At 71.1% G+C, this 55357-nt stretch carries 57 protein-coding genes and 1 tRNA gene (2 of these 58 running past the window's edge); 33 read left to right on the forward strand and 25 right to left on the reverse strand.

Features of this window, described 5'->3' with window-relative positions; translation table 11 throughout:
- From acs to ABZS69_RS31225, 4 genes are all read left to right on the forward strand, one after another.
- On the forward strand, window positions 1-1627 hold the 3' portion of the coding sequence (gene acs / locus ABZS69_RS31210; protein ID WP_355378827.1) for an acetate--CoA ligase. It extends 347 nt beyond the left edge of the window; only the last 1627 of its 1974 coding nucleotides appear in the window; the start codon falls outside the window, past its left edge; the stop codon is at window positions 1625-1627.
- A gap of 315 nt (window positions 1628-1942) precedes the next feature.
- A complete protein-coding gene (locus ABZS69_RS31215; protein WP_355378829.1) occupies window positions 1943-2383 on the forward strand; it encodes a phage holin family protein in 441 nt (146 codons plus the stop codon).
- Window positions 2373-3293 (forward strand): alpha/beta hydrolase, encoded by a 921-nt coding sequence (locus tag ABZS69_RS31220; protein WP_355378832.1) that lies wholly within the window; start codon window positions 2373-2375, stop codon window positions 3291-3293. The genes ABZS69_RS31215 and ABZS69_RS31220 overlap by 11 nt, the downstream gene beginning before the upstream one ends.
- Window positions 3290-3733 (forward strand): DUF309 domain-containing protein, encoded by a 444-nt coding sequence (locus ABZS69_RS31225; protein ID WP_355378833.1) that lies wholly within the window; start codon window positions 3290-3292, stop codon window positions 3731-3733. The genes ABZS69_RS31220 and ABZS69_RS31225 overlap by 4 nt, the downstream gene beginning before the upstream one ends.
- 10 nt (window positions 3734-3743) lie before the next feature.
- Here ABZS69_RS31225 and ABZS69_RS31230 read toward each other — a convergent pair whose 3' ends face one another.
- Entirely contained in the window at window positions 3744-4934 is a 1191-nt protein-coding gene (locus tag ABZS69_RS31230; protein ID WP_355378835.1) for a MarP family serine protease, read from the reverse strand.
- An 81-nt stretch (window positions 4935-5015) separates the two neighbouring features.
- On the opposite strand from ABZS69_RS31230, the gene ABZS69_RS31235 reads away from it, so the two are divergent.
- Window positions 5016-5528: a HEAT repeat domain-containing protein gene (locus tag ABZS69_RS31235; RefSeq protein ID WP_355378838.1), complete on the forward strand. Its 513-nt coding sequence runs from the start codon at window positions 5016-5018 to the stop codon at window positions 5526-5528.
- Here the strand turns inward: ABZS69_RS31235 and ABZS69_RS31240 are convergent.
- Together ABZS69_RS31240 and nth are read right to left on the reverse strand one after the other, a co-directional pair.
- Window positions 5525-6172: a CoA pyrophosphatase gene (locus tag ABZS69_RS31240; protein ID WP_355378840.1), complete on the reverse strand. Its 648-nt coding sequence runs from the start codon at window positions 6170-6172 to the stop codon at window positions 5525-5527. The genes ABZS69_RS31235 and ABZS69_RS31240 overlap by 4 nt on opposite strands.
- A gap of 64 nt (window positions 6173-6236) precedes the next feature.
- Window positions 6237-6959 carry an endonuclease III gene (nth, locus tag ABZS69_RS31245; RefSeq protein ID WP_355378843.1) on the reverse strand — a complete coding sequence of 241 codons (723 nt, stop codon included), beginning with the start codon at window positions 6957-6959 and terminating at the stop codon, window positions 6237-6239.
- Between the two features lie 85 nt (window positions 6960-7044).
- Here nth and ABZS69_RS31250 point away from each other — a divergent pair, with 85 nt between their 5' ends.
- Window positions 7045-7485, forward strand: coding sequence for a hypothetical protein (locus ABZS69_RS31250; protein ID WP_355378845.1), 441 nt, complete (start codon window positions 7045-7047; stop codon window positions 7483-7485).
- Window positions 7486-7730: 245 nt separating this feature from the next.
- The gene (locus ABZS69_RS31255; RefSeq protein WP_225965682.1) at window positions 7731-8366 is read left to right on the forward strand and encodes a Crp/Fnr family transcriptional regulator; all 636 of its coding nucleotides are present in this window, start codon (window positions 7731-7733) and stop codon (window positions 8364-8366) included.
- Here the strand turns inward: ABZS69_RS31255 and ABZS69_RS31260 are convergent.
- The 4 genes from ABZS69_RS31260 to ABZS69_RS31275 are packed head-to-tail and all read right to left on the reverse strand — an operon-like array spanning window position 8348 to window position 10562.
- Window positions 8348-9136: an MBL fold metallo-hydrolase gene (locus ABZS69_RS31260; protein WP_355378848.1), complete on the reverse strand. Its 789-nt coding sequence runs from the start codon at window positions 9134-9136 to the stop codon at window positions 8348-8350. The genes ABZS69_RS31255 and ABZS69_RS31260 overlap by 19 nt on opposite strands.
- On the reverse strand, window positions 9133-9945 hold the full coding sequence (locus ABZS69_RS31265) for an NUDIX hydrolase (protein WP_355378849.1): 813 nt from the start codon (window positions 9943-9945) through the stop codon (window positions 9133-9135). Before ABZS69_RS31265 ends, ABZS69_RS31260 begins: the two co-directional genes overlap by 4 nt.
- A gap of 6 nt (window positions 9946-9951) precedes the next feature.
- Window positions 9952-10410, reverse strand: coding sequence for a RidA family protein (locus tag ABZS69_RS31270; RefSeq protein ID WP_355378852.1), 459 nt, complete (start codon window positions 10408-10410; stop codon window positions 9952-9954).
- Window positions 10407-10562 carry a DUF4177 domain-containing protein gene (locus ABZS69_RS31275; protein ID WP_091100512.1) on the reverse strand — a complete coding sequence of 52 codons (156 nt, stop codon included), beginning with the start codon at window positions 10560-10562 and terminating at the stop codon, window positions 10407-10409. Before ABZS69_RS31275 ends, ABZS69_RS31270 begins: the two co-directional genes overlap by 4 nt.
- A 179-nt stretch (window positions 10563-10741) precedes the next feature.
- Here ABZS69_RS31275 and ABZS69_RS31280 point away from each other — a divergent pair, with 179 nt between their 5' ends.
- Window positions 10742-11713, forward strand: a complete 972-nt coding sequence (locus ABZS69_RS31280; protein ID WP_355378854.1) for an ArsA-related P-loop ATPase — start codon at window positions 10742-10744, stop codon at window positions 11711-11713.
- Window positions 11710-12837, forward strand: a complete 1128-nt coding sequence (locus ABZS69_RS31285; protein ID WP_355378857.1) for an ArsA family ATPase — start codon at window positions 11710-11712, stop codon at window positions 12835-12837. Before ABZS69_RS31280 ends, ABZS69_RS31285 begins: the two co-directional genes overlap by 4 nt.
- Before the next feature lie 52 nt (window positions 12838-12889).
- Here ABZS69_RS31285 and ABZS69_RS31290 read toward each other — a convergent pair whose 3' ends face one another.
- Window positions 12890-13186 carry a WhiB family transcriptional regulator gene (locus ABZS69_RS31290; RefSeq protein WP_090771382.1) on the reverse strand — a complete coding sequence of 99 codons (297 nt, stop codon included), beginning with the start codon at window positions 13184-13186 and terminating at the stop codon, window positions 12890-12892.
- Between the two features lie 242 nt (window positions 13187-13428).
- Between ABZS69_RS31290 and ABZS69_RS31295 the strand changes: the two genes are divergently transcribed.
- Window positions 13429-15693, forward strand: a complete 2265-nt coding sequence (locus tag ABZS69_RS31295; RefSeq protein WP_355378859.1) for a transglycosylase domain-containing protein — start codon at window positions 13429-13431, stop codon at window positions 15691-15693.
- 181 nt (window positions 15694-15874) lie between these two features.
- Here the strand turns inward: ABZS69_RS31295 and ABZS69_RS31300 are convergent, their stop codons facing one another.
- Entirely contained in the window at window positions 15875-16333 is a 459-nt protein-coding gene (locus ABZS69_RS31300; protein ID WP_355378862.1) for a GatB/YqeY domain-containing protein, read from the reverse strand.
- A gap of 98 nt (window positions 16334-16431) precedes the next feature.
- Between ABZS69_RS31300 and ABZS69_RS31305 the strand changes: the two genes are divergently transcribed.
- The 3 genes from ABZS69_RS31305 (at window position 16432) to ABZS69_RS31315 (ending at window position 18435) form a co-directional block, all read left to right on the forward strand.
- On the forward strand, window positions 16432-17295 hold the full coding sequence (locus ABZS69_RS31305; protein WP_355379028.1) for a metallophosphoesterase: 864 nt from the start codon (window positions 16432-16434) through the stop codon (window positions 17293-17295).
- Between the two features lie 64 nt (window positions 17296-17359).
- A tRNA-Pro gene (locus ABZS69_RS31310) sits at window positions 17360-17433 on the forward strand.
- Between the two features lie 159 nt (window positions 17434-17592).
- On the forward strand, window positions 17593-18435 hold the full coding sequence (locus ABZS69_RS31315; protein ID WP_355378864.1) for a phosphotransferase: 843 nt from the start codon (window positions 17593-17595) through the stop codon (window positions 18433-18435).
- Between the two features lie 404 nt (window positions 18436-18839).
- Here the strand turns inward: ABZS69_RS31315 and ABZS69_RS31320 are convergent, their stop codons facing one another.
- From ABZS69_RS31320 to ABZS69_RS31335, 4 genes are all read right to left on the reverse strand, one after another.
- Window positions 18840-19493, reverse strand: a complete 654-nt coding sequence (locus tag ABZS69_RS31320) for a class I SAM-dependent methyltransferase (protein ID WP_355378865.1) — start codon at window positions 19491-19493, stop codon at window positions 18840-18842.
- Between the two features lie 154 nt (window positions 19494-19647).
- Window positions 19648-19986 (reverse strand): MiAMP1 family antimicrobial peptide, encoded by a 339-nt coding sequence (locus ABZS69_RS31325; protein WP_355378866.1) that lies wholly within the window; start codon window positions 19984-19986, stop codon window positions 19648-19650.
- A 293-nt stretch (window positions 19987-20279) separates the two neighbouring features.
- Complete coding sequence (locus tag ABZS69_RS31330) at window positions 20280-21173, reverse strand: GNAT family N-acetyltransferase (protein ID WP_355378868.1); 894 nt, start codon at window positions 21171-21173, stop codon at window positions 20280-20282.
- A 27-nt stretch (window positions 21174-21200) separates the two neighbouring features.
- Window positions 21201-21962, reverse strand: a complete 762-nt coding sequence (locus tag ABZS69_RS31335; RefSeq protein ID WP_355378870.1) for an FHA domain-containing protein — start codon at window positions 21960-21962, stop codon at window positions 21201-21203.
- 275 nt (window positions 21963-22237) lie between these two features.
- Between ABZS69_RS31335 and ABZS69_RS31340 the strand changes: the two genes are divergently transcribed.
- Together ABZS69_RS31340 and ABZS69_RS31345 are read left to right on the forward strand one after the other, a co-directional pair.
- Complete coding sequence (locus tag ABZS69_RS31340) at window positions 22238-23119, forward strand: DMT family transporter (protein ID WP_355378872.1); 882 nt, start codon at window positions 22238-22240, stop codon at window positions 23117-23119.
- Between the two features lie 107 nt (window positions 23120-23226).
- Entirely contained in the window at window positions 23227-24606 is a 1380-nt protein-coding gene (locus ABZS69_RS31345; protein WP_355378874.1) for an MFS transporter, read from the forward strand.
- Window positions 24607-24613: 7 nt separating this feature from the next.
- Here the strand turns inward: ABZS69_RS31345 and hpnH are convergent, their stop codons facing one another.
- From hpnH to ABZS69_RS31365, 4 genes are all read right to left on the reverse strand, one after another.
- Entirely contained in the window at window positions 24614-25618 is a 1005-nt protein-coding gene (gene hpnH, locus ABZS69_RS31350) for an adenosyl-hopene transferase HpnH (RefSeq protein WP_355378876.1), read from the reverse strand.
- A gap of 31 nt (window positions 25619-25649) precedes the next feature.
- Window positions 25650-26660, reverse strand: a complete 1011-nt coding sequence (locus ABZS69_RS31355; RefSeq protein WP_355378879.1) for a polyprenyl synthetase family protein — start codon at window positions 26658-26660, stop codon at window positions 25650-25652.
- A 201-nt stretch (window positions 26661-26861) separates the two neighbouring features.
- Window positions 26862-27305: an SPW repeat protein gene (locus tag ABZS69_RS31360; protein ID WP_355378880.1), complete on the reverse strand. Its 444-nt coding sequence runs from the start codon at window positions 27303-27305 to the stop codon at window positions 26862-26864.
- A 186-nt stretch (window positions 27306-27491) separates the two neighbouring features.
- The gene (locus tag ABZS69_RS31365) at window positions 27492-28043 is read right to left on the reverse strand and encodes a TetR/AcrR family transcriptional regulator (RefSeq protein ID WP_355378882.1); all 552 of its coding nucleotides are present in this window, start codon (window positions 28041-28043) and stop codon (window positions 27492-27494) included.
- A 95-nt stretch (window positions 28044-28138) separates the two neighbouring features.
- On the opposite strand from ABZS69_RS31365, the gene ABZS69_RS31370 reads away from it, so the two are divergent.
- From ABZS69_RS31370 to ABZS69_RS31385, 4 genes are all read left to right on the forward strand, one after another.
- Window positions 28139-28981: an oxidoreductase gene (locus tag ABZS69_RS31370; protein ID WP_355378884.1), complete on the forward strand. Its 843-nt coding sequence runs from the start codon at window positions 28139-28141 to the stop codon at window positions 28979-28981.
- Between the two features lie 48 nt (window positions 28982-29029).
- On the forward strand, window positions 29030-29521 hold the full coding sequence (locus ABZS69_RS31375) for a cupin domain-containing protein (RefSeq protein WP_355378885.1): 492 nt from the start codon (window positions 29030-29032) through the stop codon (window positions 29519-29521).
- Complete coding sequence (locus ABZS69_RS31380) at window positions 29521-30150, forward strand: metalloregulator ArsR/SmtB family transcription factor (protein WP_355378887.1); 630 nt, start codon at window positions 29521-29523, stop codon at window positions 30148-30150. The genes ABZS69_RS31375 and ABZS69_RS31380 overlap by 1 nt, the downstream gene beginning before the upstream one ends.
- Window positions 30151-30252: 102 nt before the next feature.
- Window positions 30253-31017 carry an SDR family oxidoreductase gene (locus ABZS69_RS31385; protein ID WP_355378889.1) on the forward strand — a complete coding sequence of 255 codons (765 nt, stop codon included), beginning with the start codon at window positions 30253-30255 and terminating at the stop codon, window positions 31015-31017.
- A gap of 48 nt (window positions 31018-31065) precedes the next feature.
- On the opposite strand, the gene ABZS69_RS31390 is transcribed toward ABZS69_RS31385, so the two are convergent.
- Window positions 31066-31485 carry a hypothetical protein gene (locus ABZS69_RS31390; protein WP_355378891.1) on the reverse strand — a complete coding sequence of 140 codons (420 nt, stop codon included), beginning with the start codon at window positions 31483-31485 and terminating at the stop codon, window positions 31066-31068.
- 128 nt (window positions 31486-31613) lie between these two features.
- Window positions 31614-32951 (reverse strand): diaminopimelate decarboxylase, encoded by a 1338-nt coding sequence (gene lysA, locus ABZS69_RS31395; RefSeq protein ID WP_355378892.1) that lies wholly within the window; start codon window positions 32949-32951, stop codon window positions 31614-31616.
- Window positions 32952-33210: 259 nt separating this feature from the next.
- Here lysA and ABZS69_RS31400 point away from each other — a divergent pair, with 259 nt between their 5' ends.
- The 4 genes from ABZS69_RS31400 to ABZS69_RS31415 all read left to right on the forward strand — a co-directional run bounded on the left by ABZS69_RS31400 (window position 33211) and on the right by ABZS69_RS31415 (window position 36487).
- Window positions 33211-33519: a hypothetical protein gene (locus ABZS69_RS31400; RefSeq protein WP_355378894.1), complete on the forward strand. Its 309-nt coding sequence runs from the start codon at window positions 33211-33213 to the stop codon at window positions 33517-33519.
- Complete coding sequence (locus ABZS69_RS31405; protein WP_355378895.1) at window positions 33510-34376, forward strand: hypothetical protein; 867 nt, start codon at window positions 33510-33512, stop codon at window positions 34374-34376. Before ABZS69_RS31400 ends, ABZS69_RS31405 begins: the two co-directional genes overlap by 10 nt.
- Window positions 34377-34378: 2 nt before the next feature.
- Window positions 34379-34804, forward strand: a complete 426-nt coding sequence (locus tag ABZS69_RS31410) for a hypothetical protein (RefSeq protein ID WP_355378896.1) — start codon at window positions 34379-34381, stop codon at window positions 34802-34804.
- 135 nt (window positions 34805-34939) lie between these two features.
- Complete coding sequence (locus tag ABZS69_RS31415; protein ID WP_355378898.1) at window positions 34940-36487, forward strand: Na+/H+ antiporter; 1548 nt, start codon at window positions 34940-34942, stop codon at window positions 36485-36487.
- Window positions 36488-36514: 27 nt separating this feature from the next.
- Here ABZS69_RS31415 and ABZS69_RS31420 read toward each other — a convergent pair whose 3' ends face one another.
- Window positions 36515-38428: an amino acid transporter gene (locus ABZS69_RS31420; RefSeq protein ID WP_355378900.1), complete on the reverse strand. Its 1914-nt coding sequence runs from the start codon at window positions 38426-38428 to the stop codon at window positions 36515-36517.
- Window positions 38429-38708: 280 nt separating this feature from the next.
- Here ABZS69_RS31420 and ABZS69_RS31425 point away from each other — a divergent pair, with 280 nt between their 5' ends.
- A complete protein-coding gene (locus ABZS69_RS31425) occupies window positions 38709-39722 on the forward strand; it encodes a hypothetical protein (protein ID WP_355378901.1) in 1014 nt (337 codons plus the stop codon).
- Between the two features lie 95 nt (window positions 39723-39817).
- A complete protein-coding gene (locus tag ABZS69_RS31430; protein ID WP_355378903.1) occupies window positions 39818-41788 on the forward strand; it encodes a histidine kinase in 1971 nt (656 codons plus the stop codon).
- On the opposite strand, the gene ABZS69_RS31435 is transcribed toward ABZS69_RS31430, so the two are convergent.
- Entirely contained in the window at window positions 41785-42393 is a 609-nt protein-coding gene (locus tag ABZS69_RS31435; protein WP_355378904.1) for a response regulator transcription factor, read from the reverse strand. The genes ABZS69_RS31430 and ABZS69_RS31435 overlap by 4 nt on opposite strands.
- Before the next feature lie 90 nt (window positions 42394-42483).
- Between ABZS69_RS31435 and ABZS69_RS31440 the strand changes: the two genes are divergently transcribed.
- Both ABZS69_RS31440 and ABZS69_RS31445 read left to right on the forward strand, forming a co-directional pair.
- Window positions 42484-43215, forward strand: coding sequence for an ABC transporter ATP-binding protein (locus tag ABZS69_RS31440; protein WP_355378905.1), 732 nt, complete (start codon window positions 42484-42486; stop codon window positions 43213-43215).
- On the forward strand, window positions 43215-45548 hold the full coding sequence (locus ABZS69_RS31445; RefSeq protein ID WP_355379029.1) for an FtsX-like permease family protein: 2334 nt from the start codon (window positions 43215-43217) through the stop codon (window positions 45546-45548). The genes ABZS69_RS31440 and ABZS69_RS31445 overlap by 1 nt, the downstream gene beginning before the upstream one ends.
- 11 nt (window positions 45549-45559) lie before the next feature.
- Here the strand turns inward: ABZS69_RS31445 and ABZS69_RS31450 are convergent, their stop codons facing one another.
- Together ABZS69_RS31450 and ABZS69_RS31455 are read right to left on the reverse strand one after the other, a co-directional pair.
- The gene (locus tag ABZS69_RS31450; RefSeq protein ID WP_355378907.1) at window positions 45560-46525 is read right to left on the reverse strand and encodes a DUF2332 domain-containing protein; all 966 of its coding nucleotides are present in this window, start codon (window positions 46523-46525) and stop codon (window positions 45560-45562) included.
- 54 nt (window positions 46526-46579) lie between these two features.
- The gene (locus ABZS69_RS31455) at window positions 46580-47248 is read right to left on the reverse strand and encodes a polysaccharide lyase family 7 protein (RefSeq protein ID WP_355378908.1); all 669 of its coding nucleotides are present in this window, start codon (window positions 47246-47248) and stop codon (window positions 46580-46582) included.
- A gap of 231 nt (window positions 47249-47479) precedes the next feature.
- Between ABZS69_RS31455 and ABZS69_RS31460 the strand changes: the two genes are divergently transcribed.
- Window positions 47480-48490, forward strand: a complete 1011-nt coding sequence (locus tag ABZS69_RS31460; RefSeq protein ID WP_355379030.1) for a LacI family DNA-binding transcriptional regulator — start codon at window positions 47480-47482, stop codon at window positions 48488-48490.
- A gap of 89 nt (window positions 48491-48579) precedes the next feature.
- Window positions 48580-49032, forward strand: a complete 453-nt coding sequence (locus tag ABZS69_RS31465) for a VOC family protein (RefSeq protein ID WP_355378910.1) — start codon at window positions 48580-48582, stop codon at window positions 49030-49032.
- A 49-nt stretch (window positions 49033-49081) separates the two neighbouring features.
- Here the strand turns inward: ABZS69_RS31465 and ABZS69_RS31470 are convergent, their stop codons facing one another.
- Window positions 49082-49519, reverse strand: a complete 438-nt coding sequence (locus ABZS69_RS31470) for a GNAT family N-acetyltransferase (RefSeq protein ID WP_355378912.1) — start codon at window positions 49517-49519, stop codon at window positions 49082-49084.
- A 23-nt stretch (window positions 49520-49542) separates the two neighbouring features.
- Window positions 49543-50655, reverse strand: a complete 1113-nt coding sequence (locus ABZS69_RS31475; protein WP_355378914.1) for an ROK family transcriptional regulator — start codon at window positions 50653-50655, stop codon at window positions 49543-49545.
- An 89-nt stretch (window positions 50656-50744) separates the two neighbouring features.
- On the opposite strand from ABZS69_RS31475, the gene xylA reads away from it, so the two are divergent.
- From xylA to lysS, 4 genes are all read left to right on the forward strand, one after another.
- Window positions 50745-51896 carry a xylose isomerase gene (xylA, locus tag ABZS69_RS31480; protein ID WP_355378916.1) on the forward strand — a complete coding sequence of 384 codons (1152 nt, stop codon included), beginning with the start codon at window positions 50745-50747 and terminating at the stop codon, window positions 51894-51896.
- On the forward strand, window positions 51893-52636 hold the full coding sequence (locus ABZS69_RS31485; protein WP_355378917.1) for a sugar phosphate isomerase/epimerase: 744 nt from the start codon (window positions 51893-51895) through the stop codon (window positions 52634-52636). Before xylA ends, ABZS69_RS31485 begins: the two co-directional genes overlap by 4 nt.
- Entirely contained in the window at window positions 52633-53733 is a 1101-nt protein-coding gene (locus ABZS69_RS31490) for a Gfo/Idh/MocA family oxidoreductase (RefSeq protein ID WP_355378919.1), read from the forward strand. The genes ABZS69_RS31485 and ABZS69_RS31490 overlap by 4 nt, the downstream gene beginning before the upstream one ends.
- Window positions 53734-53846: 113 nt before the next feature.
- A protein-coding gene (gene lysS, locus ABZS69_RS31495; protein WP_355378921.1) for a lysine--tRNA ligase crosses the window boundary here: on the forward strand, window positions 53847-55357 show its 5' portion. The gene runs 91 nt beyond the window's last position; 1511 of the gene's 1602 nt are visible here — the first part of the coding sequence; its start codon is at window positions 53847-53849; the stop codon falls past the right edge of the window.

The following is a 55357-nucleotide window of genomic DNA, read 5'->3' on the forward strand; positions in this document are numbered from 1 at the left end:
CCTCACCTACGGCGACCTCCAGCGCGAGGTCAGCAAGGCCGCCAACGCCCTGCAGGAGCTCGGCGTCGGCAAGGGTGACCGGGTGGCCGTCTACATGCCGATGATCCCCGAGCTGCCGATCGCGATGCTGGCCTGCGCCCGCATCGGCGCGATCCACTCGGTGGTGTTCGGCGGTTTCTCGGCCACGGCGCTGAAGAGCCGGATCGACGACGCCGACGCCAAGCTCGTCATCACCGCCGACGGCGGCTACCGCAGGGGCAGCCCGTCGGCGCTCAAGCCCACGGTGGACGAGGCCGTCGCCGAGTGCCCGCAGGTCGAGAACGTCCTCGTCGTCCGCCGTACCGGCCAGGACGTCGCCTTCGGCGGCAAGGACGTCTGGTGGCACGACCTGGTCGACCGTCAGAGCGACCAGCACACCGCCCAGCCCCACGACGCCGAGGACCCGCTGTACATCCTCTACACCAGCGGCACCACCGGCAGGCCCAAGGGCATCCTGCACACCACCGGCGGCTACCTCACCCAGACCGCCTGGACGCACCACGCGGTCTTCGACCTCAAGCCCGACTCCGACATCTACTGGTGCACGGCCGACATCGGCTGGGTGACCGGCCACTCCTACATCGTGTACGGCCCCCTCGCCAACGGCGCCACCAGCGTCATCTACGAGGGCACCCCGGACACCCCGCACCGCGGCCGGTTCTGGGAGATCGTGCAGAAGTACAAGATCACGATCCTCTACACGGCGCCCACCGCGATCAGGACGTTCATGAAGTGGGGCGACGACATCCCCGCGAAGTACGACATGTCCAGCCTGCGCATCCTGGGCTCCGTCGGCGAGCCGATCAACCCCGAGGCGTACGTCTGGTACCGCGAGCACATCGGCGGAGAGCGCTGCCCCGTGGTCGACACCTGGTGGCAGACGGAGACCGGCGCCATCATGATCAGCCCGCTGCCCGGCGTCACCGCGGGCAAGCCGGGCGCCGCGATGCGCCCGCTGCCGGGCATCTCCGCAGACGTGGTCGACGACCAGGGCAACAGCGTCCCCGACGGGGGCGGCGGCTTCCTCGTCGTACGCGAGCCGTGGCCGTCGATGCTCCGCACGATCTGGGGCGACGACCAGCGCTACATCGACACGTACTGGAGCAGGTTCGAGGGGATGTACTTCCCCGGCGACGGCGCCAAGAGGGACGACGACGGCGACCTGTGGCTGCTCGGCCGCGTGGACGACGTCATGCTCGTCTCCGGCCACAACATCTCCACCACGGAGGTGGAGAGCGCGCTGGTCAGCCACCCGAAGGTGGCCGAGGCGGCCGTGGTCGGCGCGACCGACCCGGTGACCGGCCAGGCGATCGTGTCGTTCGTGATCCTGCGCGGCTCGGCGGAGGAGAGCGACGACATCGCCGCCGACCTGCGCAACCACGTGGCCAAGACCCTGGGCCCGATCGCCAAGCCGCGCCAGATCCTGGTCGTGCCCGAGCTGCCCAAGACCCGCTCCGGCAAGATCATGCGCCGCCTCCTGCGCGACGTGGCCGAGAACCGCAGCGTCGGCGACGTCACGACCCTCGCCGACAGCACGGTGATGAACCTGATCTCGGAGAAGCTCCCGTCCGCCAAGTCCGAGGACTGATCCCACCTTCCAGGCGTATGTCCCGATAAAAAGGGACATACGCCTGTCTCCTGAGACCCTGGTGGCCCGGGGGCGAAGCCCGGCGGAGCCGACGCGGGCGCTATCTTGTTCGATCGGGTAGTTCTGGGAGTGATAGCGGGACTCACGCTCGACAAGTTTCGGCGTGTTCGGGGCGCCTGGCTGTCAGCGCGGCTCAGCCTGGCGAAACTGTCGGAAGGGCTCCTGGCGGCGGTGCTGCTTCATACACGGTACGCGAGCGTCGCATTGCGCTGGATGATGTTTGACACGGCCGCCAGGCCTCGATAGGAGACGTTCATGCCGCAGACTCCCGAGGAAGAATCCCTGGGCTCGCTGGTCGCCCAGGCGAGCAGTCAGATCTCGGACCTGGTCCGCTCGGAGATCGAGCTGGCCAAGGCCGAGTTCAGGTTCGACGCCAAGCGGGTCGGCACGGCGGGCGGCCTGTTCGCCGCCGCCGCCTTCATGGCGCACCTGTGCCTGATCCTCGCCTCGTTCACGATCGCGTTCGTGCTGGCGCAGTGGCTGCCCAACTGGGCGGCATTCCTCATCGTGACCGTGTTCTACCTGGTGGCGGCGGGTCTGCTGGTGTTCATCGGGGTCAGGCGGCTCAAGGGACTGGCCGGGATGAAGCGCACCGCCAGATCGATCAAGGGGCTCAAGGAGATTGCCACGCCCGAGGACGAGACGCTGCCCGCGGTTCGTCCCGATCGTGAGCCGGTGACACGTGATGGCACCTGACGAGTCGGTCGTACAGATCGAAGGACCCTGGACGCACCGCGCGGTCCACGCGGGCGGCACCCGATTCCACGTCGTCGAGGCGGGCGAGGGGCCGCTGGTGCTGCTGCTGCACGGGTTCCCGCAGTTCTGGTGGACGTGGCGTCACCAGCTCGTCTCCCTGCCGAAGGCGGGTTACCGGGCGGTCGCGGTCGATCTGCGCGGCTACGGCGGCAGCGACAAGCCGCCGCGCGGCTACGACCTGCCCACACTGGCCGCCGACGCGACCGGCCTGATCAGGGCCCTGGGCGAGACCGGCGCGATCGTGGTCGGGCACGACTGGGGCGGCCTGCTGGCCTGGACGATGGCCGTGCTCGACGCCAAGTGCGTGCACCGGCTGGTCGCCGTGTCCGCCCCGCATCCCCTGCGGCTGCGCAAGGCGCTGCTGACCGACCCGTTGGGCCAGCTCAAGGCCAGCCGGCAGGCGCTGGGCCACCAGCTGCCGCTGCTGCCCGAGCACCGGCTCAGGCGCCGCGACGCGGCCCTGGTGGGCAGGCTGCTCAACGACTGGTCGCGGCCGGGCTGGCCCGATCCCGAGACCGCGCGTACGTACCGCGAGGCGTTCCGCATCCCCGCCGTGGCACACTGCGCGCTGGAGTACCACCGCTGGTTCGGCCGCTCCCAGCTGCGCCCCGACGGCCGCCGCTACGCCAGGGCCATGCGTACCGAGGTCGAGGCCCCCACGCTCCACCTGCACGGGGCGCTCGACCCGCGCGCCCTGCCGCGGACGGCGCAGGGCTCGGGCCGCTACGTGGCGGCTTCGTACCGGTGGCGGCTGCTCGAAGGAGCCGGCCACTTCCCCCATGAGGAGATCCCCGACGTGTTCGACACCGAGCTGCTCGGTTGGCTGGCCGATCCGGAGCCCGAGCGATGAGAGACCGCGATCCCGAGGGCAGGCCGCGTAACGCCAGGCCGCGCGACGCGTACGGCAGGCCGCTCCCCTACGGCGAGCAGGGCATGCCCCGGGTCCCCGACGACTACGCCCCCACCACCGAGCAGGCCATGGCCGACGCCCGCCGCTTCCTGGCCGAAGGGCTGCCGTTCAACGCGCACGAGGTGTTCGAGGGCCGCTGGAAGTGCGCGCCGGAGGACGAGCGCGAGCTCTGGCAGGGCCTCGCGCAGATCTGTGTCGGGCTGACGCACCTGCAGCGCGGCAACGGGCGCGGGGCGCTGACCCTCTTCAGCCGCGGCGCCGCCAAGGTCCAGGGGTACGGCGGCGCGTACGACGCGGTCGGCAAGGCGGCCTCGGGGTTCGGCCAGGACAGCGACCCCGACGAGGCCGTAACCGTGATCCTGGACAAGCTGCCCGGCTGAGCGGCGGGGGTCAGTCGCAGTTCTGGGTGCTGGCCGGCGAGGTGTCGGTGCGGCCCTGGGCCGCGTCGGGGGCGACCTCCTCGGCCGTCAGGACGTAGCCGGTCTCCTCTTCGTTGATCGCGGCGGCGAAGATCACGCCGTAGACCCGGCCGTCCACCGTGAGCAGCGGGCCTCCCGAGTTGCCGGGCAGCACCCGGCCGCGGATCGCGTAGACCTTGCGCCGGACCGTGGCGTCGCGGTAGATGTCGGGCCCCTCGGCGTCGAGCTGGCCGCCGATCCTGGCCGGCTCGGCGGTGAAGCCCTTGCTCTTGGGGAAGCCGGCGATGATGGCGCTGTCGCCGCGCGAGCCCTCGCCGTCGAAGGAGAGCTGCGGCAGGCCGAGGCCGGGCACGTACAGGATGGCGATGTCGCGGCGCGGGTTGTAGCGCACGACGGTGGCCGCGTGGGGCGTGTTGGTGGAGTCGATGACCTGCAGGTCACGGGTCACGCCGGCGACCACGTGGGCGTTGGTCATGATCCGGTCGGGGGCGTAGACGAAGCCGGTGCCCTCGATGTGCTTGTTGCAGCTCTCGGCGTTGCCCTGCACCTTGACGATGGCCCGCCGGGCGCGGCTCAGCTTGGCGCCCTGCAGCACGCTCTGGTCGGGCGGCGGCACGTCGACAATCGTGCCCGCGCCGATCGCGTCGAAGACCGGCGGGAACTCCGACCGGTCGATGAACTTCTTGAACGGCTGCTGCCAGTTGCGCGCGGCCTGCGGGATCACATCGTCGACGGTGGTCAGCAGCGCGGAGTTCTTCACCTGGTCGACGAGCGGGCTGAAGGCCGTGGAGACGATCAGCGAGCCGATCAGCCAGGCGATGACCAGCACGGACAGCGCGCTGGAGAACGTGCCGCCGACCGCGTCGGCCACCTTGGCGGGCTCCCAGGTGACGTGGCTGCGCACGACGGCGCCCAGCGTCGAGGACGCGAACTGGCCGATGGTGGCCGACAGGAAGACGATCACGATGGCCAGGAGCGCCTGCGGCGTGTCGCCGCTGACCACGGCCTTGGAGATCGGCGGCGCGATGAAGACCCCGAGCACGGCCCCGCCCACGAACCCCACGAAGCTCATTACCCCGATGATGAAGCCCTGCCGGTAACCCGAGACGCCGAAGGCGATCACGAGGCCGATCAAGATGAGGTCAAGCAGATCACCGCGCACGTTTCAAAGGTAACCAGGGATACGGTCAAGTGTGCACGTCTTCCGCCAGGACGGCGTCACCGCGTGGCTACCTTGAGCGGTATGCCGCCGGCCGAGGGAACAGTGCGCGATCTCATCGAGGCAGCTCTGTGCGACCCCGATCCCGACGGCCCTCTGCGCTGGCACGTGATCTCCGTGCTGAGCCGGCGGGGCGATCTTGAGTCCTTCATCGAGGCGCGCCGGCTGTGCGCCGCGGACAGCGTGCCGGAGCGGCTGCTCGGCGTGGACATCATGGGGATGCTGCAGCCGTTCGTGGACCGTACGCTGCCGGTGCTGCGGTACCTGGCCGCCAGCGAGGACGACGCCATGGTGCTCTACTCGGTGCTGATCGCGTTCGGGCACCTGGCCGACCCGCGGTCGCTGCCGTCGGTGATCGACCTGGCCGGCCACGTCGACGCGAGGGTGCGGTACGGCGCCGCGTACGCGCTGCAGCACGTGCTGGGCGACCCCCCGGACCGGGCCGGGCTGGAGACGCTGCACGCGCTGGCGGCCGACAGCGACAAGGACGTGGCGGGCTGGGCCTCCCTGGGCGTGGCCCTGCGCTCGGCCCCCTAACCCCTCGACGCCAGGTCGATCACTTCCTGCGGGAGGTCCTCCACCTGCGCGGCGTCCCACGGACGTTCGAGCCCGCCCACGCGCAGCACCGTGTCGAGCACCATCGCGGTGAACCCCCACACCAGCATCCCCCGCACCCGGAACGCGGGCCCCGCCGAGCCCCTCGGATGCCGCAGCGTGACCCGGTTGCCGGGATCGACCAACTCGGCGATCGGCACCCGCTCCACCGACTCCACCTCGTACGGCGAGGCCGCGTGCACGGCCGACGGCTCGCGCCACCAGGCGATCACCGGCGTGACCCGATTGTCGCTGTGGCTGAGGTAGAGCTCGGGCATCGTGCACAGCACGTGGACGCCCGCGGGGTCGGCCCCGGTCTCCTCCTCGGCCTCGCGCAGCGCCGCCGCGACGGGCCCTCCGTCGTCGGGGTCGACGCCGCCGCCGGGGAAGGCGGGCTGGCCGGCGTGCCTGCGCCCGTGCGTGCTGCGCTGGATGAGCAGGACGTCGGGGCCGAGCGGCCCCTCGCCGAACAACATCAGCACCGCCGCGGCCCGGCCGCTCCCGTTCGGGGGTCTCCACCAACGCGGTACGTCGTAGCGCTGAGCCTGCGCCGCCAGTCTGTCGAGCCAGTCGGGCACTTGGGTCACGCATCCTCCAACACGCCGGGGCATCCGGGGCTTCCCGCGCTCACAGGAAGGCTCGCAAGAAGGCTCACGAGAAGGGGCCGGACCTGACGAGCTTCTCCGCCTCGGCCACGGCCGTGGGGCCGGTGCCGTACGACGGGCAGAGCGCGGCCAGCGGGCACACGCCGCACGCGGGCCGCCGCGCGTGGCAGATGCGGCGGCCGTGCCAGATCACCCGATGGGAGAAGATCGTCCACTCGCGCCTGGGCAGCAGCTCCCCCACGACGTGCTCGATCTTGACCGGATCGGTCTCCTCGGTCCAGCCGAAGCGGCGCACCAGCCGCTGGAAGTGGGTGTCGACGGTGAGCCCCGGCACGTCGAACGCGTTGCCCAGCACCACGTTGGCGGTCTTGCGGCCCACGCCGGGCAGGGTGACCAGGTCCTTCAGCTTGCCGGGCACCTCGCCGCCGTACTTGTCGCACACCGCCTGCGCCATGCCGATGATGCTGTTGGTCTTCGCGCGGAAGAAGCCGGTCGAGCGGATGATCTCCTCCATCTCGGACCGGTCGGCGGCGGCGTAGTCCTCCACCGTCGGATATTTCGCGAAGAGGACGGGGGTCACCATGTTGACCCGCTTGTCCGTGCACTGGGCGGAGAGGATGGTCGCGACCAGGAGTTCTAACGGGTTGGCGAAGTCGAGCTCGCAGTGGGCCTCTGGATAGGTGTCCGCGAGGATGCGGTTCATCTTGCGGGCCCGCCGTACCAATGCGAGCCGGGTCTCCGGCTTGCGCCCCGCCGCGTTCGTGGCCATGCCGCAAGACTAGAAGCTTCCGCGAACTGTTGAACCCAGGACGGCCCTGCCCGCGTACAACCTGGCGACACGGGAGGCGGTGGCCATGAGTGGTCAGGGTGCGGTGCTGTCGGACTTCGTGCGTACATCGGGGCCTTTGCGGGGGCAGGCGCTGCAACGCCTGGCCCTGACCTGCGCCTCCGCGGTGGCCAAGCTGCACGCCCGCGGCAACGTGGGGCTCCGGCTCAGCCACGAGAGCATCGCGCTCGGCGCCCACGGCCAGGTGCTGATCGGCTGGCAGCCCGGTATCACCCCGGGCTCCGCGGCCGACGACGTGCTGGCCTGGGCCGATCTGGTGGTCTTCGCGGCGACGGGCCGCACGGACGGCGACACCTCCGTCCTGCCTCCCGCGCTGCACCTGGCGGTACGCCAGTGCCGCCAGCCCGACCCCACGGCCCGCCCGCGCGCGGCCGACGTGCTCCGCGTGCTCGTGGGCCAGTCGGTGGCGGCCGCGGTGGCCTCCGTTGACGGTCTTCTCGCCTCTTGAGACTCCGCTGAGACCCATTCGCGGCTCTTGTGTGGCTCTTCTGCGGCACAGGGGAGGGTCGATAGCCCCTGAAACCAGGGCATCAGGTACCTTTCCCCTGGATACGACTCATCCGAAAAGCGCAGAACACTCCAGCATTCCCATAACCTGTGTGTGCCACGCAGAGTGGGGTGAGTCACAATGGCAGCAGAGGAGGCAGAGTGAACACCGAAGATGTGCTGGGCAAGGCCCCCCTGTTCGCCGCACTGGACCGCGAGAGCGCCGCGGCGCTGCGTACGAGCATCACGGAGGTCCAGCTCTCCAAGGGACAGACGCTCTTCCACGAGAACGAGACCGGCGACCGGCTCTACGTCGTGCTCGAAGGCAAGATCAAGCTGTCCCGCACCTCGCCCGACGGACGGGAAAACCTGCTGAGCGTGCTCGGGCCGAGCGAGATGTTCGGCGAGCTGTCGCTGTTCGACCCGCGGCCGCGTACGGCCTCGGCGACCGCGCTGACCGACGTGCGGCTGGCCGGGCTCGGCCACGACGACCTGCGCCCCTGGCTGACCGGCCGCCCCGAGGTGGCGCTCCACCTGCTGCGCGCGCTCGCCCAGCGGCTGCGCCGCACCAACGACGTGCTGGCCGACCTGGTCTTCACCGACGTGCCCGGGCGCGTGGCCAAGCAGCTGCTCGACCTGGCCGAACGGTTCGGCACCAAGACCGACGACGGCCTGCGCGTGCACCACGACCTGACGCAGGAGGAGCTGGCGCAGCTCGTCGGCGCCTCGCGCGAGACGGTCAACAAGGCGCTGGCCGACTTCGCCCAGCGCGGCTGGCTGCGGATCGAGGCCAAGGCCGTGGTCATCCTCGACATGGACCGGCTCTACAACCGGTCCAGGTAGTCGAGCTGGGCCACGACCGACATCTCGGCGGCGGCCCAGAGGGAACGGTCGACGTCGGCGTACACGATCTTGACGATCTCGCGCGGCGTGCGCGCGCCCTGGGCGCGCGCCGCCCTGATCTGGTCGAGGCGCTGCCGCCGGTGCGCGATGTAGCCGTCGAGCGCGGCGATCGGGTCGGGCAGCACGGGGCCGTGGCCGGGCAGCAGCGCCCGCGCCTCCAGGCCCTCCGCGGCCGCCCTGAGCCGGTCAAGGCTGCGGAGATAGTCGGCCAGGCCGCCGTCGCGGGCGATGATCGTGGTGCCCCTGCCGAGCACGGTGTCGCCGGTCAGCATCGCGTGGTCCTGCGGCAACCAGAAGCAGAGCGAGTCGAACGAGTGGCCCGGCGTGCCGTACACGTGGATCTCCAGGCCCGCCACGGTCACCACGTCGCCGTCGGCGAGCCCCTCCTCGCCCAGCCGGTGCCGCGGGTCGAGCGCCCGGACGGGGGCGCGCACCATCTCTGCGAAGCGCTTGGCGCCGCCGCTGTGGTCGAAGTGCCCGTGGGTGAGCAGGATCTCGGTGACGCGCCGCTCCCCCAGATGATCGCGTACGCGGCGCAGATGCGACTCGTCCTCGGGCCCGGGGTCGACGACCACCACCTCGTCCCCGCCGATGAGCCAGGTGTTGGTGCCGTCGAGCGTCATGATGGACGGGTTGGGCGCGAGCAGGTTCTCGGCGTGTTCGGTACGGGACCCGTCGGGCGTCCCGATCGGGATGTGCAGCCCGCTCACCGCGTCACCAGCCGCATCTCGCCCTCGATCTCCACGGCCTTCGGCATGATCGGCACGATCTCCCTGCGCTCGGCCAGGATCCCCGCCACGCTGTCGTGAGCCGCCAGCTCGGTCAAGGTCTGGTACGTGGGCGGCATCAGGAAGATCTCCCCCCGATGTGCCAGCTCGATCGCCTCCGCGGGGCGCCGCCAGGCCACCTGGTCGGCCTCACCGCCGACATCACGGGTGCGCTGGCCCTCGGGGAGCACGGCGACGAAGAACCGCGTGTCGAAGCGCCTGTGCTCGATCTCCGGGGTGATCCAGTGGGCCCACGGCTTGAGCAGGTCGGACCGGAGCACCAGACCACGCCTGGCGAGGAAGTCGGCGAAGCCCAAGCTCCTGTCGATCAGCGCCAGCCGGTCGGACTCCCAGTCGTCGCCCGTCGTGTCGGCGACCACGGAGCCGGGCCCGGGACCGGCCAGCAGCACTCCCGACTCCTCGAACGTCTCGCGTACGGCCGCGCACACCAGGCCGCGCGCGAGCTGCTCGCTCGCGTGGAAGGCCGCGCCCCACTCGGCCGGTGACGGGCCTGCCCAGGCCACGGCCTGGTCGGTGTCGCGGGCGTCCACCGAGCCGCCGGGGAAGACGTACGCGCCCGCCGCGAAGGCCATCGTGGCCTTGCGCCGCAGCAAGTACGCTTCCGGCCCTTCCCGCAGAATCGCCACCGTGGCGGCGTCCCTCGTGGGGACCGGCTCGACCCGCCCCGCGAGGAGGTCCCGTGCCCGCGCGGCTAGCTCGGCTGGAAGCAGCAATCCGGTCACATCGGTCATAGTGCCTCAGGCTACTTCGGCGATCAGCTCCACTTCCACAGGTGCGTCCAGCGGGAGGACGGCCACGCCCACGGCGCTGCGGGCATGCCTGCCCGGCTCGCCGAGCACGTCGGCGAGCAGCTCGCTGGCGCCGTTGCCGACCTTGGGCTGCTCGGTGAAGCCCGGGTCGCTGGCCACGAACACCACGACCTTGACGATCCGCACGATCTTGCTCAGATCGCCCACCTCGGCCTTGAGGGCGGCGAGCGCGTTGAGCGCGCAGATGCGGGCCTGCTCCGCGCCCTCCTCCGTGGTCAGGTCGGCCCCGAGCTTGCCGGTCCGCTGCAGCTTGCCGTCGACGAACGGCACCTGGCCCGAGGTGTAGACGAGGTTGCCCGTCCGCACGGCCGGCACGTAGGCGCCCGCCGGCGCCGCCACCTCGGGCAACGTCAGGCCGAGATCCGCGATCTTCTGCTCGGGGGTCACTGCTTCTCCCTCTTGAAGTAGGCGACGAGCTGCTCGGGCGTGGCACCCTGAACGATCTGGACCAGCTCCCAGCCGTCGGAGCCGAAGTTGTCCAGGATCATCTTGGTGTTGTGGATCAGCACCGGAGCGGTGAGGTACTCCCATTTCTTCATGAAGGTCAGCTTCTCATAAGAAACCCGCCCGCCGGCCTGCCTTGTGCCTGCTCAGACCGTGGTCGCGGACAAGTTCCCCATCGGGGTGTGAGCAATCTCAAAGGGTGGTCGTCGGCTTCCGACAAGTGACCGTTCGGTAGCCTCGAATGGTGGACTCTCCGGACACGGATTGGGCCGGTGTGCGGCTGCACGTTGTCACCGGCAAGGGCGGCACCGGCAAGACGACCGTGGCCGCCGCTCTCGCGCTCGCGCTGGCCGCGGGCGGCCGTAAGGTGCTCCTCGTCGAGGTCGAGGGCAGGCAGGGCATCGCGCAGATCTTCGATCTGCCGCCGCTGCCGTACGAGGAGCGCAAGATCGCCGTGGCGCCCTCCGGCGGCGACGTGTACGCGCTGGCCATCGATCCCGAGGAGGCCATGCTCGATTACATGGAGATGTTCTACGGGATGCGCAGGGCGGGCCGGGCGCTGACCAAGATGGGCGTCGTCGACTTCGCCACCACCGTGGCCCCCGGTTTCCGCGACGTGCTCGTCACGGGCAAGACGACCGAGGCCGTACGCAGGCGGGCCAGGAACGGCCGCAGGGTCTACGACGCGGTCGTGCTCGACGCGCCGCCCACGGGCCGCATCACGCGCTTCCTGAACGTCACCCAGGAGGTGGCGGGCCTGGCCAAGGTCGGGCCGATCAAGAACCACTCCGACCTGGTCAACGGAGTCGTGAAATCTCCTGAGACGGCGGTGCACTTCGTGACGCTGCTGGAGGAGATGCCCGTGCAGGAGACCCTCGACGGGCTCGCCGAACTGCGTTCGGCGGGGCTTCCCGCCGGCGGAATTTTCATCAATATGGTGCGTGAATCACTGATCCCGCAAGCCGCTCTTGACACGGCTGTCAAGGGCCGTTTCGACCCGGCGGAGCTCGTGCTCGGGCTCAAGGCGGCCGGGGTGGCCGACGGGGCGGAGGCCACGGCGGTCGCCGAGGCGCTCGCGGAGGAGATCGCCGAGCACGCCCACCGCACCGAGCTGGAGCGCGCGGAGCGCGACTCGCTCGGCGAGGCCGGGCTGAAGAGCTACGAGCTGCCGCTGCTGGCCGACGGCGTCGACCTGGCCGGCCTGTACGAGCTGGCAGAGAGCATGCGCACCCAAGGAGCAGCGTGAAGAAACCCGCCGCACTCGACATCGACGCGATACTCGACGACGCCGGCACCCGGATCATCGTCTGCTGCGGGGCCGGCGGGGTGGGCAAGACCACGACCGCGGCGGCACTCGGGCTGCGGGCGGCCGAACGCGGCAGGTGCGCCGTCGTGCTCACCGTGGACCCCGCGCGCCGGCTGGCCCAGTCGATGGGGCTGACCGAGCTCGACAACACCCCGCGCCTGGTCTGCTCGCCCGAGGGCGGCGGCCAGCTCTACGCCATGATGCTCGACATGAAGCGCACGTTCGACGAGATCATCGAGGCGCACGCCGATCCCGCGCGGGCCCGCCAGATCCTGTCGAACCCCTTCTACCAGTCCCTCTCCTCCAGTTTCTCCGGCACACAGGAGTACATGGCCATGGAGAAGCTGGGCCAGCTGCGCCGCTCGGACGAGTGGGACCTGATCATCGTGGACACGCCGCCGTCGCGCTCCGCGCTCGACTTCCTCGACGCGCCAGAGCGGCTCGGGCGCTTCCTCGACGGACGGTTCATCCGGCTGCTGACCGCACCGGCCAAGGCCGGGGGGCGCAGCGCGTTCCGGCTGCTCAACGCCGGGTTCGGGTTGATGGCCGGAGCGATGACCAAGCTGCTCGGTGCTCAGGTGATCAAGGATCTGCAGACGTTCGTGTCCGCGCTCGACGCCGTCTTCGGCGGCTTCAGGCAGCGGGCCGAGATGACGTACAAGCTGCTGCAGGCCCCTGGCACGGCCTTCCTCGTGGTGGCCGCGCCCGAGCGGGACGCCATGCGTGAGGCGTCCTACTTCGTCGAGAGGCTCGCGGAAGAGCGCATGCCACTGGCCGGCCTGGTGGTCAACCGCGTGCACATCTCGCCCGCCTCGGTCCTCTCAGCCGCCCGTAGCGCCGCGGCCGCGGAAGACCTCGAGGCGCGGGGCGAGCATGAGCTGACCGCCGCCGTGCTGCGGCTGCACGCCGGGCGAATGCAGCTCACCGCTCGCGAACACCGCGAGCAGGAGCATTTCATCTCGGCCCACCCCACGGTGCCCGTGGTGCAGGTTCGCGCCATGTCCGAGGACGTCCACGATCTCATCGGTCTGCGCCAGATCGGGGACCTGTTGGCGAGCGCATGAAAGTACGGCCGGCGGACGGCGCCGGCCGTACTTGCGGCTCGCCGGGCTTGGATCAGCCCGCGATCAGCTCGTTGGTTCGTTCGTACTCTTCCTTGGCGGACTCGAGCAGGTCTCGCCACGAGTCCACATCTGGCCGCCGTCGAAGCAGCGCACGCCGTTCGCGTTCGGTCATACCGCCCCACACCCCGAACTCGATGCGATTGTCCAGCGCATCGGCGAGGCATTCAGTACGGACCGGGCAGCCCCGGCAGATGAGCTTGGCCCTGTTCTGCGCGGCGCCCTGCACGAACAGGGCATCCGGATCCGCACCCTTACAGGCGGCACGGGAGGTCCAATCCGTGATCCACATTGTTCGACCCCACTCCCCTTAGGTGGTCAGTCGTCATTTGGGGCCGACGGGCGCGGGCGCCGAGCCTCCGTATTCAGTTGCCGCAGGGAGAACGTACGCAACTACACGTTCGGGCCGACAGACCCCAGAGGACCAATTTCTCGCGGCCATCTTGACCGGGAATGACTAGTCACCCCCGTCAGTCAAGGCGAAATGGTGTCGTGCTACCGATTCGGTCAGTCTTTCGACGTACTCTTGGTACCGTGCAAGCGCAGCGCAAAGATCGCTCCAACCCCATCCTCGGCATCCTGCGTCTGATCATCGCAGGTTCGGTCGCCGGGGTGCTGGCCGCGGCCGTGGCCCTACCTGCGGTCGGCGGGGCGGGGATGTCCACGAAGAGCGCTGTGGCAAGCCTCAATCTCAAGCCCGAAGAGCTCGACGAACCCCCTCTTCCCGAGCGCACCGTCCTGAAGGACGCCAACGGCAAGCAGTTCGCCCAGTTCTACTTTGAGAACCGGCAGTCTGTCCGCCTTGACCAGGTCGCCCCGATCATGCAGACGGCGCTGATCGCGATCGAGGACTTCCGTTTTTACCAGCACGGGCCGATCGATGTTGAGGGAACGGCCAGAGCGCTGCTCAAGAATTTGTCGGGCGGCGGCGTCATGCAGGGCGGCTCGTCGATCACCCAGCAGTACGTCAAGCAGGTGCTGGTCAACAAGGCCGAGACGCCCGAGGAGCAGGCGGCGGCCATCGCCCCGACGCTCTCCCGCAAGCTGTCGGAGCTGCGTAACGCGATGGCGATCGAGAAGAAGTACTCGAAAAATCAGATTCTCGAGAAATATCTGAACATCGCCTACTTCGGCGCGGGCGCCCACGGCATCCAGGCCGCGGCCCGGCGCTTCTTCGACAAACCCGCCGCCGAGCTCACCCTCGCCGAGAGCGCCACGCTGGCCGGCGCCGTACAGAACCCCGCGCGCACCGACCCGAGCGTCGGCCCCGAGTCGCGGGCGCGGCTGCTGCAGCGGCGCAACATCGTGCTCGACCGGATGGCCGAGATCGGCAAGATCACGCGGCAGGAGGCCGCCGAGGCCAAGGCGAAGAAGCTGGGCTGGAAGAACATCAAGGCGCCCGGCGGCTGCGAGGCCAGCAAATATCCGTACTTCTGCCTCTACGTTCAGTACGAGATCCTCAACAACGAGGACTTCGGCAAAAACCAGGACGAGCGCAAGAAGCTGCTCCAGCGGGGCGGTCTGACGATCAAGACCACGATCGACCCGAAGATGCAGGCCGCCGCCGACAAGGCGATCAAGAAGTTCGTCTCCAGGAAGGACAAGCCCGTGGCCTCGCAGGCCATGGTCGTTCCCGGCACCGGCGAGATCAAGGCCATGGCCGCCTCGCGGAAGTTCGGCGGGAGCAAGAAGAAGAACGAGATGAGCTACAACATCGTGGCCGACGCGGCGCACGGCGGCGGGCGCGGGTTCCAGCAGGGCTCGACGGCCAAGGTCTACACGCTGGCCACGGCGCTGGAGGAGGGCCTGAAGTACGGCGACGGCTTCCCGGCGCCCGCGGGCTACCAGGCCGGCGGCTACAGCACGTTCAAGAACTGCAAGGGCGAGAACGTCGGCGACCCGTCCCACACCGTGAACAACTCCAGCGAGGGCGGCGCCGGCTTCAAGACGCTGCAGACCGGCACCTGGGGCTCGGTGAACACGTTCTTCCTCAAGCTCGAGGAGAAGGTCGGGCTCTGCAGCGTGGTCAAGATGGCCAAGAAGCTCGGGGTCAAGCGGGCCGACGGGCAGAAGCTGTCGGAGGTGGAGACGTTCACGCTGGGGGTCAACGAGGTCGACCCCGTGACGATCGCCAGCGCGTACGCCGTCTTCGCCTCGCGCGGCCAGTACTGCAGGCCGCTGGCGATCACCGAGATCAAGGACCGGGACGGCAAGGCCAAGCAGTACAAGCCGAAGTGCTCCCAGGTGCTGGAGGAGGAGGTCGCCGACGCGGTCAGCGGCATCCTGTCCGGGGTGTTCACCAAGGGCACGATGCAGGAGGTCGGCGGCATCGGGCGTGACGCGGCCGGCAAGACGGGGACGACGGACAACTACGCGTCCGCCTGGTTCGCCGGTTACACCCCCAACCTGTCGTCGGCCGTCAGCCTGGGCGACCCGCGCGGCACCAGGGGCAACGAGCTGATCGGGGTCACGATCGGGGGCCGGTACTACCCGTACGTGTACGGGGCCTCCATTTCGGGGCGGATCTGGAAAGACTCGATGCTGACCGCGCTGAAGGGGATCGAGGCCGTGGAGTTCACGCCGGTGGACACCTCGCGGTTCGGCGGATGCACGGAGCACTGCGCGCCGAAGAAGCCCGAGAAGGAGAAGAAGGACGAGCAGGGGCCGCCCACCGGGGACGGCGACCCGTTCGACATCTTCAACCCGCCGAACGGGGACCAGGGAGACGGACGCGGCGGGCGCGGCGGGGACGGGCCGGGCAACGGCCGCGGCCGCGTCGCCGTCGGCCCCACCGGCTGACCCCCGGGCCCTGCCCGGTCACCCGGGCGGGCCCGAAGACGGGTCCGGGGGCGCTCAGGCCCTCACTGTCTGACGGCCTGAGGCCCGCTCCGGCCCTCGCCGCCTACCTGGGGTACCCCTGAGCCCTTTCCGGCGCGCTGAGACCGCCTCCAGGCCCTTCTGAGGGGTCGGCAGCACCCGGCTACTTCGCCGCCAGCCGGGCGCGGACGATGGCGGCCACGCGGCCGCCCTCGGCCCGCCCGGCGATCTTCGGGTTGACGGCCTTCATGACCTGCCCCATGGCCTGCGGCCCGGCGGCGCCGGTCTCCGCGACGGCGGCGTCGACGATGGCGCCCAGCTCCTCGTCGCTGAGCTGCGCCGGCAGGTACTCCTCCAGCACCGCCTGCTCGTCCAGCTCGGCCTGCGCCTGCGTGGCCCGCCCCGCGTTCCCGAACGCCTCGGCCGCCTCCTTGCGCTTCTTGGCCTCCTTGGTCAGCACCTTGATGACCTCGTCGTCGGTCAGCTCCCTGGCCTGCTTGCCGGCGACCTCCTCGACGTTCACCGCGGCCAGTGCCATCCGAATCGTCCGGAGACGCAGCTCGTCCCGGCTCTTAAGCGAGGCCGTCAGATCGGCCTTCAGCTTGTCCTTCAATGCGCTCATGCGCTCCATCTTGCCGTCTACACGGACTGTCCGGACGCCGCGCGCCCGATGTCGGGCATCATGAGTAGGTGAGGAAAGCCGTCGCAGTGCCACTGTCCATGCTCGGTCTCGGCCTGGCCGGGCTGGGTTACGCCTCCGTGGTGGAGCGCAACTGGTTCCGCCTGCGCCGCTTCGACGTGCCGGTGCTGGAGCGCGGTCAGCGTCCCGTACGCATTCTCCACCTGTCCGACCTGCACCTGACGCCGCGCCGGACGATGCTGATCAACTGGGTCCGCTCCCTGGGCCCGCTGAAGCCGGACCTGGTGGTCAACACCGGCGACTCGATCGCGCACCCGGACGCCGTCCCCTCGCTCCTGTACGCCCTGGAGCCCCTGCTGTCGCGCCCGGGCCTGTTCGTCTACGGCTCCAACGACCTCTACGCCCCCAAGCCCAAGAACCCGGCCCGCTACCTCTGGCGCACCTCCAAGAACGACCGCCGCCAGCACATCCCCTCCCTGCCCTGGGAGGAGCTGGGGGCCGGCATGGCGGCCGAGGGCTGGCTCGACATGAACAACACCACGGCCCGCATCAAGGTGGGCGACCTCGACGTGGCGGTGGCGGGCATCCACGACTCCCACATCAACCGCGACCGCTACGACCTCGTCGCCGGCCCGGCCCCCGCAGACGCCGACCTCCGGCTGGGCGTCATGCACTCCCCGGAGCCCCGCAACATGACCCGCTTCGCCGCGGACGGCTACCAGCTCCTGCTGGCCGGCCACACCCACGGCGGCCAGCTCTGCATCCCGTTCTACGGCGCCCTGGTGACCAACTGCGGCATCGACCGGGCCCGCGTCAAGGGCCTGAACCACCACGACAGCGCCTGGCTCCACGTCTCGGCCGGCCTCGGCACCTCCCCTTACGCCCCGGCCCGCTTCGCCTGCTTCCCGGAGGCGTCACTGCTTACTCTCGTTCCCCGCCGTTGACGCGGTCACAAGTACCTTGGGAGTCCGCTAGACTTTTCCAAGCACGCGCAAGACGGGCGGGCACCGGGGTGTAGCGCAGCTTGGCAGCGCGCTTCGTTCGGGACGAAGAGGTCGTGGGTTCAAATCCCGCCACCCCGACAGTATTGCCACAGGTAGAAGGCCGCTTCCGAAGATCGGAAGCGGCCTTACTTGTGTGCCCCTGGAGAGCTCGGCAACCTCTGGCCACTCTCTCCGGGATCGCCTCAGCGGCACTTGATCCTCCCAAAACCCCGCAGCGACCTGGATCTACGTGAAGACATGACCATGACTCCCCAGCCCGCCGAGCCCACCGCCGAGAAACTGCTGGAGATCGCCGACGCCCTGCTCCCCGGCCGCTCCCTTGACGACGCCCGGATCACGGCCGGCAACCTGCACCACGTCGTGCTCCTCCCGGGAACGGCGGCCGTACGGGTGAGCAAGCGGCCGTCTTCGGCTCAGGAGATGCCGCGCCGCATCGAGGTGCTGCGCGAGGTCGCGCGGGCCGGGCTGCCTTTCGAGGTGCCGGAGCCGCTCACACCCGTGACCCGGTTCGACGAGCGTGCGGCGGTGGCCGTCTCCTGGGTCGACGGCGAGGAGCAACCCGAGGGGCAGGGCGACCCCGACAAGATCAGGAAGCTGCTGCGCGCTGTACGGGAAGTCGCCGTCACCCCGCGCCTGAGGGAACTGCTGTACGCCCCGAGGGACAAGGGCTGGGCCGAACTCCTGGCCGAGCAGGTCATTCCGCGCCTGCCGGACAGGTGGCGCGACGAATGCCGCAGGCGTCTCGAAGCGGCGCGCGACCTGGATCCCGTACCGGATGCGCTCGTCCACGGTGATCTGTGCGGCTCCAACGTCCATTGGAGCAGGGACGGGCAGTTGGTCGGCGTCCTGGACTGGGACCAGGCCCATCTGTTCGATCCCGCTATTGACGCCGCCCTGATGGCCTGGCATGGCTGGGACAATGTCAGGAAGGCCGTGGATCCCGAGACCTACCGCCGCGCCCGGATCTACGACGCCCCGTTCGAGGTCGGGCATCTCGTCGGGATCCTCGACGGCCGTCCGCTGACGAACGTCGAGGGGTACGTGCGCAGCATCGTCGCCTGGCTTGAGAAGGACGCCTAGGGGCTTCCGAGGTCGCAGTTGCCGCCATGCCGCAGGTAGCAGGCCGCTTCGGCTGGCTAGGCTTCCCCGGTGAGCTTCGGCGACCATGCCCGTAGGGTGCGTGACTCCGGCCTGCCGTACCGACGGCGGGTTTCGGCGCTCCGCTCCTGCGTGCAGTTGTATCGGCATGCCGGTGACGTGCTCACGGAGGGTGAGCGCGGACTTCTTGGTGCCCGGTTGAAGGGGCTTGAGCCACAGCTGCCGACGCGGGATCTGCTGCATGTGGTGCGGCACGTCGAGGTGGCGTCCGGTCTGCGGTAGCGGGTGGACGCGTTCCGTGACGCGTTCGGGCGACGGGCGTGCCTGTTCCGTGCCAGGCCGCCCGTCCCGTCTGGTGTGCGGTACCGGGGCCTATGGTGCGCGCGTCAGCCCGTGGCGCCGGCTTGTTTACGCATCAGCAGGTGGCCGCGGCGGAATCGTTCGTCCTCCAAAGGCTCGCGCAACATCCGCCCCACCTCGACGAACTCTTCCTTGCGGGCCAGGTCGGCCAAGTCGTCGATCGGCCACCGGTAGGCCGGCGTGACCTTGTGGTCGAACTCCAGCACCGGGCCGCCCTCGGATTCGAAGAAACCGAGCAGGAGGTAACCACCCGGAGCCAGCACCCGGCGGAACTCGGCGAAGTACGGCGGCAGCTCCGGTGGTGGGACGTGGATGACGGAGTACCAGGAGATCAGACCCCCCAGCTCGCCGTCGGCCACGTCGAGGGCGCCCATCGAACCGAGCTCGAAACGCAGGTCAGGATAGTCCTTGCGGGCGATGTCGATCAGCGCGGGAGACAGGTCGACGCCGAAGGCGTCCAGTCCGAGGTCACGCAGGTGTGCCGTCATGTACCCGGGACCGCAGCCGGCCTCGACCACGGGCCGGGGTCCGGCGGCCCGTACGAGTTCGGCGAACACGGCGACTATCGCGCGGTCCAGTGGCAGGCGGGCGAGCGAGTCTCGGGCGAGATCGGCGTAAAGGTCGGCGACGGCGTCGTAGGCGTCCGCCGTCGCGGTCAGGTAGGGGGAGGATTCGGCCACGGCGGACGACTGTAGTCCATCGGCCGGCAAAGGTCGTCGATCATCGATCGGTCGGCGCGTCCGTTCCGTTCCGGCCGCCTGACCTCGATGAGTGCACGCCTGCACGGCGTGAAGTCGATCGGAATCGTGCGGATCACGTACCGGGCAGTGGGCGTCAGCACACCTTGAAGATGCTCTTCCAGCCGACACCCGTCTTCTGCTGCGCGTTGCTGTTGGTGGGCAGCGTGAAGTGCACCGGTCCTCTGGTGTTGATCTCGTTGTGCATCCGGCCGGACTGGCCGGCGCCGAACCACTTGTACGAGCCGCGGTAGCGGAGGTTGGTCACGCCGCACTCGCTGATGACCTGTGTCCGGCCGGTGAAGCCCGGCCCTTCGTAGGCCACGTACGTCGAGCTGGGGCCGTCGGAGGTCGAGGCGTTGGCGGCACCGCCCATGAAGGCGACCAGGGAGGCGGAGATGGCGGAGACGAGGGCTATTTTCTTGATGCTCTTCACTGCGTTCCTCCGGATGCGTCCCAAATTGCTGTTTTCCTGACGAGAGGAACATATGGATCATCGCTTGATCGTCACTTGCACCCCACCTACACCACACGTGACAACTGGGGTAAAGCCAACCTGCGCCTTGATCGCGAGCCGGCCCTCGCCGGACGTGGTCTCTCCGTCCTCGGGGTCAAGATCGACTGCGTGCGCGTCGAGCACAGGTGGGCGCGCTGGTGTCCAGGCGGTCGCAGATCAAGGCGGAGGGACGGCTGACCGGGAAGGTCGCGCTCAGCTCTGAACAAGCAGCATCACCCCGGCCGCCGAACCCACCGCCCCCACGTCGTGACCAGCGGCCGGTAGCCCTGGCGGGACCAGAAGGGGACGGACAGCGGGTTCGGGGCCGCGTAGTGCACCAGCACGGTCTCGACGCCTGCCGCCGCCGCCTCGGCATGGGCGTGGCCGGCCAGTGCGGCGCCGATGCCGCGGCCCCTGCTGCCCGGGCGCGCGTACATGGAGCCCACGTAGGCCACCGGCGACGCCTCCACGGCAGGCGCGATCCATCCCGCGTGGTCAGGGTGGTGGACCGCGAGCATGCCGACGACCTCACCGTCCGACTCGGCCAGCCAGCACCAGCCGTCGCCACGGGCGAGTTTCTCCTCGAGTTCGGCCCTGGCGGCGGCGGGCGTCGAGGGCAGCACCGGGACCCAGCCGAACTGCGCCTCGTAGGCGACCAGCTCCAGGTACAGCCGGCACATGGCATCCAGATCATCCGCCACGGCCCGCCGTACACCAGCGGCCGGCGGCTCCCCGGCTGAAGCGGGAGAGACCCGGACGGCGAGCACGGACCGCGGCGCGAACCCCCGCCTGACCAGCGCCGCGACGGGCGCGGTGTCCCGGCTCGGCCAGCTCACCACGAGCCCGGCGCCCGGCTCAAGGGCGGGGTCGGGGTCGAGGGACGAGGTCCAGCGGTCGAGCAGGTGGCCGAGGGCGTCCGCGGGGTCGTCACCCGCGACCCTGGCGCGGAGGGTGTAGGTGGTCAGCGGACCCCAGTGCACCGACCGCGCATCGGGGTCGGCCGTGGCCACCGAGGGCGCGCCGACGGCGTTCGCGGTCTCGATCAGGTCTTCGCCGAGCTCCGCGACGGCGACGAGAGGGTCGGCGGCTCGCACGCGGTCACGGTGGCAATTGATCACATCGCTCACGGTTCGCACGATAGTGCGCTACGCGAATCACGGGTCGGATTCCAGGAGGTTCAGGTCCGGCGGGACCAGGGTCGTCGACTCCACCAGGCCCCTGAGGAGGTTGTGCAGGAGCTGGTTGTCGTACGGGCGGCCGGCGTCCTTGCCGTGGAGCAGCGGATACGGGAAGCCGGCGACGTCGAGGCGGTGGCGGACGGTCTCGATCCTGTTCTCGATGGTGCGTGCCCGCCAGCCCTCCTCCGGGCGGAGGTAGGCCAGCCGCTCCGCGGCCTGCTTGTACGTCAACGGCCGGGGCGACTCCTCGTACAGCAGGTAGTGCTCGCCCAGGACCACCAGGAGCAGGCGTTCCGCGTCGCTCAGATCCCAGATCCTGGGCGGGATGGTCTCGGCCCGGTGCCGGTTCGTCTGGGGCTCGCCGTCCGCGCCGGTGACGTAGAGCTCCACCAGGTGCTGCCGATAGCCGGAGCCCCTGATGAACAGCGGGGTGTAGCCGTCGGCCAGCGGGATGGGGTCGGTCGAGGAGTGCACCAGCTGGCCGCGCGGCAGGCGCAGGAGCTGCCAGCCCACGTTACGCAGCCACCACCGTTCGTCCCGGTAGGTCACCTCGGCGTGCAGGCGGCTCACCGACTGGTCGTCCACGCCGACGCTCAGGTCGACGTCGGGGCGTTCGGCGCGGCCGAAGCGCACGTTGCGGCCAGGGCGGGGTCGTACCCTGATGCCGCCCATGATCGTACGGGCGTGCAGCGTGCCGGGCGGGGCCGAGCCCACGCCGTGCGCGAGGCTGCCACTCATCGTTTCGCCTCCATCGGCGCTGGTCGGATGTGCGCACAGGCAGGGTCTCAGGGTTCGTCCGGACCGGTCCCGGAGGTTGGGCACGACATCCCGGTTTACCCCTCGGGGACGGGGAACACACGGCCCCGCAGTTACAGAGGTTGCCTTGGGGGAAGCGGAACGGGGAGGCCGCTGGGTCCTCGAACGCTAGGCATGGGTGATCAAGACATGGGGAAAGACCTTTCGGCCCCGATGCTCACTCCCGGTGAACAGTACATCGGAGAGCGTCACCATCGGTGATCGTCATCATCGTCTCCCTGGGGGCGGCGTGCCTGCTGGGCATCGGCTTCGTCGCCCAGCAGCATGCCGCGTACCGCGAGCCCCTGGAGGAGATGCTGCACGCGCGCCTGCTGCTGAACCTCATGCGCATGCCGTTGTGGCTGACCGGGGTCGGGCTGATGGTGTGCGGTCAGATCCTCGGCGCCATCGCGCTGCGGGCCGCGGACGTGTCGCTGGTGGCGCCGCTGCTCGCGATGAACCTGCTGTTCGCCCTGACCGCGGCCCATGTCATCTACCAGGAACCGTTCGGCCGCATGCTGCAACTGGGCGCCGTGCTGGTGAGCGGAGGGGTGGCGCTGTTCCTGTTCGCCGGGCAGCCGCAGGGGGGCCGGCTGCCCGATCCGGTCTCCGCGCGGTGGCTCGCGGCGCTCCCGGTGGTCGTGGTCGCGGCGGCGCTGGTCTGCTACGGCCTGCGGCGTTCCCTGAAGGTCAAGGCGATCATGCTCGCGGCCGCCGCCGGGGTGCTGTACGGGCTGCAGGACGTGCTGACCCGCGGCTCCCTGCTCACGCTGGACAGCGGGCTGAACGTGCTGGCGACCTGGCAGTTGTACGCCCTGCCGAGCGTCGCCGTGGTGGGGCTGCTCCTCAACCAGAGCGCGTTCGACGCCGCTCCGCTCCAGATCTCCCTGCCGGCCACCACGGTCGCCGAGCCGGTCTGCGGGATCTTGCTGGGTGTGGCGATCTTCGCCGAACGCCTGCAGGTCACCCCGGCGGCGCTCGCGGGCGAGGTGGCCGGCCTGGTCGCGATGGTGACCGGGATCGTCATCCTCGGCCGGTCCCCCTACCTGGCGAAGCCCGCGCAGCCCGCCCTCCAAGGCCGGCGCGGGCAGGAGCGGTGATCTCCGTGAACATGGCCGTGGGATAGCCACCGATGCCCGCGAATCCAGGGGGCAGGCGGCGCCCCGAGCATGCCGTGCTCGATTGGGTCGCGCGAAGGACGATGGCCGTGGTGGGAGGGCCCGCGCGGTTCCGGGTCATCGCGATGCTCGCCTGCGTTCTCGCGCTCGTCACCGCCGACCAGGGGACCATCGGCGCGGTGGGGCTGGAGATCCAGCGGTCCATGGGCCTCACCAACACCGAGCTCGGATCGTTGTCCGCCGTGTCCTCCGCGGCCGGCGCCGCCGCAGTCCTGCCCTTCGGCGTCCTGACGGACCGCATCAACCGGGTACGGTTCCTCACCGCCTGCATCGCCCTGTGGAGCCTGGCCATGATCGCCGGCGGCCTGGCCGACTCGCTGGCGTGGCTCCTGTGCTCCCGGATAGCGGTCGGGGCCCTGACCGCCGCCGCCGGGCCCTCGGTCATCTCGCTCGTCGGCGACTTCTTCCCCGCCTCGGAACGGGGCCGGATCTACGGCTTCATCCTGAGCGGCGAGATGCTCGGCGCCGGGTTCGGCCTGCTGGCGGGGGGCACCCTCGCGCAGCTGCTGTCGTGGCGCGCCGCGTTCTGGTTCCTCGCGCTGGTGGGGATCGCCTTCGTCTTCGTCATCGCGCGCAAGCTGCGGGAACCCGAACGTGGCGGCCAGAGCCGGCTGCCCGCGGTGACGCCCGGCAGGAGGGCGACTCCGGACCACGACGACACGGCGCGGCGCGCGGTGCGCCGTCGCCGGATCAGGCCCGATCCGGCGGCGCTGCTCCGCCATGACCCCGCGCACATGTCCATGTGGCAGGCGATCCGGTACGTGCTGAGCATCCGGACGAACGTCGCCTTGGTCGTCGCCTCGGTGATCGGATACTTCTTCCTCGCCGGCCTGCGCACCTTCGCCATCGTCTTCGTCCACCAGCAGTACGGCCTCGGCCAGGCGGCGCTGACGGGCATGGTTCTGCTGGTGGGCGTCGGGGCCCTGCTGGGGGTGCTCAGCGGCGGGCGCCTCGCCGACCACCTCACCCGCCGCGGGCACATCAGCGCTCGCATGGTGGTCCCCGCGATCGGCTACGGCACCGCCGCGGTCTTCTTCGTCCCGGGGCTGCTCACCACGTCGTCGGCGATCGCGCTGCCGTTCCTGTTCGTGGCGGCCGCGTCGTCGTCGGCGGCCGTCCCCCCGCTGGACGCCGCCCGCCTCGACGTCGTCCACTTCCGGCTGTGGGGACGCGCGGAGAGCATCCGCACGTTCCTGCGCGTGGGCGGGGAGGCCGTCGCCCCGGTGGTCTTCGGCCTGCTGGCCGACGTGCTCGGCCCGGGCGGCACGACCAGCGCGCAGGGGTTGCGGTACGCCTTCCTGATCATGCTGGTGCCCCTGGTGGCGAACGCGGTCGTGCTCCTGCACGGCAGGCATGCCTATCCGCACGACGTCGCCGCGGCCGCCGCCTCCGAACGCATGCGCGATTGAGCCGTCGTCAGGCGCTCCTGATGGCCCGCAGCGACTCCTTCAGCGAGCCGATCGTGGCCAGGACGGCGGTCGGCTCGTATCCGCAGTGCGCCATGCAGTTGTCGCACCGGGGGTCGCGGCCCCGGCCGTAGGCCGACCAGTCGGTGTCCTCGATCAGCTCCCGGTAGGTCCGCGCGTACCCGTCGGACATCAGGTAGCACGGCCGCTGCCAGCCGAACAGCGAGTACGACGGGATCGCCCAGGCGGTGCACGGCAGCTCGATCCGGCCCTCCAGGAAGTCCAGGAACAGCGGCGAGTGGTTGAACCGCCAGCGCCGCCGCCGGCCGTCGGCGAAGGCCGCACGGAACAGCGCGCGGGTCTCCCGCACGCCCATGAACCGGTCCTGTACGGGCGCCTTCTCGTACGCGTAGGCGGGGGAGATCATCATCTGGTCGACGGCGAGCTCGTCATTGAGGTAGTCGAGGACCTCGATGACGGTCTGCGGGCTGTCGGAGGAGAAGAACGTCGTGTTGGTGGTGACCCGGAAGCCGCGCCGCCGGCACTCGCGCACGGCCGCGACCGCCTCGTCGAACACGCCTTCCTTGCACACCGAGGCGTCGTGGCGCTCGCGCACGCCGTCGATGTGCACGGTCCAGGTGAAGTAGTGCGACGGCTCGAACTCGTCGATCTTCTTGGGGATGAGCAGCGCGTTCGTGCACAGGAAGACGTATTTCCTCATGGCGACCAGGCGGCGGACGAGCTCGCCGATCTGCGGGTGCATGAGCGGCTCGCCGCCCGCGATGGAGACCATGGGGGCGCCGCATTCCTCGATGGCGGCGACGGCCTGTTCGACCGGCATGCGCTGTTTGAGCACGTCGGCGGGGTGCTGGATCTTGCCGCAGCCGGCGCATTTGAGGTTGCAGGCGAACAGCGGCTCCAGCTCCACCAGCAGCGGGAACTTGGTCCGTCCCCGCAGTCGCTGGCCGAGGATGTAGCCGCCGACGCGCAGACTCTGCCGCAGCGGGATCGTCATGACAGCACTCCCTTGGTCGGCCTCGGGTCCCTCAGTGGTCCCTGGAAGTGATGAATTGGGCGATGTGCCGGAATTCCTGGCGTACGTCCGCGGGCATGTCCACGTCGTCGAGGCACCGGGTCGCGGCCTCAAGGCGCCGCGCGGCCTCCAGCTCGGCCCACGCCCGTCCGCCCGCCTCCTCGACCAGGCAGGCGGCCTCCCGCAGGTCGGCCTCGCTCAGCTGTCCAGGCGTGGCCAGCAGCGCGGCCAGGCGGTCTCCGGCCTCCGTACGGCCGGTCAGCGCGGCGACCACGGGCAGGCTCTTCTTACGGGTCCGCAGGTCCGCCAGCACCGGTTTGCCCGTCACCTCGGCCCGTCCCCAGATGCCCAGCAGGTCGTCGGCCAGCTGGAAGGCCAGCCCGGCCTCGGTGCCGAACGCCGCCAGCACGTCGGCCAGCCGGACCGGGCCCTCCACCGCCGTGACACCGATCGAGCAGGCGCAGGACAGCAGCGCGGCGGTCTTGTGCCACGACATCCGCAGGCACTCCTCCCGCGTCACGTCGGCACGATCCTCGAACTCCAGGTCGAGGGCCTGACCTGCGATCAGCGAGAGCGTGGCGCGATGGAGCGTGCGGGCGGCCGCCACGTAGCCCGGGGTCCCCTGCTCCAGCAGGAGCTCCCCGGCCAGGGCGAACAGCGCGTTGCCGCACAGGATCGCCTGGGAGCGGCCGAAGACCGTCCAGGCGGCCGGCCGGTGCCGCCGTACCGGGTCGTCGTCCATGACGTCGTCGTGCAGGAGGGAGAACGCGTGCACCAGCTCCACCGCGGCCGCGGCGGGCAGGCAGCGCTCGACGTCCGCACCCGCCGCCCGGCCCGACAGCACCGCGAGCGCGGGCCGCAGCGCCTTGCCGCCGGCGGCGCAGGGCCGTCCGTCACCGTCGGTCCAGCCGAAGTGATAGCGGGCGACTCGCGCCGCATGCGGGTCGAGCCGGTCGACAGCCTCGCGCAGCATGGGCTCGACGAGCTCTCGGGCGGCCTCGGCGGGCGGCAGGGTCAGCGTCATGACCCGCTCTCCCGGCGCGACTTTTCCGGCGACCCGGACGAATGGCACCTATGTGATAGCACGACAAACAAAGTATCCGCTGCCATGCCTCACAAACGTGACAATATTGCTTCTATACCCTCGCTTGCATTAATCGACGTACATTTGGAAAACGGTGGCGCGCCGCTTCTCGGCGCGCACCGAATGATTCGCCCGGAGGCGTCAACGCCGTTGCGTGGACCTCGTGCCGAGCATTATGCAGGCCAGGCCGCACGCGGTGATGACCACCCCCGTGATGACGTTGCTGATGATCGTGCCGGCGCTGGCTCCGTGTGGCGGCAGCACCCACGGGGCGATGATCGTCCAGACTCCGATGATCGGGATGACCCACGCCACTCCGTGGATCCGGCCGTAAGCCGCGGCGATCCCGGCCGCGAGCAGCACCAGGGCGATGCCGGTGATCAGATTGTTGACGGTCAGGGTCGTGTGCCTGAAGAACCCCACCACCCATGGTGAGATGGCGAGATAGAGACCGCTGAGAAAGGCCAGTCCGCTGACAGACTGCCCCGACGGGCTCTGCGCGGCCAAATCGTATTGAGCGCGCAGGGCTGCTATGTCGGGGTGCTGACCCATGTCCATTGTCGGTCGGGTCGGACGGTCGGCCATGTCACACACACCACCTTCCGCATGTCGCGTGAAGTACGGATATGAAAACCCCTTCCCGCACCGTCGAGCCGACACGCACACGCGGGGCAATATCTCTTCAAATCGCTTTAGCCGGACTTGGGCCACCGGTTCGAAATTTCCATGTGCACACCGACGGGCCGGCCCGCGGAGGCTTCCTCGACCGGGTCAGCGGGCCTGCGGGGCGCCGACGCCGCGCAGCAGTGTGTCGACCACGACGTCCGCGGCCTGTGCGGGGCTCAGCTCGGGCAGGTCTTCGGCGGCGTGGACCATCAGCGGCGACAGGACCGCGGCCACCCAGCCGGGCGGCAGGTCGGAGCGGAGCAGCCCCTCGTCGGTGGCGCGCCGCAGGAAGGCGTCGACCTCGTCGATCAGGCCGCGGCGGCGCTCGCGGAGCGTCGCCTCGCGGAGCATGCGGCTCGTCTCCACGGGCCACTTGCGGTTGACGGCGATGATGCCCTCGACGTAACGGTGCAGCGCGACCGCGACCGGGGCCTCGCGCAGCCTGGCGGCCTCGATGGCCTGCTCGACCGCGTCGTAGCGCGCGCCGTAGACGGCGGCCATGAGGTCTTCGCGGGAGGCGAAGCGGCGGTAGACCGTACGGCGGTCCACCCCTGCGGCGGCGGCGATGGCGGCGATGGTCGCCGAGGGGTCGTCGGCGAGCATGCGGGCGCCCGTGCTCAGGACGCGTTCGAGGTTGCGCGTCGCATCTGCTCTCACCTGGCCAAGATATACCTCCTGCCACGCGTACGGGGAAGCTGAACCTTCAAGTGCTACATTGATGAGACAGTTAAGGCTCAGAGATGGAGAGACGCATGGCCAGGACATGGTTGATCACCGGGGCGTCGCGGGGCTTCGGGCGCAGGCTCGCCGAGGCCGTCCTGGAGGCGGGCGAGCAGGTCGTCGCCACCGCACGCCGCCCGGAGCAGTTGGACGACCTGGTCGCCCGCCACGGCGAGCGCATCCGCGCGGTCGCGCTGGACGTCACCGACGCCGCCGCGGCCTCCCGCGCGGTGAAGGAGGCCACCGGGACCTTCGGCCGCCTCGACGTGGTCGTCAACAACGCCGGCTACGCGAACAGCGCGCCGATCGAGGAGATGGCGGACGAGGACTTCCGCGCCCAGATCGAGACCAACCTCTTCGGCGTCGTGAACGTGACGCGGGCCGCGCTGCCCGTCCTGCGGGCACAGAGGTCGGGGGTCTTCGTGCAGTTCTCCTCCATCGGGGGACGCGTGGGCGGCACTCCCGGGATGGGCGCGTACCAGACCGCGAAGTTCGCGGTCGAGGGCTTCTCCGAGGTGCTCGCCAACGAGGTCGCGCCGTTCGGCGTGAAGGTCGTCATCGTCGAGCCGGGCGCGTTCCGCACCGACTGGCAGGGCTCCTCGATGGAGATCCGCCCCGTCGGCCCCGACTACGAGGAGACGGTGGGAGCCATCCACCGCTACCGGCGGGACACCGACGGCACCCAGCCCGGCGACCCGGCCCGCGCCGCGAAGATCATCATCGACGTGGTCGGCGCCGACGACCCGCCGCGGCGGCTCCTGCTCGGCGGCGACGCCGTCGCGGCCGCCCGGAAGGCCGCGGAGATCCGCGCCGCCGAGACCGAGAAGTGGGCCGGCGTGAGCCGCTCGGCCGACTACCCCGCGGACGAACGGTAGGCCCGCCTAGATATTCTAAGATTCCTTAGAACATCAGAAGGAGGCCAGATGTCTTACCCCGAGCCCCGCTACCTGGCAGAGACCGGCACGCACAGCGGCGTCCTGCGCACGGCGGACACCCCGCCCGACCTGTCGATGGCCAGCGGCACGCAGGTGCACTACCTCGGCACGGGCGGCTCGACGAACGGCGCGTTCGGCCTGTACCGGTGGGAGATGGGCCCGCGCCCGTCCGGTCCCGGCGCGCACTTCCACCGCACGATGACCGAGTCGTTCTACGTGCTGTCCGGCACCATCCGGCTCTTCAACGGCGAGAAGTGGGCCGAGGGGAAGCCCGGCGACTTCCTGTTCGTGCCCGAGGGCGGCGTGCACGCCTTCCGCAACGAATCCGGCGAACCCGCCTCGATGCTGATCCTCTTCACCCCGGGCGCGCCCCGCGAGGCGTACTTCGAGGAGCTCGCCGACATCTCGAACACCGGACGGCAGCTCGGCCCCGAGGAGTGGACAGAGCTGTACCTGCGTCACGACCAGTACATGGTCTGATGCCCGAGTCCCCGGAGGAGCCGATCTACCAGCAGCTGGCCCGCATCGGCAAGGCCCTGTCCAGCCCGGTGCGGCTGCGCCTGCTGGACGTGCTCGGCCGGCGCGAGCACACGGTCGAGGAGCTGGCCCAGGCGGCCGGGGTGGCGCTCAAGAACACCTCCGCCCAGCTCCAGCAGTTGCGCGCCGTCCACCTGGTGACCAGCAGAAAGGAGGGCCAGCGGGTCTACTACCGGCTCGCGGACGAGCGGGTGTCGAGCTTCCTGGCGGAGTTGCGGGGGTTCGGCCAGGAGCGGCTGGCCGACCTGCGTGACGCCGTACGGGCCCGGCTCGGCCCCCTCGACGGTGTGACCGCCGACGAGCTGGCCGCCTGCCTGGGCGACCCCGGCACGCTGGTCGTGGACGTGCGCCCGGCCGCCGACTATGCGACCGGCCACGTGCCGGGGGCGATCTCGCTGCCCATGGCCGAGCTGCGCGAGCGCCTGGACGAGCTGCCCAGGGAGATGGAGATCGTGGCGTACTGCGGCGGGCCGTACTGCGCGGTGTCCTCCGAGGCCGTACGCGTCCTGGGCGAGCACGGCTACGCGGCCCGCGCCCTCGACGGCGGCTACCTCGGCTGGCGAGGCCGGTGAGGCGGCGGTGAGGGCGTGGTGAGAGGGCGGTGAGGGGGCGCCGCCAGGGTTGAGCCATCGCCGGATCCGCACCGAGGACCGGCCGCCGGCAAGGAGCAGCAGATGGACGTTCTGGCAGGCAAGACGGCGCTGGTCACGGGTGGGTCGCGGGGCATCGGGCGGGCGGTGGCGCTGCGCCTGGCCGCCGAGGGCGCTCTGGTCGCCGTCCACTACGGCGGCGACGACGGGGCGGCGAAGGAGACCGTGGCGCGGATCGAGCAGGCCGGCGGCCAGGCGTTCGCCGTCCGCGCCCGGTTCGGCGAGCCGGGCGCGGTGGACCGGCTGTTCGAGGGGCTGACCGCGGGGCTCGCCGGACGGGGGCTGGACGTCCTGGTCAACAACGCGGGCATCGCCTCGACCAACCCGATCGCGCAGGTCACCCCGGAAGAGCTGGACAGGCTGCTGGCGGTCAACGTCAGCACGCCGTTCTTCGTGATCCAGCGGGCGCTGCCGCTGCTGAACGACGGCGGCCGCGTCATCAACATGGGCTCGACGGCCAGCAGGTTCGCGGTCACCATGCAGATCGGCTACACCGTCAGCAAGGCCGCGCTGGAGTCGATGGCCCCGACGCTGGCCAACGAGCTCGGCAGACGCGGGATCACGGTGAACACGGTCGCGCCCGGCGCGGTGCGGACCGACATGACCGCGGGCTACACCTCCATCCCCGAGGTGGTGGCCGGGCTGGAGTCCATCACCGCGCTCGGACGGCTCGGCGAGCCGGAGGACGTCGCCGACGTCGTCGGCTTCCTGGCTGGGCCGCGGGGCCGGTGGGTGACCGGCCAGACCATCGACGTGTCCGGCGGGACCTACCTCGGCCCTCTCGCCTGACCGGAGAAGGCCGGGTGCCCGGCGTGTGCGTCCGGGAGCTGCGCGTGGTCACTGCGCCTCGTGCGGCAGCTCCTCGGGCCGCCCGTGTAATCGCCCGAGGATCACCGGATCGCGACGGGGGTCCGCCCGCATCAGGCGGTGCCTGCGGCGGGCGCCCAACACGTACCCCCAGGCGCAGCCCACGAGCGCCACGGCGGTGAACGCGGCCAGCCGGAGCAGGTCCTCGGAGCCGAAGGCCAATTGCCCCGCGGGGTGCGCCAGAAAGCCCGTGGCGAAACACCAGGACATCGCGCCCGTCGCCAGCGCGGCCAAATAGCGTCGCGCCCACACGCCGAACACTCCGACGGCCACCGCCATGACGATGACACGTGCCGTGGCCTCGGCGAAGGCCACGGTGGCGACGACGCAGGCGCCGACCGCCCACACGAATCCGGCCGGAAGCAGCATCTCCACGGGACGCCCGCGCATCGACGATCCTTTCAGCGGAAGCTATTTCATGAAACCTGCCCGGGCGCGCTGGGGCGAGATCTTCCACGGCATTACTACGCGCGAGCTACAGCTCCTGACGCGTTCTTCACACAAAGGGGAAATGCGGGTCAGAGCCCCACGTCCCGGCGCAGCAGGTCGTCGATCTCCTCCCGGCGGACCACCAGCCGGGCCGCGCCGTCGGCGACCGCGATGACCGGCGGGCGGCCGGTGAGGTTGTAGGTGGAGGCCATGGAGTGGTGGTAGGCGCCGGTGGCGGGCACCACGATGACGTCGCCTGGCTTGATGTCCGAGGGCAGCGGCACGTCCTCGGCGATGACGTCGCCCGCCTCGCAGTGGTGGCCGACCAGGGTGACCCGGCGGTCGGTCCGGGCGGAGCGGCGGCCGATCAGGCGGGCGGTGTAGCGGGCCCCGTACAGGGACGGGCGGGGGTTGTCGCTCATCCCGCCGTCGACGGCCACGAAGGTGCGGGTCAGGGTGCGCTTGACCGCGATGACCCGGTACAGGGTGAGCCCGGCCGGGCCGCTGATCGACCGGCCCGGCTCGACGGTCAGCCGGGGCACCGGCAGGTCCAGCGCCGCGCAGCGCTCCTGGAGGGTCTTGGTGACCGCCGTGGCGTACTCGTCGGGGGTCAGGCCCTGCTCACTGGCGAGGTAGGCGATGCCCATGCCGCCGCCCAGGTCCAGCTGGGGCAGCACGATCTTGTACGTGTCGCGGATCGCGGCCAGTTGCTCGGCCATGATCCGGACCGCCCGCTCGTACGGCTCGGTCGTGCGGATCTGGGAGCCGACGTGGCAGTGCAGGCCCGCCAACCGCAACTCCGGCTGGCGCAGCACCCTGGCCACCGCCGCGCCCGCTTCACCCGAGTCGAGGGACAGGCCGAACTTCTGGTCCTGGCCGCCGGTGCGGATCGCCGCGTGCGCGCCCGCCTCGACGTCGGGGATGATCCGCAGCAGCACCTTCTGCCGGCTCCCGGGCGGGACCAGCATGGCCAGCCGGGGGATCTCGGCGAGGTTGTCGACGACGATGCGCCCGACCCCGTACTCGACCGCCTCGGCCAGCTCGTGCGGGGTCTTGGCGTTGCCGTGGAAAACGATGCGCTCGGCGGGGAAGCCGACGGACCGGGCGATGGCCAGCTCGCCGCCGGAGCAGACGTCCAGGCCCAGCCCTTCCTGCCGGATCCAGGTGGCCATGGCCCGGCACAGGAACGCCTTGGCGGCGTACAGGATGTCGGCGTCGGGCAGCGCCGTGCGCCAGGCGCGGCAGCGTCCGCGCACGTCGGCCTCGTCCACCACGTAGGCGGGGGTGCCGAAGCGCTCGACGATGTCCATGAGCGGCACGCCACCGGTGGCGGCCACCGGCCGGAAACCGGTGGTGGCCGGCCAGGGCTCGAACCGCTCGTCGAGGTGGACGGGCCCGCGCGGACTGGGGACGAACAACCGGCTCATCTGATTCCTCCTGCGAGAACTGCACTGACTCGGACGCTAGATGCGTTTTCGGAGAAAACCGGCTATTAATACGCAATCAGGACGCGCGTGCCCGGAATTCTGACGCGACCTTGATGGCCGGCCCGCCGATCCGGCACGAGGACCTTGCGTCAAGATCGCGGGGCGGTATGCCGGGTCCGCGTAGGTGTTTCGTCAGGTTCGCGTAGGCGTTGCGTCAGAACCTCCCCGCCGCGATCTCCCGCGGGACAGGCTTCTGCACATGCCGACATACCGGACAGATGAGGTAGAGATCGAGCGGGACCGGCTCAGGGAGATCAGGTCCCGCCTGCCCGAGGCCGCCAGGCCGCTCGGCGAAGCGCTGCCGCGCCTGGTCTCGCTCACGGTGGCCGAGTCCGCCTTCACGTCGTTCACGTACTCGCTGGCGCTGGCCTACAACGAGGTCGAGGCGTTCACCATGACGGAGCTGCGCCACCGGGCCGAGGACACCGCACGCGTCCAGGACGGCATGACCACCTCGATCGCGACCTGGCAGGCAGCCGAGGTCGCGAGCTCCGTCCGGTGGAGATGAACCTCGCCGCCCTGGCCCGCCGGGGCCTGGAGGTGGGCACGGGCTCGGCGCTGGCGCTGTCGGCGCTGGGCGTGCCGGCGGGCTGGCCGTTCGTCGGCAGGATGTACGTCCACCAGTACCATCCCCAGTCGTTCTTCGACGGGGCGCGGACCTGGCTCGCGGTGCACGACGACGTGGTGGCCGCGCGGCTGAACGTGCAGGCTCTCGTGTCCGAGGTGGCCTCGACGAGCTGGCGCAGCGAGGACGGCCGGGCCTTCCAGCGCCGCATGGACGCGTACCTGGCCGACCTGCGCGGCATCGAGATCCGCGCGGTGGTCACCGCGCTCACCCTCTACACGGTCGGAGCGGCGCTGGCGGCGTTCGTCCTCTTCCAGTTCCTGGTGGCGGCGGCCATGGCCGCGGTGGCGGCGTGGGTGCTGCTCGCCGCGGTCACGCCGCTCAGCCTGGCCGGGGCCAGGGTCCTGGCCACGCAGTGCCTGCTCAAGCTCTACGAGGGCTACCGCGCGACGGAGTCGCTGCTGGATGCGCTGCTGCACGGGTGCGCCGCCGCGCTGACCGCGACCGTGGCGGTGGACGTCGGCGCCGAGGCCGCCCGCGGCGACCGCGGCGGCCTGAACGACCTGGCCGCGGCGACCTTCGCCCAGGGCCCCATGCTCATCTGGGGCACGGCCAACCGGGTCGAACGCGACCTGACCGCCCACGGCCTCGGCGATGGCCTCTGGAAGGGCTCGCCGGGCCTGCCGCAGTTGGCGGGCGCCAAGGCGGTCAACGACATCTCGACGGGCAGCCAGACGGTGACCGGCCGGTACGTGCCGGAGCAGGCCGCCGACGGCTCCTACACGTTCCCCTGGGAGTGATCATGGACTTCGGACAGGAGCTCGGCCTGGACCCCGAGCGGCTGGCGGCCGACGCCGACCTCCTCTTCGAGCGGATGCGCCGCCTGCACGAACTCCCGGAGACCGTGGCGCGCGCCGAGTCCAGGGACGGCCGGGTGAGCGTCGAGTACGGCAGCGTCTCAGGCGTCCGGGGGCTCCACCTCGACCCGCGGGCCATGCGCATGGGCTCGGCGGAGCTGGCGGAGACCGTTCTCGGCCTGATCCACCAGGCCAGGGCGCGGGCCGAGGCCGACGAGCGCGGGGCTGCCGAAGAGCTCCTGGGCACCGGCCTCCTCGCCGACGGCCGGCTCGCCGCCGAGCGGCTCCGCACCGCCACCGGCACGCTCCAGGAGAACCTGGAGCGCGCCGGCGCGGCCATCGACCGGGTCCGTGCCCTGCTACGCCCCTGACCGACGTGCGCCGGCTCAGGACCGATCCGGTGCCAGGTCGAGTTCGAGCACGTCGACGGCGGGGTCTAGTACCGTTTATGTACGGTGCGCCGGGAAGTCTGGTCGGCATGGGCGACGGCTAGGCGAGGAGAAGCGGTGCACATCGTGCAGGTGGTGCTGTTCCTGGTGGCGCTGGCCACGGTGGTGGCCACGTTCGCGGATCGGATCAGCGTGCCCGCGCCGTCCCTGCTGGTCCTCGCGGGCCTCCTCGTGGGGCTCACCCCGTACGCGTCGAACATCGGCGTCAGCCCCGAGATCGTCAGCCTGGTGGTCCTGCCGCCGCTCATCTACGCGGCCGGCGAGGAGCTGTCCTGGCGCGAGCTGAAGCGGGTCTGGAAACCGGTCTCGCTGCTGGCGGTGGGGCTCGTGGTGGTCTCCGCGGCGGCCGTCGGCTTCGTGACCGTCCTGCTGACGCCGCTGCCGCTCGCCCTGGGGTTCGTGCTGGGCGCGGTGCTGGCGAGCACCGACCCCGTCGCGGTCACGGCGCTGGGCCGCAAGCTGTCGCTGCCGCCGCGCCTGCAGACCCTGGTGCAGGCCGAGAGCCTGTTCAACGACGCCACGAGCCTCGTCCTGTTCCGGATCGCGGTCGGCGCGGCGCTGGCCGGCGGGGTGGCCGGCTGGACCGGCATCGCGCGTGAATTCGCGCTGCTCGCGGTCGGGGGCGCGGCAATCGGGGCGGTGGTGGCGGCGGGAGTCGCGCTGGTACGGCGGCGCACCGAGGACCCGGTGCTGGAGAGCGTCATCGCGCTGGTCACCCCCTACCTCGCCTACGTCCTGGCGGAGATCGCGCACTCCTCGGGCGTGACGGCGGTCGTGGTGGCGGCGGTGATCCTGGGCGGGCAGGCGGAGAAACTGACGGACGCGCGCATCCGGCTGCAGCTGACCGCCGTCTACGGCACGGTGATCTTCCTGCTGGAGAGCGTGGTGTTCAGCCTCATCGGGCTGCAGCTGCCCAGCCAGATCCGGCGGCTGTCCGGGGAGGAGCAGTCGTGGCTGCCCGCCGTGCTCGCCGTCGCGCTCACGCTGATCGTGGTCAGGGTGGCGTGGATGTTCCCGCTCGCGGCGATCCGGCAGTGGCGCGGCGGGCGGCGGCTGCGCTCGTCCTGGCAAGTGCCCGCCGTCGTGTCCTGGGCGGGGGCGCGTGGCGTGGTCCCGCTGGCCGCCACGCTGTCGATCCCGCTCGCCGACGCGGCCGGGCGGCCGCTCCCCTACCGCGACCTGCTGATGGTGGTCGCCACGGGCGTCATCGTGATCTCCCTGCTGGTGCAGGGGTTGACGCTCGCGCCGCTGGTGCGCCTGTCGGGGCTGGCGGTCTCGCCGCACGACTCGCACGCCGAGTACGTACGCGGGCGGCGCAAGCTGGCCGAGCTGGCCGTGTCGTACCTGGACGAGCTGGCGGACCTGGAGGCGGCCTCCCCCGTCGTGCTCGAACGCGTGCGCCACTCCCTGCACATCCGCATGGAGCTGGAGCAGGAGCGCGAGGGCGACCCGAACGACGTCTACGGCCGGATCCGCCGCGACGTCCTGGCCGTGCAGAGCGACGCCCTGTCCCGCATGTACGCCGACGGCGAGATCGGCGAGCGCACCCGCCGCCGCCTGCAACGCCACCTGGACCGCGAGGACCTGCGCTTCACCGACGACTGAGGCCGCGGGTGCCCGGCCCGAGGAGACTCAGCCCACGTGGACGCGCGGCCGGCGCTCCGGGTCCGGCTCGGCCTGGCGCAGCACCTCCCTGGTCACCGGCGGCACGTCGCCGCCGCCGAACACCAGGTACCGCAGCATCGCCACGACCGGGTTGCCCTCGGTCCAGTGGAAGTAGATGTGCGGCACGGAGCCCGTCCGGTCGCGCAGGTGGAGCAGCAGCGCGGCCAGCGCGTTCGGCACCGCGGAGGTCTCGACGCACAGGATCTTGTGCCCGAACCGCTCCTCGCCCTTGACGCGCAGCTCGGTCTCGAACTCCGAGGCGTCCGGCACCGTCGCCTCCACGAACAGGACGGGCTCCGCGGGACGCAGCCGGTGGGTGAGCCACGCCTCGCGCGACTTGTCGGTGTACTCGGCCTGGTCCCGCTCGTGCGGCTCGTTGGCGATCACGTGGATCTCGCCGCACGCCGCCTCGTTGACGAACTGCTCGGCCAACGGGTCCAGGTGCACCGCGGTGACCCGCAACTCGGTCGAGCGGGTCGCCCGGGAGATGAACGAGGTGACGATGATCGCCGCGATGAAGAACGAGGCGATCTTGACGCCGTCCGGCCGCTCGATGACGTTGTCCACCAGCGTGTACGTCAGGACGGCCGAGATGGTCGCGAACCCGGCCATGGCCTTGTGCTGGCCCAGCTTCCCGGCCGACAGCGTCACCGCGACCGCGGCCGAGAGCATGAGCACGAGGACGCCGGTGGCGTACGCGCCGCCCTGGGCGTTCACGTCGGCGTCGAAGATGATCGTGATACCGAACGCGATGGCCGAGAACACCAGCACCAGCGGCCGGATCGCCCCCGTCCACTCCGGCGCCATGCCATAGCGCGGAAGGTAGCGCGGCACCAGGTTGATCAGCCCGGCCATCGCCGAGGCCCCGGCGAACCACAGGATCGCAATCGTGGAGACGTCGTACACGGTGCCGAACCAGTCGCCCAGGTATTCGTGCGCCAGGTAGGCCAGGGCCCGGCCGCTCGCCTTGCCGCCCTCCTCGAACTCCTGGTGCGGGATGAGCACGGTGGTGACGAAGCTGGAGAAGATCAGGAAGACGCTCATGATCAGCGCGGCGGTGGTGAGCAGCCGCCTGGTGCCCTTGATCCGTTCCTTGATGTCGCCCTTGACCACCGGCATCACCGCGACGCCGGTCTCGAACCCGGACATGCCCAGCGCCAGCTTCGGCATGACCACCAGAGACAGGCCGATCATGGCCAGCGGGCTGGAGAAGTTCAGGCTCAGCGCGCGCTTCCAGTCGACGACCACCTGGGGGGCCTCCAGCACGTGCACGACGGCCGTCGAGACCACGACCGCGTTCAGGGCCAGATAGACGAAGACGAGCACCACGGCGATGCCGATCGCCTCGGTGAAGCCCATCAGGAACACGCCCCCGAGCAGGGCGAGCAGCACCAGCGTGACGATGACCCGCTGTCCGGCCAGGAAGTCCGGCACGAACGGGTTCTCCAGGATGTGCGCGGTCGCGTCCGCCGCCGACAGCGTCATCGTGATCACGAAGTCGGTCGCCGCGAACCCGAGCAGGGCCAGCACGAACAACTTGCCCCACCACTGCGGCGCCAGCTTCTCCAGCATCGCGATCGAGCCCTGCCCGTACGGGCTCTCGACCGCGACCCGGCGGTAGACCGGCAGCGCCCCCAGCAGCGTCAATGCGACCAGGAACAACGTGGCCAGCGGCGAGAGCAGCCCGGCCGCCAGCGCCGCGATGCCCGGCTGGTAGCCCAGCGTGGAGAAGTAGTCCACGCCGGTCAGGCACATCACCCGCCACCACGAGTGCTTCACGTGGGGGCCGTGCTGGATCTGCTTCCGGTCGGTCTGCAAGCCCTCCAGCAACCAGGAACGCAGCGTCCCTTCCGTGGGGGCCGGCTTTTTCGCCAGCACCATAACGGTCAACCCCTCCGCAATGGCCGCATAAAGATGCATCGCACACTATCCAGGCCAAAGAGGTGATTGGCCTGGTCAGGGCGTCAAGAAAACGTATAAATCGGAGACTGACCGGTACAGTCTCGGCTGACCTTTCTCACTATCGGTCCAGCCGTAATGGCTGATTCCTGGCAAGATGCCCGATTCGTGATGAGGTCATGCCCGGTCGATGATCACGTCTCTGGTTGGGGAGGCCGCTGACCAGCAGTGTTGCACTCACAGTCGATGTGAAGGAGACATCATGGGTGCCCTGCTCCAGCGCCGGGACGTTCGGAAGGCCACGTCCGTGTGGCACGGCCCGCTCAGCTACTGCGCGGCGGCGATGGCGGTGCTGGCCGTCGTCTGCGCGATCGGGCTCGTGGTGGACGGGCGGACGCTGATGGGCCAGGGGGTGTGGCTCAAGCCGTTCAAGTTCGCGATCTCCCTCGGACTGTACTCGCTCACGCTGGCCTGGATGATCGGTCAGGCCCGGCGGTGGCGGCGGACGCTGTGGTGGCTGGGCACGTTGACCGTGGGCGGCTTCCTCCTCCCGGAGATCACGGCCATCACCTTCCAGGCGGCCCGGGGCGTCCGCAGCCACTTCAACTTCGCCACCGGGCTGGACGAGACCGTGTTCATGGTCATGGGCGGCGCCGCGTACCTGGGCTGGCTGCTGACCTTCGCGGCAGGCGTCCTCCTGATCGCGCAGCGCCGGGTGGACCGCGCGATGGCGTGGGCGATCCCGCTCGGGCTGGCCGTCTCGCTCGCGGGCATGTCCATCGGCTACCTGATGACCGCCCCCACCCCCGGCCAGGCGGAGGGACTGGCCAAGGGGCTGAGCCTGACCACGATCGGCGCGCACAGCGTCGGGGCGCCCGACGGCGGCGCCGGCATGCCGGTCACCGGGTGGGAGACGGGCGCGGGCGACCTGCGGGTGGCGCACTTCGTCGGCCTGCACGCCCTGCAGGTGCTCCCGCTGGTCGCGATCGGCCTGCGCCTGCTCGCCCGGCGCTTCGCGGTCCTCGCCGGCGCCGGCACCCGTACCGCTCTGGTGATCGTCGCCGCGTTCGGGTACGCCGGGCTCACCTGGCTGGTGCTGTGGCAGGCGCAGCGCGGCCAGGCCCTCGTCCACCCCGACGCGCTGACGCTCGGGGCCGCCGCCGCTCTCGCCGGGCTGGTGTCGGCGTGCGCGACCACGATCCTGGCCGTCTCCTCCCGGCGCCGCGCGCCGTCGGCCGGGCTCGGCGGACGGCGCCGCGTCCCCTCCGCCGCCTGAACCGACCGTGGGACCCCGGCCCGGCACCCGGGGCCCGCACCCGACTCCCGGCTCCCGGCTCCCGGCGGCGAAGGGGCGTCTCCTAGGCTGCACGGGTGCACACGCGGGGGAAGCTGATCGTTGGCGTGGTGTTCGCGGGCTTCGCGAGCGTCTATGTGGCGGCGGGATCGCCCCTGGCACTGGGCGTGTTCGCCGCGCAGGTCGCCTTCGTCCGGTGGCGGTCGTGGTGGCTGATCCTCCTGCAGGCCGCTCTGGCGTACGGGTCGGTCCTGCTGTCCGGCTCCTCCGTCGGCGTGCTCGGCTTCGTCGGCGGGTCGTTGCTGCTGACCCGGCTGTGGCCGCTCGCCCTGGCGGTGGCGGCGAGCGCCGCGCTGCTCGGCCCGATCGACCCGGTGATCAGCATGGTGCTGATCTCCCTGATCGTCTACGGCCTGACCAGGATGATCGACCGGATCGACGAGGTGAACGCGGCCAGGCTCGCGCTGGCGGTGACGGCGGCGGCCGAGGAGCGGCTGCGCATCGCCGCCGAGCTGAGCGCGGGCCTGGGCAGGGCGCTGGCCACGATCGCCGACGGCGCCCGGAGCGGCACCCCCGACGTGGAGACCGCCCGCCGCTCGCTGGCCGACGCCAGGGCCGCGGCGGCGAGCTACCGGGCGATGTCCCTGGCTCCCGAGATGTCCACCGCCAAGGCCATGCTGACCGCCGCCGGCGTCACCGTGGACGTACGCGTGGGGCACGCCGAGCCGCTGGGCCCCGCGGGAGCGCTCCTGGCGGCGGTGCTCCGGGAGGCCGTGACGGAGATCGTACGGCGGCGCACGGCCACCACCTGCCGCGTCGAGACCGTCACGGAGGCGGGCACGGTACGGCTGCGCGTCTCCCACGACGGCGCGCGCACGGCCGGCGACGAGAGCCTCGGCGACCTGCCGGCCCAGGTCGAGACGGCAGGCGGCACGCTCACGGTCGGGCTCACCGACGACGCGATGGTGACCGTGGAGGCGAGGCTGCCCACCACGGTCACCGAGCCCGCCCACGACACCTCCTGGGGCGGCAACGTGCTGCCGACGGCGCTGCTGGCGGCCGTCCTCGTGGGTTTCTCGGCCAAGGCGCTGCTGGTGGCCGGCTCGCTCTGGCCGGCGGCCCCGCTGGCCGTCATCGTCTTCATGCAGCTCCGCTCGGTCGAGGGGCGGCACCCGGTGGCGCTGTCGATCATGGCGGTGCTGACGTTCGCGCCGATCCCGCTGTTCGGGCAGTCCTGGCTGGGAGTGGCGGGATTCCTGGCGGGGCCGATCCTGCTGGCCTTCCCGTGGGCGGTGGCGCTGCCGCTGGTGGCGGCCGTCGTCGCGGTGGTCGCCGCCGCCGCCGTGCTCCTCGGCCTGCCGATCCCGCCGACCGTGAACTACGCGATCAGCACGGTCGTCACCGGCCTGGTCGTGTACGGCCTGTTCAAGCTCGCCCAGCTGGCCAGGGAGCTGCACGAGTCGAGGGACGGCCCCGCCCGCGCGGCCGTCGTCGAGGAACGGCTGCGGGCCGCCCGCGACCTGCACGACCTCCTCGGACACACCCTGGCCGCGATCCTGCTCAAGTGCGAGCTGGCCCGCCGCCTCGACCCCGAACGGGCGCGGAAGGAGCTCGACGACGTCCTGTCGATGACCGAACAGGCGACGGAGGACCTGCGAACGGTGTCGGGCGGGCACCGGGAGCTGTCCCTGGCCGGCGAGGCCGAGTCGGCCCGTTCGCTGCTGGCGACCGCGGGCATCGACGTCCAGGTCGACCTGGGCCACGACGCCCTCGCCGGGGAGGCCGACACCACGCTCGGCATCGTGCTCAGGGAGGCCGTCACCAACGTCCTGCGGCACAGCTCGGCCCGCCGGTGCACGATCGCGACCTCCGTACGGGACGGCGTCGTACGGCTGAGCGTGCGCAACGACGGGGCACGCGCCACGGAGGGCCGCCGCGGCTCGGCCGGGATCGGCAACCTCACCACCCGGCTGACGGCGCTCGACGGGCGGCTGGCCGTGTCCCAGGAGGACGGCTGCTTCGAGCTGACGGCCACGGTCCCGGTCTAGATCCAGCCCGCCTCGGTGGCGATGCGTACGGCGTCGGTGCGGTTGCGGGCGTTGAGCTTGGTGACGATCGCGGTGATGTAGTTGCGGACGGTCCCCGCGCTCAGGAAGAGCCGGCCCGCGATCTCCGTCGCCTCCGCCCCCTCCGCCACCAGCCGCAGGACGTCGGCCTCGCGCGGGGTGAGCGGGTTGTCGGCCAGGTTCCACGCGGTGAGGGCGAGCGAGGGGTCGAGGACGCGTTCGCCCCGCGCGACCTTCCTGATCGCGCCCGTCAGCTCCTCCGGCGAGGCGGTCTTCAGGATGAAGCCGTCCACCTGGGAGGCGAGCGCGCGCCGGAGGTGGCCCGGCTTGCCGTGGCCGGTGAGCATGAGCGTGCGGGTGCCCGGCAGCTTCGCGCGCAGCTCGCCGGCGGCGTCGAGGCCGTCGATCGCGCCGGGCATGTCGACGTCCAGAACGGCCACGTCCGGCCGGTGGACCAGGGCGGCGGCGACCACCGCGTCCCCGGACTCGACCGCCTGGACGACCTCGATGTCGGGCTCGATGCTGATCAGGGTCACGAGCGCTTCCCTGATGACGTGCTGGTCCTCGGCCAGGAGAATGCGGATCACCTGACCATTATGTCCGGATCATGATGAGGTCATGGCAGGGTCGTGACCGGCTCTCTGGTGGCTGAAAGCGCAGATCAGCAGGCTTGAGGCATGACAGAAGCAGTGCGGTTGGACGCGGTGAGCAAGGTGTACGGCAGGGGCCGGAGCGCGGTGGCGGCCCTGCGCGAGGTGTCGATCGGCATCCCCCGCGGCACCTTCACCGCCGTCATGGGCCCCTCGGGCTCGGGCAAGAGCACGTTCCTGCACTGCGCGGCCGGGCTCGACGTCCCCAGTTCGGGATCGGTACGCCTGGGCGGCACCGATCTGGCGGGCATGGACGAGAACGCGCTGACCGAGCTCCGGCGGCAGCGCGTCGGCTTCGTGTTCCAGGCCTTCAACCTGGTCTCCGCGCTGACCGTGACGGAGAACATCACGTTGCCGCTCATGCTGGCCGGAGCCCGGATCGACCAGGGCTGGCTGCGGGAGGTCGTACGCAGGGTGGGCCTCGACGGCCGGGCCGGCCACCGCCCGGCCGAGCTCTCGGGCGGCCAGCAGCAGCGGGTGGCCATCGCCAGGGCGCTGGTGACCAGGCCGGAGGTGGTGTTCGGCGACGAGCCGACCGGCGCACTGGACACGATGACCGCCCGCGACGTGCTGACCCTGCTGCGGGAGGTGGTCTCCGGGCTCGGCCAGACCGTGGTGATGGTCACCCACGACCCGGTGGCGGCCTCGTACGCCGACACCGTGCTGTTCCTGGCCGACGGCCGGATCGTGGACTCGATGACGGCTCCCACCGCCGAGAAGGTGGCCGGGCGCATGACCGGGCTGGGGGCGTGGAACTGATGATCTCCTTCGCGTTGCGGATGCTCCGCCACCGCAAGGCCGGATTCGCCGGCGCGTTCGTGGCCCTGCTGTGCGCGGCGGCGCTGGTGACGGCGTGCGGGATGCTGCTGGAGACGGGCCTGCGCGGCGGGGTCGCGCCCGAGCGGTACGCCGGCGCCCCCGTGATCGTGGCGGGCGACCAGTACGTCCGGCAGACCAAGGAGAGCGGCAAGGAGAAGGCCAAGCTCCTGTCCGAGCGCAGGTGGATCCCGGCCGCCCTGGCGGGGGACCTCGCCCGCGTGCCCGGCGTGACGAAGGTGGTCACCGAGGTGACCTTCCCCTACGCCGAGTTCACCGCCCACGGCTGGGAGTCGGCCGCGCTGACCCCGTTCACGCTGGCCGAGGGGCGCGCTCCCAGGGCCGCGGACGAGGTGGTCGTGGACGCCCGCCACGCCGGCCGGGCGGTCCCCGGCCACCGCGTGGTGGGGGTCACCGCGCAGGCGCTGCCCGGCCAGGACACGATCTTCTTCACCACCGCCGAGGCCCGCCGCCTGGCCGGACGCGACGGCCTGGTGACGGCGATCGGCGTCTGGCCCGGGGTCGGGATCGCCGTCAAGGGCGCCGTGGCCTACACCGGCGACGAGCGCGGCGCGGTCGAGTTCCCGGGGGCGGAGAACGCCCGGGTCAAGCTGATCAGCCTGGGCGGCGCGCTCGGCGGCACCTCGCTGCTGGTGGCGATCCTCGTCGTGGTGGGCACGTTCGCCCTGGCCATGCAGCAGCGCCGGCGCGAGATCGCCCTGCTGCGAGCCGTCGGCGCCATGCCGCGGCAGGTCAGGCGGATGGTCGGCGGCGAGGCCCTGCTCATCGGCGCGGTCGCCGGGGCGCTCGGCTCCGGGGCCGGGATCCTGCTCGGGCTCTGGCTGCGTTCCAGGTTCGTCGATCTGGGCGCCATGCCCGCGAACCTGCGCCTGGTGGTCAGCCCGTTCCCCCCGATCGTCGCGGTCGTGACCACGCTGGTGGCCGCGTGGGTGGCGGCGCGCGTCTCCGCCCGCCGTACCGCGCGGATCAGGCCGGTCGAGGCGCTGGGAGAGACGGCGATGCCGGCCGCCGGGATCCCGCCGGTGCGGCTGGTCGCGGGCCTGCTCGCCCTCGGCGGCGGCGTGGCCCTGACGATCGTGCTGTCCGGCCTGAACACCGAGGCGGCCTCCAGCCCCGTCACCATGCTGACCGCGCTGGTGTGGACGATCGCGGTCGCCCTGCTCGGCCCGCTGGTCGCGCGGGCGGTGACGGCGCTGCCGCTGCGCGCGCCCGGCGTGGCCGGCTACCTCGCGCGGAAGAGCCTGCGCGCCGGCACCGGCCGGCTGGCCTCGGTGATCACGCCGTTGACCCTGATGACGGCGATGACGTGCACGATCCTGTTCGTGCAGACCACGATGGGGCATGCCGCGCAGAACGAGCTGAGCGCAGGTGTCAGGGCCGGTCACGTGCTCGGGCCCGGCTCCGCTGCCGCCGCCGCGCGCCGCGTGCCCGGCGTGCGGGCCGTCACGGAGGTGCTGCGCACCTCGGTCAGGATCGATCTGGAGAAGTACGCGGTCCAGGCCGTCACGCCCGAGGGCCTGGACCGGACGATGGATCTGGGCGTCGTGGCGGGCTCGATGGACGGGCTCGGCGACACCTCGGCGGCAATCAGCCGCACCGCCGCCGACCGCCTGGACGCCGGCCTGGGAGACCGGCTCAAGCTGGTGCTCGGCGATGGCACCCCCGCCGAGGTGCGGGTCGTGGCGATCTACGCCCGCGGCCTCGGCTTCGGCGACCTGACTCTCTCCCGGGGGCTCGTCGCGGGCCACGTCGACGACCCGCGGGGCACCGTCCTGGTCTCCGGCGGGGACCGCGAGGCGCTCCGGCGGACGCCCGGCGTGACGGTGCTCGACGGGGCCGGGACGGCGCAGGTGGAAAACCCCAACGCGGCGGTCACGTACGTCGCCATGGGCCTGATCATCGCCTTCTGCGCGATCGCCGTGGTCAACACCCTGGCCATGTCCACGCTGGCCAGGTCCAGGGAGCTCGCCCTGCTGCGGGTGGTGGGCACGACGCGGCGGCAGGCGGCGCGGATGCTGCGCGCGGAGACGCTGACGGCGACGGTCGTCGCGGTGGCGCTCGGGACGGCGATCTCGCTGGTCACGCTGGCCGCCTTCAGCGCGGGGATGACGGGGTCGGCGCTGCCGTACGTGCCGCCGGCCACGTACCTCGGGGTGATCGCCGCCGTGGCGGCCCTGGCGCTGGCGGCCACGGCCGTCCCTGGCAGGTTCGCGCTGAGCTCCCGCCCGGCGGACACGCACGGAGCACGCGAGTAAGGGACCGGGTCTCAGGCGGGCAGCCAGCGGACCCAGCCGCCGTGCATCGCGGAGAACGCGACGGGACGTCCGTCGAGCGCGAGCGCGTAGGTGACGACGTCCGCCGGGGGCCGCTCGCCCAGGCGGGCGTCGACGCTCGGAAGGACGCCCGGATCCTCCTGGGAGATCCAGTGGCCGCCGAGCCGTCCGACCTGCGCCACGAACGCGGCGCGGCCGGCGTCCGGCACGTAGTAGAGCACCGCGGTGTGGTAGACGACGAGCGTGGCGTCCGCGGGCGCCTCGGCGGCCACCTCCGCGAGGCGCGCGTTGAGGTCGCCGCGCACGACGCGGGGCGGATCCGGGCGCGCCAGGTCGATGGCGGTGTCCAGGCGGCGCAGGCGGTCGTGCTGCTCGGGCCAGACCAGCGTCCGCAGCCATCGCACGTCGTCCGGGTCGTTGACGTCGAGGGGGTTGAGGTCGATGCCGGCCCGCCACGCGACGCTCACCGCGCCCGGCTCGGCGAAGCGCGACCCGCCCTCGGTGCGGCAGCGCAGCCGCAGCGGGCTGTCCACGGCCCCGGCCAGGCGCCCGTCGTAGTCGTAGCCGTAGCGGTCGGGCAGCAGGCACAGCCCCGCCGACGCGCCGGCCTCCAGCAGCGCCAGCGGCTGCGGGAGCGAGGCGAGCAGCGGGTAAAGGGCGGCGCACCGGGCCGGCTCGTTGGTCTGGGTACGGCGGGAGAGCATCGTGGCGACGACCGCGTCCCGGTGGTCGAGCACTGTCCGGCGGAACCCCTGGTAGTCGGCAGGAGTTCCCGCGACGTACCGGGCGGCGGCGAAGAGCAGGTTGGGCTGCCGCTTGGCGGGCGGGAGGCCGTACAGCAGCGCGATCAGGTCGCGATCGCCGGCCACCCCGGAGGCGAGCTCCTCGTACAGCGGCGAGGCCCCGCGGGCCTCCCTCGACGCGAAGCGCCGGTACTCTTCCGCGATCGTCGGCTCCATGATCGGCACTCTAACGAGGCGGCCCGCCCCCGGGAACGGGCGGGCCGATCCCGGTCACTTGCGATAGATGTGGATGTTCTTGATGTAGTTGTCGCTGCGCGCCGACATCCCCTCCCGGCCGTAGAGGCCGCACTTGAAGTAGTGGGTGGCGTCCCCGCGGTCGTTGAAGCTGATCCGGTACTGACGGTTCACGAAGACGTGGATCTTGCCGGTGCCGGTCTCGTGGACGACGTTCAGCCGGAGGTACCTGTCGTACACCGGGGCGTAGATCTGGGTCGCGGAGTCGTAGTAGTTGATGCTGTCGGTGTTCATGGCCAGCGTCATGAACGCCGTCGCGGACGTGGCGCCGCCGAAGACCTGCATGACGCACATCCGATGGGCGCCCGCCCCGATCTTCATGTCGCACTCGAACTGCGCGTCGCCCGAGGTGTAGTCGTTGTGGAAGCGCAGCTCGCTGCGCGGGCCCGAGTCCTGGCCGGGGAAGGTGCTGGGGTCGGTGTCGTACACCCAGAAGTGGTGCTCGCCGGTGGCGGCGTCGTACGTGTGGCGGGTCCTGTCGGGCGGCTGGTGGACGGAGTAGCTGGGGGAGATCTCCGTCCAGCCGGAGCCGATGGGGCCCGCCAGGGCGGCGGCCCGGGCCGGCGGTGCGCCGCCGAGGAGCGGGACGGCGAGACCGGCCATCGTGCCGCCGAGCACCGCGCGGCGGCTGGGTGCGTGATCCATGGATTCCTCCTAGATGTGGAGCCGGAGTACGGCGGAGTGGGCGTGGCCGCGGGTGCCGCCGACCGCGAGGAGACCAGCCGCACCAGGAGTTGCGAAACCTTGCGAAACATCAATCTGCCGGAAACGTAGGCGAAACGTCCGATGTCGTCAAGAGCTCGGTCAAGACGGCAGACTTAGGGGGCGGGAGGATGTGGAACAGTGGACGACATCACGGTGGAGCGGCGGAGCACGATGGCCGACATCGCGGCGCAGGCCGGGGTCTCGGTCTCGACCGTGTCGAAGGTGCTGCACGGAAGGTCGGATGTCTCCGCGAAAACCAGGGGCAAGGTCCAGCGGCTGCTCGGCCAGCACGGCTACACGCTGCCCGGCCGCTACGAGCGCCCCGGCGGCCTGATCGAGTTCGTCATCAACGAGCTCGACAACCCCTGGGCGGTGGAGCTGATCCGCGGCGCCGAGGAGGCGGTGCAGGCCGAGGGCATGGGCCTGGTCGTCTCGGCCGTGCACAAGCGGAGCAACCTGGCCCGCCAGTGGCTCGACGACCTCGCCACGCGCGGCTCGCTCGGCGCGATCCTGGTCATCTCCGAGCTCTCGGCCGACCAGGAGCGTGAGCTGCGGCGGCTGGGCATCCCGTTCGTGGTGGTGCAGCCGTCGGTGGACGAGGGCCCCGACGTCCCGTCGGTCGGATCGACCAGCTGGAACGGCGGCTTCACCGCGACCAGGCACCTGATCGAGCTCGGCCACCGGCGGATCGCGATGATCACCGGCCCCGCCCACCGGCTGACCTCGCGGGCCCGGCTCGACGGCTACCGCGCCGCGCTCGACCAGGTCGGCGTCGAGGTCGACCCCGCCCTGATCCGGCACGGCGACTACAGTCACGAGCCGGCCTACCACCACGCCCTCGAACTGCTGGACCTGCCCGCCCCTCCCACGGCCGTCTTCGCGGGCAACGACCTTCAGGCGCTGGCGACGTACCGGGCGGCCCGCGTGCGCGGCCTGCGCGTGCCGGAGGACCTGAGCGTGGTCGGGTTCGACGACCTGTCCTTCGCCCAGTGGATCGCCCCCACGCTCACCACCGTGCGCCAGCCCCTGGCGAACATGGCGGCCATGGCCGCCCGCATGCTGATCCAGCTCATCAACGGCCAGGACCCGGAGACGCCGCGGGTCGAGCTGGCGACCAGCCTGGTGGTCCGCGAGAGCACCGCGCCGCCGGGAGGCGGTCCCCGGCCCTCAGACGAGGGGTGAGAAAAAAAGAGAAAACTCGGCGGCTGGTTTGTCGATCCGGCTGGGGGGAGTTCGACGCGTTGGTGAAGACCTCTCAGGAAGGAAACGCCATGCAGAAGATCACCACGTTCCTCTGGTTCGACAACCAGGCCGAGGAGGCCGCCGAGTTCTACATCTCGCTGTTCAAGGACTCTCGCGTCCTCGACGTCACGCCCGGGCCCGCCGGGACGGCCATGGTGGTGACGTTCGAGCTGGCCGGGCAGCGGTTCATCGCGCTGAACGGCGGCCCGGAGTTCAAGTTCAACGAGGCCGTCTCGCTGTATGTCGACTGCGACTCGCAGGAGGAGGTCGACGAGCTGTGGGCGAAGCTCACCGAGGGCGGCGAGGAGTCGCAGTGCGGCTGGCTGAAGGACAGGTACGGCCTGTCCTGGCAGATCATCCCGACCCGGCTCCAGGAGCTGCTCGGCGACCCCGATCCTGAGCGGGCGCAGCGGGCCATGAAGGCCATGCTGGGCATGCGGAAGATCGACGTCCGGGGCCTGGAGGAGGCCGCCGCCGGCTGAGGCGACAGCGGGCGGGCCGTCCCGGCCCGCCCGTCGATCGGAAAACGACCTACCGGGCCAGCGGCTTCTCGTAGCAGCGGGTCAGCGGGGCGTCCACGTACTTCCCGTACGGCTCGATCGGCCGGTACGCGCACCGCTCGTACAGCGCGATGGCCTCGGGCTGCCGCAGCCCGGTCGCCAGCCGCAGCCGCCGGTAGCCCAGGTCCCAGGCCAGCCCCTCCAGCGCGGTCAGGATCGATGTGGCGATGCCGCGCCCGCGGTACTCGGGCAGCACGTACATCCGCTTGAGCTCCCCGGTGAGGTCGTCCACGTGCTGCACGGCGCCGCAGCCGACGGCCTGGCCGTCCACCGAGGCCACCAGGAACCGGGCGCCCTCCTTGACCCGCGAGCGCCCCTCGGGCCCGTAACGCGCCACCAGCTCCGCGAACGCCGCGTCGAGCAGCACGGCCAGCTCGCCGTCCGCGGCGGACCGCTCTTCGATCAGCATGCCGATATGTTAGGGATCGCCCCTTAGAGGCCGAGCACCTGGGCAGGCTCGGCGATGACCTGCTGGATGATCAGCCCCGCCGCGCCCAGCACGGCGGCGTCCGCGCCGATGCCCGAGACCACGAGGGCGGGCGGCGTGCCGCGCATGGCGCCCAGCCTGGTGCCGAGCCCCTCCGCCACCGGCCCTTCGAGCCACGGGAAGAGCGGCGCGTAGATCCCGCCCAGCACGATCCGGCCCGGGTCGAGCAGGTGCACGGCCGAGGTGAGCGCCACGCCGAGCGCGTGCCCGGCCCGCCCGCACGCCTCCAGCGCCCGGCGATCCCCCGACTCCAGCCGCGTGACCAGCTCGGACACCGATGGCAGCGCCCCGAGCAGGGCGTCCTGGCCGGCGTAGACCTCCAGGCAGCCCCGCCCGCCGCACCTGCACGCGGGCCCGTCGGGTACGACGACCACGTGGCCCAGCTCGCCCGCCAGCCCGAACGTCCCCCTGAACACGGTGCCGCCCACCACGAGCCCGGCGCCGATGCCGATCTCGCCGGACACGTAGAGGAAGTCCGTCTCCCGCGAGCCGAACCACAGCTCGCCGAGCGCCGCCAGGTTCGCCTCGTTGTCGATGGCGAAGGGCGGATCGACGAGGTCCGGCACGCGCACGTCCCGCCAGCCGAGATGCGGCGCGCTGCGCAGCACCTCACCCTCGACCGTGCCGGGCACGGCCAGGGCCGCGCCGATGATCCGCAGCCCCTCCCGCTCGGCCTCGGCCGTCGTCTCCTTCACGAGGTCGCGCAGGCTCCCGAGGATGTCCGAAGGGTCGGAGTTGCGGTTGTCGGCCGGCCGCGTACGGCGCAGCCGCACGGCCCGGGTGAGATCGACGACGCAGGCGGCCAGGTAGTCGATGTTGATCTCCAGCCCCAGCGTGGCGACCCGGTGGCCGCTCAGGCTCACCGCCACGCCCGGCCGCCCCCGCTCGCCGCCCCGCACGGCCCCGCCCTCGGCCACCACCCCCGCCTCGATCAGGTCGGACACCAGGCTGGACACGGTGGTCTTGGTGAGCCCCGTCATCTCGGCGAGCGCGGCCCGGGTGTGAGGTCCTGATCCGTGGATGGCGCCCAGGACTACGGCCAGGTTACGGGCACGCATGGAATCATGCCGGACCCCTCTTGACGCCACCATGCCCGCCTCCTCAGGATTATGTACAGATTATGGACTAAACAGAGAGGCGCCCTCAAATGTCCGATTTCATCCCGACCCCGACCGACCAGTTCACCTTCGGCCTCTGGACGGTCGGCTGGCAGGCGCGCGACCCCTTCGGCGACGCCTCGCGGGCGCCGCTCGACCCGGTGGAGACCGTCCACAAGCTGTCGGAGCTGGGCGCGTACGGCGTCACGTTCCACGACGACGACCTGCTCGCCGTCGAGCCCGACCGGGACAAGGCCATCGCCGCGTTCAGGAAGGCCCTGGACGAGACCGGCATGAAGGTGCCGATGGCCACCACGAACCTCTTCACCCACCCCGTCTTCAAGGACGGCGCGTTCACCAGCAACGACCGCGACGTCCGCCGGTACGCGCTGCGCAAGGTGATCAGGAACATCGACCTGGCCGCCTCGCTCGGCGCCAGGACGTACGTGTGCTGGGGCGGCCGCGAGGGCGCCGAGTCGGACGCGGCCAAGGACGTCAAGGCCGCGCTCGACCGCTACAAGGAGGGCCTGGACACGCTCTGCTCGTACGTACGCGAGCGCGGCTACGACCTCCGCTTCGCCCTCGAGCCCAAGCCGAACGAGCCCCGCGGCGACATCCTCCTTCCCACGATCGGCCACGCCCTGGCGCTGATCAACGAGCTGGAGCACCCGGAGATGGTGGGCCTCAACCCCGAGGTCGGCCACGAGCAGATGGCCGGGCTCAACTTCGTGCACGGCATCGCCCAGGCGCTGTGGCAGGGCAAGCTCTTCCACATCGACCTTAACGGCCAGCACGGGCCCAAGTACGACCAGGACCTGATCTTCGGCCACGGGGACGTCAAGAGCGCCTTCTTCCTGGTCGACCTGCTGGAGAACGGCGGCTACGACGGCCCCCGCCACTTCGACTACAAGCCGCTGCGCACCGAGGACGCCCAGGACGTGTGGGACTCGGCGGCCGCGAACATGCGCACCTACCTGATCCTCAAGGAGAAGTCGCGGGCCTTCCGCGCCGACCCCGAGGTGCAGGAGGCTCTGCGGGCCTCCCGCGTGGACGAGCTCGCCCAGCCCACGCTTGCGCCGGGCGAAACCTGGGCAGACCTGGCCAAGGACGACTTCGACCCCGAGGTGGCCGCCGCTCGCGGCTTCCACTTCACCCGGCTCAACCAGCTCGCACTCGAGCACCTCCTGGGGGTACGCGGATGACGAAACCGATCAGTGTCCAGCTCTACACCGTCAGGGACGCGCTGGCGGCCGACCGCGACACGGTGCTGAGCCGGATCGCGGAGATCGGCTACCAGGCCGTCGAGCCCTACGACCCCACGACGGACCCCAAGGGCTTCCGCGAGGTCGCGGACGACCTGGGGCTGACGGTGTCGAGCACGCACGCGTACGCGCTGCTCAGCAAGGAACCGGCGGAGGTCTTCGACGCCATCGCCACGGTCGGCACCGACCTGGTGATCATCCCCGGCGGCATCGCACACGAGGAGTTCACCACGCGCGACGGCCTCTCGCGCACCGCCGACCTGCTGAACGGCCTGGCCGAGCAGGCCGCCGGCTACGGGATGCGGATCGGCTACCACAACCACTGGTGGGAGATCGAGCCCGAGATCGACGGCCGGCACGCCCTTGAGGCACTGGCCGACCTGCTCGCTCCCGAGGTGTTCCTGGAGATCGACACCTACTGGGCGGCGGTGGGCGGCGCGGACGTGCCCGCCCTGCTCGGCCGCCTCTCCGAGCGCGTCCTGGCGCTGCACGTCAAGGACGGCCCGGTGGTCAAGGGCGAGCCGCACACCGCGGTGGGCCGGGGCGTCATGCCGGTGCCCGAGATCCTCGACGCCGCTCCCGACGCCTGGCGCATCGTCGAGCTCGACGAGTGCGCGACCGACGTCTTCGCCGCTCTCGCGGACAGCCACGCCTACCTCACCACCCTGGAGAGCTCTTGAGCAACGGCCCCATCGGCGTCGCCCTGGTCGGCGCCGGGAACATCAGTGGCCAATACCTCCGAAACCTCACCACCTTCCCCGACGTCCGCGTGCTGGGCCTGGCGGACATCGACACCGAGCGGGCCGCCGCGGTCGCCGCCGAGCACGGGGTGCCCATGTCGGGGACCCTCGCCACCGTCCTGGCGGTGCCCGAGGTCGAGATCGTCGTCAACCTCACCGTCCCGTCCGCGCACGCGGCCGTCGCGCTGGAGGCGCTGCGCGCCGGCAAGCACGTGTACGGCGAGAAGCCGCTGGCCATGAGCGTGGACGAGGCCGCCAAGGTCATCGCCGAGGCCGCGAACCTGGGCCTGCGGGTCGGCGGCGCCCCCGACACGTTCCTGGGCGCCGGGCTCCAGTCGGCCGTGCACGCCCTGCGCTCCGGCCTCATCGGCGAGCCGGTCGCCGTCACGGCCGCCATCCAGAACCTGGGGCCGGAGTCCTGGCACCCCAACCCCGAGTTCTTCTACCAGCCGGGCGGCGGCCCGCTGTTCGACCTCGGCCCCTACTACCTGACCGCCCTGGTCTCCCTGCTCGGGCCCGTCACGCGGGTGGCGGCCGACACCCGCAAGGCGCACGCGCAGCGCGTGGTCGGCTCGGGGCCGAAGGAGGGCAAGATCTTCCCGGTGGACGTCCCGACGCACGTCAACGCGCTGCTCGACTTCCCGGGGACGGCGACGGCGACGGCCACGTTCAGCTTCGACTCGCCGATCCCCCGCCGGACGATCGAGATCATCGGCACCGAGGGCGCGCTGTCGCTCCCCGACCCCAACACGTTCGAGGGCCCGCTGCTGGCCCGGGGGCTGCGCGACCCTGACTGGCGCGAGCTGCCGGTGTCGGGCACCACGGCCGGGCGCGGCATCGGCGTGCTCGACCTGGCCAGGTCGCTCCGGGCGGGCACGGAGCACCGGGCGTCGGGGGAGCTGGCCTTCCACGTGCTGGAGCTCATGTGCGCCATCACGGAGTCGGGCGAACGCGCGGAGTTCCGGCCCATCGCCTCCACCTTGACCGCTCCTGACCCGTTCCCCGCCGACTGGGACCCGCACGCGGCCACCCTTTGACGGACCCCCACCCGGCCGCCCCGGCGCCGGGTGGGCCACCCCCGGACGGCGACCTGGCGGGTTTGAACGCCAACGCGTTGGCTTGGGCGACGGCGAGGCGCAAGAATGGCGCGATGGCGGAAAGTGCCGAGACCGACTGGGTCTCCAGGTTCGCGGACGAGGTCATCACCGAGGCCGAGCGGCGCGCGCCCGGCAAACCGATCGTCTGCGCGTCGGGCCTGAGCCCGTCGGGCCCGATCCACCTGGGCAACCTGCGCGAGGTCATGACTCCCCATCTGGTCGCCGACGAGATCCGGCGGCGCGGCGTCGAGTGCGTGCACCTGCTGTCCTGGGACGACTACGACCGTTTCCGCCGGGTGCCCGCGGGCGTCGACCCGTCGTGGGCCGAGCACATCGGTAAGCCGCTCACCTCGGTGCCCGCCCCTCCCGGGAGCTCGCACGCCAACTGGGCCGAGCACTTCAAGGCGCCCATGATCCGGGCCCTGGAGGAGCTGGGCGTCGAATACCGCGGCATCAGCCAGACCGAGCAGTACACGCGCGGGGCCTACCGGGAGCAGATCCTGCTGGCCGTGCGCGAGCGCGCGAGGATCGACGCCGTGCTCTCGCGCTACCGGTCGAAGCAGGTGGAGGAGTACTTCCCGTACAAGCCGTACTGCGACCTGTGCGAGCGCGACCTGACGACGGTCACCGCGTACGACGACGCGACCACCGAGCTGGCCTACACCTGCGAGTGCGGCTTCGGCGAGACCGTGCGCCTGGCCGAGCACGACCACGGCAAGCTCGTCTGGAAGGTCGACTGGCCGATGCGCTGGGCCTACGAGGGCGTGGTCTTCGAGCCGTCGGGGGTCGACCACCACTCGCCCGGCTCGGCGTGGATCGTCGGCGGCCAGATCGTGGGCGAGGTGTTCGGCGGCCGGCAGCCGATCGGCCCCATGTACGCGTTCGTCGGCATCACCGGCATGGCCAAGATGAGCAGCTCCAAGGGCGACGTGCCGACCCCCGCCGACGCTCTGGAGATCATGGAGGCGCCGGTGCTGCGCTGGCTGTACGCCCGCCGCAAGCCCGCCCAGTCCTTCAAGATCGCCTTCGACCAGGAGATCCAGCGGCTCTACGACGAGTGGGACGCCCTGGGCCGCAAGATCGCGGAGGCCCAGGGCCAGCCCGCCGAGCTGGCCGCGTACAAGAGGGCCGTGGGCACCGCGGCGGGGCCGCTGCCCGCCACCCCGCACCCGATCCCCTACCGGACGCTGGCCTCCATCGCCGACGTCACGACCGGCGACACCGAGCAGACGCTGCGGATCCTGCACGACCTCGACGCGATCGAGAGCCTCGACGAGGCCCGCCCCCGCCTGGACCGGGCGCAGCGCTGGATCGACGACCACGTGCCCGCCGACGAGCGCACCCGCGTGCGCGAGGAGCCGGACGAGGAGCTGCTCGACTCGCTCGGCCACACCGAGCGCGAGTCGCTGCGGCTGCTGTCCGACGGCCTGGACGACTGGTCGCTGGAGAGCCTCACCACGCTCGTGTACGGCGTGCCGAAGCTCCAGGCGGGGCTGCCGGCCGACGCCAAGGCGACGCCCGAGCTGAAGGCGGCGCAGCGGGCCTTCTTCGCCCTGCTCTACCG

Source organism: Nonomuraea sp. NPDC005650 (assembly GCF_040605375.1).
Lineage (GTDB): Bacteria > Actinomycetota > Actinomycetes > Streptosporangiales > Streptosporangiaceae > Nonomuraea.

Coding starts and splice junctions, on each gene's coding strand:
- ABZS69_RS31290 (WP_090771382.1), bottom strand. CDS start 13,186: ATGTGGATCACGGATTGGACCTCCCGTGCCGCCTGTAAGGGTGCGGAT.
- ABZS69_RS31445 (WP_355379029.1), top strand. CDS start 43,215: ATGATCTCCTTCGCGTTGCGGATGCTCCGCCACCGCAAGGCCGGATTC.
- ABZS69_RS31355 (WP_355378879.1), bottom strand. CDS start 26,660: ATGACGCTGACCCTGCCGCCCGCCGAGGCCGCCCGAGAGCTCGTCGAG.
- ABZS69_RS31265 (WP_355378849.1), bottom strand. CDS start 9,945: ATGACCGATGTGACCGGATTGCTGCTTCCAGCCGAGCTAGCCGCGCGG.
- ABZS69_RS31275 (WP_091100512.1), bottom strand. CDS start 10,562: ATGAAGAAATGGGAGTACCTCACCGCTCCGGTGCTGATCCACAACACC.
- ABZS69_RS31385 (WP_355378889.1), top strand. CDS start 30,253: ATGGACGTTCTGGCAGGCAAGACGGCGCTGGTCACGGGTGGGTCGCGG.
- ABZS69_RS31460 (WP_355379030.1), top strand. CDS start 47,480: ATGGCCGACATCGCGGCGCAGGCCGGGGTCTCGGTCTCGACCGTGTCG.
- ABZS69_RS31305 (WP_355379028.1), top strand. CDS start 16,432: ATGCTCGGTCTCGGCCTGGCCGGGCTGGGTTACGCCTCCGTGGTGGAG.
- ABZS69_RS31235 (WP_355378838.1), top strand. CDS start 5,016: ATGCCGCCGGCCGAGGGAACAGTGCGCGATCTCATCGAGGCAGCTCTG.
- ABZS69_RS31300 (WP_355378862.1), bottom strand. CDS start 16,333: ATGAGCGCATTGAAGGACAAGCTGAAGGCCGATCTGACGGCCTCGCTT.
- ABZS69_RS31475 (WP_355378914.1), bottom strand. CDS start 50,655: ATGCGTGCCCGTAACCTGGCCGTAGTCCTGGGCGCCATCCACGGATCA.
- ABZS69_RS31455 (WP_355378908.1), bottom strand. CDS start 47,248: ATGGATCACGCACCCAGCCGCCGCGCGGTGCTCGGCGGCACGATGGCC.
- ABZS69_RS31440 (WP_355378905.1), top strand. CDS start 42,484: ATGACAGAAGCAGTGCGGTTGGACGCGGTGAGCAAGGTGTACGGCAGG.
- ABZS69_RS31250 (WP_355378845.1), top strand. CDS start 7,045: ATGAGTGGTCAGGGTGCGGTGCTGTCGGACTTCGTGCGTACATCGGGG.
- ABZS69_RS31400 (WP_355378894.1), top strand. CDS start 33,211: ATGCCGACATACCGGACAGATGAGGTAGAGATCGAGCGGGACCGGCTC.
- hpnH (WP_355378876.1), bottom strand. CDS start 25,618: ATGACGATCCCGCTGCGGCAGAGTCTGCGCGTCGGCGGCTACATCCTC.
- ABZS69_RS31215 (WP_355378829.1), top strand. CDS start 1,943: ATGCCGCAGACTCCCGAGGAAGAATCCCTGGGCTCGCTGGTCGCCCAG.
- ABZS69_RS31390 (WP_355378891.1), bottom strand. CDS start 31,485: ATGCGCGGGCGTCCCGTGGAGATGCTGCTTCCGGCCGGATTCGTGTGG.
- ABZS69_RS31420 (WP_355378900.1), bottom strand. CDS start 38,428: ATGGTGCTGGCGAAAAAGCCGGCCCCCACGGAAGGGACGCTGCGTTCC.
- ABZS69_RS31485 (WP_355378917.1), top strand. CDS start 51,893: ATGACGAAACCGATCAGTGTCCAGCTCTACACCGTCAGGGACGCGCTG.
- ABZS69_RS31465 (WP_355378910.1), top strand. CDS start 48,580: ATGCAGAAGATCACCACGTTCCTCTGGTTCGACAACCAGGCCGAGGAG.
- ABZS69_RS31450 (WP_355378907.1), bottom strand. CDS start 46,525: ATGGAGCCGACGATCGCGGAAGAGTACCGGCGCTTCGCGTCGAGGGAG.
- ABZS69_RS31425 (WP_355378901.1), top strand. CDS start 38,709: ATGGGTGCCCTGCTCCAGCGCCGGGACGTTCGGAAGGCCACGTCCGTG.
- ABZS69_RS31370 (WP_355378884.1), top strand. CDS start 28,139: ATGGCCAGGACATGGTTGATCACCGGGGCGTCGCGGGGCTTCGGGCGC.
- ABZS69_RS31360 (WP_355378880.1), bottom strand. CDS start 27,305: ATGGCCGACCGTCCGACCCGACCGACAATGGACATGGGTCAGCACCCC.
- nth (WP_355378843.1), bottom strand. CDS start 6,959: ATGGCCACGAACGCGGCGGGGCGCAAGCCGGAGACCCGGCTCGCATTG.
- ABZS69_RS31315 (WP_355378864.1), top strand. CDS start 17,593: ATGACCATGACTCCCCAGCCCGCCGAGCCCACCGCCGAGAAACTGCTG.
- ABZS69_RS31220 (WP_355378832.1), top strand. CDS start 2,373: ATGGCACCTGACGAGTCGGTCGTACAGATCGAAGGACCCTGGACGCAC.
- xylA (WP_355378916.1), top strand. CDS start 50,745: ATGTCCGATTTCATCCCGACCCCGACCGACCAGTTCACCTTCGGCCTC.
- ABZS69_RS31410 (WP_355378896.1), top strand. CDS start 34,379: ATGGACTTCGGACAGGAGCTCGGCCTGGACCCCGAGCGGCTGGCGGCC.
- ABZS69_RS31470 (WP_355378912.1), bottom strand. CDS start 49,519: ATGCTGATCGAAGAGCGGTCCGCCGCGGACGGCGAGCTGGCCGTGCTG.
- ABZS69_RS31225 (WP_355378833.1), top strand. CDS start 3,290: ATGAGAGACCGCGATCCCGAGGGCAGGCCGCGTAACGCCAGGCCGCGC.
- lysA (WP_355378892.1), bottom strand. CDS start 32,951: ATGAGCCGGTTGTTCGTCCCCAGTCCGCGCGGGCCCGTCCACCTCGAC.
- ABZS69_RS31335 (WP_355378870.1), bottom strand. CDS start 21,962: ATGAGTGGCAGCCTCGCGCACGGCGTGGGCTCGGCCCCGCCCGGCACG.
- ABZS69_RS31380 (WP_355378887.1), top strand. CDS start 29,521: ATGCCCGAGTCCCCGGAGGAGCCGATCTACCAGCAGCTGGCCCGCATC.
- ABZS69_RS31375 (WP_355378885.1), top strand. CDS start 29,030: ATGTCTTACCCCGAGCCCCGCTACCTGGCAGAGACCGGCACGCACAGC.